Genomic DNA, 57,671 nt, shown 5'->3' with positions numbered 1-57,671 from the left:
AAATTGGCGAAGTGCTTGTTGCTAACGGCTCGAGCTGGGATATTTATCTGCAACAAATTACCTCAAGTGTCGCATTGATTCATGCAACTGTTGGCACCTTGATACCGGTATTAATGGCGATGATGCTGACTCGCTTTTTTGGTAAAAATAAAAGCTGGACTGAAGGATTAAGCATTCTGCCATTTGCCTTATTTGCGGGTGCTGCTTTTACTATCCCCTATGCGCTAACTGGCGTGTTCCTTGGCGCTGAATTTCCATCGTTGATTGGCGGCCTGGTGAGTTTAGCTATTGTGGTAACAGCTGCCAAAAAAGGCTTTTTGGTGCCCAAGCAGCAATGGGATTTCGAAACAGAAGACAAATGGCCTAAAGAGTGGTTAGGCTCGCTAAAAATAAATCTGGATGAAAACACAAAGCCGATGAGTCTAACAAAAGCCTGGACACCTTATGTATTGTTAGCGGTTATTCTGGTAGTTAGCCGGGTTAGCACAGAGTTTAAAAGCTTCTTACAAAGTGTCAGTCTTGATTTTAATCATATTCTTGGTGAAGTTGGCATCAGTACAGTTATTCAACCCCTCTATTTACCCGGTGGCATTTTAGTTTTTGTCGCTTTAATAGCTGCTTTTCTTCAAACTAAAAGTGCAAAGCCTTCAGCTGGTAGCAGGCCTTTAGTAAATGCTTTCAGTGAATCCAGTAAAACACTAGTCGGTGCAGGCTTTGTTTTAATATTTACTATTCCTATGGTACGTATTTTTATTAATTCAGGTGTCAATGGCGCAGACTTGGCAAGCATGCCAGTAACAGCAGCTAATTATGTGGCTAACCTAGTGGGTTCTGCATTTCCCGCGTTAAGTGCTACTGTTGGTGCTTTAGGTGCTTTCATTGCTGGATCTAATACAGTTTCTAATATGATGTTTAGTCAGTTTCAGTATGAAGCAGCCCAAGCACTAACAATCTCCAGTGTAGTCATTATCGCACTTCAAGCAGTTGGGGCGGCAGCAGGAAATATGATTGCTATCCACAATGTAGTCGCAGCCTCAGCAACGGTTGGACTTTTAGGGCGCGAAGGGGCAACCTTGCGAAAAACCGCTATTCCAACAGCCTACTACCTAATTGTAACTGGCATCATTGGTCTTATTTTGATTTACGGTTTTCAGTTAAATGATGCATTAATGGGCCCGTAGTAGTTTGAATAAGGCCCTACTAAGTAGGGGGGTGTTGCAAAACTAAGTTCCTTCTCCCCTTCAAGGGTGTCGCGAAAGGGTTCTGGAGAGTAAATATGAAGGAATAGGGTATTCTAAAATTGTTGTCAAAAACAGGGGCATTAGAACGATAGCACAATCCAACTTCCCCCTTTGCAAAAGGGGGATTGAGGGGGATTTTTATATACAAATAAGGCAAAGACGGTTTATAACCCCAGTCCATTTAAATCTCCCCTAGCCCCCCTTTATCAAAGGGGGAAAATAGCTTTTTCGACACCCTCAGAGAGAGGGAGTTAAAACAGTCAGTAAAACTTAAACACGAAAAAATAAACTACTTATGATTATTTCTGCTTCCACAGACTACCGGTCAGCCGCCAAAGCAAAACTACCGCCATTTCTTTTTCACTATATTGATGGTGGTTCATACGATGAGCGAACGTTAAAGCGCAATACCGATGACCTGGGCGAAATAGCCCTTCGTCAACGAGTCCTTAGGGATATGTCTAACTTAACCATTAATACTGAGTTATTTGGAGAAAAGCTGGCCATGCCTGTTGCGTTGGCGCCTGTTGGCTTAAGTGGTATGTATGCTCGCCGGGGCGAAGTGCAAGCAGCAAAAGCAGCAGAAAAAAAAGGAATTCCATTTACCTTATCAACGGTGTCTGTTTGCCCAATAGAAGAAGTGACCTCTGCTATTCAAAGGCCCATGTGGTTTCAGTTATATGTGCTGAAAGACCGAGGTTTTATGAAAAATGTACTCGAAAGGGCAAAAGCCGCAGGGGTTAGTACATTAGTTTTCACCGTTGATATGCCTGTGCCTGGGGCACGCTATCGCGATATGCATTCAGGGATGAGTGGACCAAATGCCGCCATTCGTCGTATTTTTCAAGCGATGCGTCACCCTAGTTGGGCACTGGATGTTGGTCTATTAGGTAAACCCCATGACCTGGGTAATATTTCTACTTATCGAGGCACACCCACCAAACTTGAAGATTATATTGGTTGGCTCGGTGCTAATTTCGACCCTTCTATTTCATGGAAAGACTTAGAGTGGATTCGCGATATGTGGGAAGGCCCCATGGTAATTAAAGGTATTTTAGATACAGACGATGCCAAAGATGCCGTGCGTTTTGGTGCTGATGGTATTGTCGTTTCAAACCACGGTGGAAGACAGTTGGATGGTGTTTTATCTACTGCTAAAGCATTACCTGCCATTGCAGATGTCGTGAAGGGTAATCTTAAAATTCTAGTGGATTCTGGTATTCGCACCGGGCTGGATGTTGTTCGCATGCTGGCTTTAGGCGCAGACTGTACCTTGATTGGTCGCTCCTTTGTTTATGCGCTTGCCGCACAAGGTGGCGCAGGGGTAGAAAACCTGTTAAATCTTTATGAAAACGAAATCCGTGTCGCTATGACCTTAACGGGTGCCAATAGCATTTCAGAGCTGTCGCAAGACTCGTTGGTTTCAAAGCCTTAGCTTTTTTAAGGAATCTATTAAATGGTAAATGCAAATCCAACAGCCACTTACCAGCAATTGGAATCTATCCTTGCAACTCAAATAGAAGGCAAGCGAATTATTACTCAGGAAGCCAGGTGTTTGGCTTATGGAACCGATGCCAGCTTTTACCGTTTAATTCCCAAAATTATTTTACAGCTTAAAAACCTGGAAGAAGTTATTTTTGCAATCAAAAGCTGTCGTAAACTGGGCATTCACTACACCTTTAGAGCAGCTGGCACCAGTTTATCTGGCCAAGCTATTTCAGACTCGGTGCTTATTACCTTGACTGATGACTGGCGTGGTCATCAAATCATAGAAAATGGCAATCAAATCATGCTCCAACCTGGAGTAATTGGTGCCGATGCCAATAAATACTTAGCGCCTTATCAAAGAAAGATTGGACCTGACCCTGCATCGATTAATACCTGTAAAATTGGTGGCATTGCTGCCAATAATGCCAGTGGCATGTGCTGCGGCACAGCGCAAAACTCCTACCAAACAGTAGCCAATATGAAAATAGTATTCAGTGATGGAACGCTGTTAGATACTGGCAATAGGGAAAACATTGCATCATTTAAAAAATCCCACCCTCAATTTATTGAAAAACTCAATCAGCTTTGTCAGCAAACCCGAGAAAACAAAGCGTTAACTGAGCGTATTCAACATAAATACCGACTGAAAAATACTACCGGTTATGCCTTAAATGCTTTAGTGGATTATCAAGACCCAATTAAAGTCATTGAACACTTGATGATTGGCTCAGAAGGTACCCTCGGCTTTATTGCTGAAATTACCTATAATACAGTTGTAGAGCACCCTGACAAAGCTTCTGCATTATTAGTTTTCGCTACCATTGAAGAGGCTTGTCGTGCGGTAACCGCTTTATCGAAAATGCCAGTTGCAGCAGTAGAAATGATGGATGGCCGGGCACTTCGCTCAGTGGCAGATAAACCCGGTATGCCAAAGTTTATTCAGCACCTAGACTTAGAAGCCACTGCAATATTAATAGAAACCCATGCCAGTACTCAGCAACAACTCGATAGCCAATGCAAATTGGTAATTGACTCACTAACCCCATTCACCATTATTGAATCGGTACCATTTACCAGCAACCCAACCACAGTTTCAACCCTCTGGAAAATTCGTAAAGGTATGTTCCCAGCGGTGGGGGCAGTTCGTCAGGTTGGTACCACAGTTATTATTGAAGATGTTGCTTTTCCGGTAAAAAATTTAGCAAATGGTGTTCGTGATTTACAAATCCTATTTGATAAATATCAATACCATGAAGCTATTATTTTCGGCCATGCATTAGAAGGTAATTTACATTTTGTATTTACCCAAGGGTTTGATAGCCAGCAAGAAATAGAACGTTATGGCCAGTTTATGGATGAAGTTGCTGAATTGGTAGCCGTTAAATATCAGGGGTCGTTAAAAGCTGAACATGGCACTGGACGAAATATGGCACCTTACGTAGAGCTGGAGTGGGGTAAAGCAGGCTACAAACTCATGCAGCAAATTAAAAAGCTGTTTGATCCAGAAGGTCTTCTTAGTCCTGGTGTTATTATTAACGACAATCCACATTCACATATTGAAAACCTCAAGCCAATGCCAGCGGCTAATCAATTAGTCGACCGTTGTATTGAGTGTGGTTTTTGTGAGCCGGTGTGCCCCTCTCGTACTCTTTCCCTTTCTCCACGTCAACGTATAGTCCTGTTCCGAGAACTACAACGACGTAAGCGCGCAGGTGAAAATATAGAAGCATCTGAACTGCAAAAAGTATTTAACTACCAAGGTATCGATACCTGTGCTGCTACAGGGCTTTGTGCTGAGCGCTGCCCTGTTGAAATCAATACTGGCGACTTAATTAAACAGCTTCGGACAGAAAAATATAAAAAATACACGCTAATTGCCAAGTGGACTGCCGAACATTTCGATTCCACAACCAAAATTGCTAAAATGGGTTTAAGCGTAAATCAACTGGCTTGTAAAAGCCTTGGCAATAAAACCGTTGGAAAACTCGTGAATGGACTGCACTCGTTATCTAAAGGTTCAACACCCATTTGGTTGACAGAATATCCACAGCCCAACAAACATCATTTAACAACCCCACTAAACCCATATATATCACATCAGAGAAAAGTCGTGTATATGCCATCCTGCGCCAGCAGAGTAATGGGGCAACAAACAGATGCCATAGATCAGCGCCCGTTAACTGAAGTAACACTTTCATTGTTAAATAAAGCTGGGTATGAAGCCATTATCCCAAACAAACTCACTGAACAATGCTGCGGTATGCCATACGGCAGTAAAGGTATGAATGATTTAGCCAAACAAAAAGCCAAGCAATTAGAAGCGGTTTTGTGGCAAGCAACCGAACAAGGAAAATACCCAGTACTGATGGATACCAGTCCCTGTGCTAAGCAAAGTATCGAGCAATTTAATAAGCCACTTGAAGTATTAGAACCAACAGGCTTTGTCAGTAAATATCTACTAGAGCACCTGACAATTAAGCCTACTGAAGAAACCGTTATGTTCCACATCACCTGTAGTTCACGCCGCATGGGGCTAGAAGCAGACATGTTAACACTCGCAAAAGCCTGCGCTAAAGAAGTAATCATTCCAGAACACATCCAATGCTGTGGCTGGGCAGGCGATAAAGGCTTTACCACACCCGAGTTAAATGCAGCAGCAGTTAAACCACTGAAAGCACAAATCCCAACCCACTGCACCCGAGGCTTCAGCAACAGCCGCACCTGCGAGATAGGGCTTTCCCACCATAGTGGCATACCCTATCAATCTATACTTTATTTGGTGGATGAGGTGTCTAAGGGGTGCTAAAAAACAAAATATATTATATCAGTGGTCATTTAGACCTTACTAAAAGCAAGTTTGTTGAACACTATCAACATAAAATTGACATCGCTTTATCAGAAAATGCGCTCTTTGTTGTGGGTGATGCTAAAGGTGCTGACTTGCTTGCGCAGGAATACCTATACTCTAAATCGGCTCAATAAACAACACTCCCAATCAACAACAAGCCACAAAAATTTAACAATCAAACCTTACACCTTACTATTGTCGAAACCTAGCTACAATAACACTATAGGCTTATACCAATATCACTATCCGCATTCGGCAGGTGTTTTTTACATTATTCTGACATTAAAAAATTAAGGAGAGTGTCAGTAGTTTATGGCATTCATAAAAAGGGAAGGATGAATAAAATGTTTTTTTTAAAGAAATTTACATCTTGCTCTAACCAAACCGAAACAAGCAATAAACCGGTGATGCATAGGTTATTGGGGCCATTACTTTTTCTATTATGTGCAACAACCACATGGGCAAAAGAACCACTTATCGTATTTACCTGGCCAGATTACATATCACCAAGTCTCGTCCAGAAATTTGAAAAACAATGGAATACAAAAGTTAAACTAGTGTATTACGAATCAGACCAAGACCGTGATAATCACCTGACTAAAGTAGAAGGCAAAGGCTACGACGTAATGATTGCTAGCAATATCGCCCTGCCCATGTATATCAATTTAGGCTGGGTTGCACCTATGGATAAAGCCAAAGTACCTAATATTAAAAATTATGACTCTAGATATTTAACCTCAGCAAACCCTGTATTTCCGAAATATGCAGTCGTACCCTATTTTTGGGGAACCACAGGAATTGCCTATCGTAAAGATTTAGTAAACCAACGGATCGATAGCTGGCAACAATTTTTTCAGCCAGACCCAAGCTATGCTGGAAAGATCTTAATGATAGACGATGCAAGAGAAGCAATAACCCAAGCATTTATTAGCCTTGGTTATAATCAAGATGATTATGGCAACAAACAAGCACTGCGAAAGGTGGAAGACTTACTTCTTTCCCAAAAATCTGCTGTTAAAGACTACACCTATTTAACCACAGAAAAAGAGTCTTCACGGCTCGTTAGCGGAGATGTTGTTATGAGCTATGCCTACAATGGAGATGGCGTGCTGTTAAAAACCTATCACCCACAAATTGAATTTGTGGTCCCCAAGGAAGGTTGCATCCTATGGACTGATTATCTGGTGGTACTAGCAAAATCCACTAAACAATCACTAGCTTACGATTTTGTAAACTTCTTTAGTAATGCCTCCTCTGCAGCCAAAAGTGCAACCGATATGCATTTTGCCAGCCCAAATTTGGCAGCAGAAAAACTTTTGCCAGCAGATTTCCTGGCAGACTCAACTATCTACCCAGACCCTAACTCATTAGAAAGCTGTCGCTACCTTTCTCAATTACCAGCTCGGGTTTATAAAAAGTGGAACCATCTCTTCTCCAAAGTTAGGCATTAAAATTTAATCAATAGTGGAGGCAAGCCCATAGGCTGTAAGTAAATCAGGTTGTTTCTCTAAGCGATAAATACAGCCTCTGACTTATGGGTAGCGCAGCAAGCAAGGCCAACCATTGAATTTATCCACCAAGCTACTGCTTATCATTACTCCCTGTATTATGGCGCCCATGCTGTTATTGGGTTGGACAACTTCTAAAAAAATTCTAGAACAGTCAGAAGCCTCTCTTCTCAATGAAGCAAAAACCTTAATGGCTCAAATCGCCCTGCTTACAAGCAAATATATTAATTCTGCAAAAGCTGATGCAACCTTATTCAGCAAAAATGAGCTCATTACCAAATACCTTGCCATCAGTGATGAAAATTTACGATTTGGGTTATATCAAAGTGGTATTCTTCGCCTGTTTAAAGGCTACCACCAGGCCAAGCCCCACTACTATGAAATTCGCCTGTTACTTCCCGATGGCTATGAGGATACTCGTTTTGCTATTGATAGCATTAAAAATATTTCCGATGATGAGAGTGAATCTGATATTTTCAAAAAATTAAGCAATAATTCTCTAGGCATTTTCGAAAACTTTTACCTTAACCCCGACAATAATGCCATTGCTTTGATGACAGGCCGCTCAATCATGATCAAAGCATTAGCAGAGGAAGGTTTCACGTCTAGCATTAGTTTAAGAGGATATTTATTAATAACCTCTGATACTTCCATTTTCAAAAAACAAGTTCAGGTTGCTTTACGTGGAAAACACCACAGTTTTTTCTTTACTGATAATTACAATCGAATCTTGTTCCACCACGATGAGGCAATGACAAATCAACTAACCCCAAAATGGCTATCAGAAGCTTTGGCAAAGGCAAACGATAGCACACCGCTTTACATCACAGCCCAAGAGCATGATTTCTTAGTTTATCGGAAACAAATTACTCCTTACCTCTATTTAAACGCAGCAATTCCTAATAAAATTCTAATTGAGCAGAAACAAGGGTTACTTATTATAGCGATCATAATCACTGCTACTTCCACTCTAATTGCTATTTTGATCACCTATATTTCTATTCGAAAAATACTACTCAAACCTATTGAAAAACTAAGTAATGCTATCACCAGTATTGGTTCGGGAGACCTAACAACATTAGTGGAAACTCCCTCTGGCGACGAGTTGGGTACACTAGCCCAGACATTTAATGAAATGACTACAAAACTGAAAAGCACGACCGTATCAAGAGACTACGTAGACAATATTTTAAACTCCATGGCCGATACGCTAATAGTCACCAGTCCGGATGGCATCATACGCAATATTAACCGAGCCACAGAATCCTTACTTGAATATGACACCAAAGAGCTAGTCGGCCAACCCTTATTAAAAATACTCTACAATCCAAACCCAGACAATTCCAATCAAGATAGCCAAAACCAAACGATGAGAGATTTGCCTGCGTTTGAGTTATTACACAGCCTCACGCACAGTGAGGTTGAAGCCTTTTATATCACCAAAAGTGACAATAAAATCCCCATGATAATCACAGGCTCTTTAATGTGGGATCACCAACAGCAAATTAGAGGCTTCGTTTGCGTTGGCCACAACCTCACGGAGCGTAGGCGATATGAGAAGGCTTTAAAACAAGCCAAAGAAGCTGCTGAGATTGCTAACCAGGCCAAGTCCACCTTCCTATCACGAATGAGTCACGAGCTTAGAACGCCTCTAAATGCCATTATCGGATTCGCCCAAATACAACAACTGCGAATGACGAATCAAGAGTCAAAAGGGCTTAAAAGCAGTACAGAAAATATTTTAAAAGCAGGCCAACATTTGCTGACTCTGATCAACGACATTCTTGATATGGTAAAACTAGAGCAGCACAAGCTACGTATCGAGCTTACCCCATGCCAGTTGCAGCCAATTATTACTGAGAGTGTGCAGTTAGCAGAGCCTCAGTGCCACAGCAATCAGGTGACTATAAACGCAGAGTGCACCGATGCCTGGGTACAGGCTGATTGTTTACGCTTAAAACAAGTGCTAATCAACCTGCTGAGCAATGCAATAAAATACAACCGTAAAAATGGAGTGGTTACAATAAAAACCGTTGAAGTCGACAGTAGCTGTATTCAGCTTTGGGTCGAAGATACTGGTATTGGTATTAATGAAAAAGAGATCGAGCAGCTATTCGAGCCATTCACCCGCCTTCAGTATGCTGAGTCGAGTGAAATCCAAGGCACAGGCATTGGTTTAGCCCTAAGCAAACACCTGGTAAACGAAATGCAAGGCAGCATAGGCGTAGAAAGCAAAGTAGGCCAGGGCAGCCGATTCTGGATAGGCTTGCAAAAAGCACAGCCAATATCCAGCAAAGAAGTTGCTTCCCCCAAACTAAAAACAGCCAACTTAAACAATACTACACCCGACTCTGAGCAAAACTATCAAAATAATAAAACCAAGGTTTTATATATTGAAGACAACCAAGCCAGCAGAGAGTTAATACAAACTTTTATGGATGGGCTTGATCAAATTGAATATCATTCTTCTGTCAATGCCGAAGAAGGTATTAATAAAGCAAACCAACTATTCCCCGATGTAATTTTAATGGATATTAATTTACCGAAAATGAAAGGCACCGATGCTATAGCAGTGCTAAAATCCAACCCTGCCTTGCAAAATACCAAGATGATTGCATTAAGTGCTGATGCATTGCCTGATCAAATTGATCGAGCAATAAAAGCAGGATTCGATGCTTACCTAACTAAACCAGTAGATATGAAACAAATTAAAGTTCAGCTGGAAATTGCTCACTGATTTCAACAATAAAATCGATCACTGCACGGATTGCTGGCAGGTGACAGTTATCCTTATGACTTACAATCCAAAGAGATGCTTCTCGATGAGGCGGCAGCATTATCATCTGCAACCCAGGAATCTGCATACCAAACTTTTCCTGTATGCTAAGTATGCCCAATCCATTGCAACAGGCATCAATAAGTACATCAATGTGGTTACTGCGTAAAACTACTTCATTATTTGCCAGATCATGTTTCTGCTGCGCGCTATAACGATATGCTTTGTGCTCAAATTTTAGTAGCTGGTGTCCCCTCAGTTGCTGTGTTTCATCGACTGGATTCTGTTGCAAGTAATCAAGACTGGCAAAATATCGGTACTGAAATGTGTGTAGTCGACGCTGAACAAGATCCTGCTGTTCTGAGTTGACATACCGCAGCGCTATATCAGCTTCCATATGGGATAGACTGACAACTCTGTCGTCAGCCAGTAATACTAACTCGATGCAAGGATAACGCTGTCTGAATTCTGCTAACATTGGCACAATCATATACCTCAGCACCATTTCAGTTGAACTAACAACGACCTTCCCGGCTGGTTCAATACGCTGCCTATTGACCTGGGCTCGGGTAATCTCCAAGACATGCTCCTCCATCTTCCTAGCCTGCTCGATTAGCAACTCCGCTTCCTCAGTAAAGTTGTAACCATAGCGCTGACGCTGCAGTAATGGCTTGCCATACTGATGTTCCAGCTGCCGTAAACGCCGAGAGATAGTGGTCTGGTTGATATCCAAGCGTGAAGCAGCAGCAGACTGGCTGCCAGTATCTGCTACCGCCAGTAGTAAGCGCAAATCATCCCAGTTTAAGTTATGCATATTTGCAGCTTCATCCTGCTTTTATTCGTCTAGTAATGCACTAGTGCATACAATAAACTGCTAACTGCTATTGAGCAAGCGCGCTAGCTCCTGAGTATGTAAACAGTAACGTCAGGAGAATTCTAATGCTGAAACGAATTTGGAAATGGTTAACTTGCCCGCGCAAGCCTAACTGGAACGAACTGAGTGACTGGATGAAAGATGATTGCTGGCCTGATCGATGAGGGTTAGAGCAGCAAGCTCTTTTTTAGTTCGCCATTCAACAAAGCATCCTTTATAGGCCTGATGAAGTTTGAGTTAAAACTTACAACCTCATCAGATTTGGTATAACGCAGCTTTATATTTAAGTAGGAAAGTGGCAGGGGTGAGAAATCCATAATATGGTTGCTTATCAGTGTGGTTCATGACGACAACAGCATTTTACTTAAAATTTTTAATTAAATAGGCCTCCATTTGCTCACAGGATAATGGTTTGCTGTATAAAAAGCCTTGTGCCACCTCCCCCCTCATAGAGTTTAACGCCTCAGCTTGCTCTGATGTTTCCACACCTTCTGCAACCACTTCCATATCTAAGGTATGTGCCATTTCAATAATTAGCTCAACAATATTTTTACTCCGCTTGGAATTCAGCATGTCATTAATAAAACAACGGTCAATCTTTAATTTATTAATAGGAAACTCTTTTAAATAGGAAAGCGAAGAATAACCTGTACCAAAATCGTCAACCGCCAATGTCACGCCAATTCTACGTAAATTATGCATTTGAGCTATAGCCTTTTCTGTTTCATCAATGACCATCGACTCGGTAATTTCAAGCTCCAAATAGTCTGCCGGTAATCCTGTTTCAGCCAGCACTTCTTCTACTTCAGCAACCAGTCGTTCATCTTGAAACTGGCTAGGTGAGAGATTGACAGCAACCCTGCCTTTCGCAACTCCCCTATCTACCCACTTTTTATAGTTCAAACACGCTTTATACAACAAATTCTTACCAAGGACTCTTACCAACCCAGCCTCTTCAGCAACACCAATAAACACTTGCGGTGAAATCATTTTTCCATTTAGCGCCCATCGAGCTAAAGCCTCTACGCCAGTATATTCCCCAGTATTAAGCGCCACCTTTGGTTGGTAGTGCAAATCTATTTCATCTTTTTCAACTGCTTTTCGTAAGGCTGTTTCCAGCTCCAAACGCTCTAAAGCATTAGAGTTCATCGACTCAGTAAAAAAGTTATAGGTGCTTTTCCCTTTTCTCTTTGAAGCATACATTGCTCTATCGGCCAGCCTTATGAGGTCCGGCCCTGTATCGCCATCATCAGGATATATTGCAATGCCAATACTAGGTGTCACTATTAATTCATGTCCGTCTGTAATAAATGTTTTACTAACAGAGTCAATGATTCGCTGAGCCACTTTTGCAGCTACATGCGCGCCATCAAGGTTATTCACTATCATTACAAACTCATCACCACCTAAACGAGCAACAAAATCATCATTTCGCTTGACTAAATCTAACTTAATACCAACAGATACCAGTAATTCATCACCTACTTCATGCCCAAAAGAATCGTTAACTCGTTTAAAATTATCTAAGTCTATAAAAAGCAGAGCAAATCTTGTTGTAGGTGCTCGTTTTTTAATAGTGACTTGCTTAAGCCTTTCATTAAAAAGTGTTCGATTAGGTAATCCCGTTAGCTGATCATAATTGGCCAATCTTATTAGTTCATCTTCAGTACGCTTTCGATAGGTAATATCACTGAACACGCCTACAAACTGAATAGCATCATCCTCAGCGTTATATACTTTATCGATACGTAACTCTGATGGATAAAGACCATCTTTACCTTCATCCCATACTTCACCACACCAACTGTTACGACAACTTAAATGCTCTTGAATTTCCTCAATTAGACCTGATCCTTGCTTCTCAGTTGATGGAAACGTTATACGCTTCCCCATTACTTCGTCCAGCTGCCTACCAGTAATATAGGTGTAGGCTTTATTAATACTTTCAATTTCAAAATTACCATTTGCAATCCATACACCATCAGAGGTGTTTTTTAAGGCTCTTGCTAAAGTACGGCTATGTTTTTCAGCTTGCTTTCGCTTATTTATATCCCTAATTATGCCAACCAACCGTTTAGGCTTTTCATCATCATCCTTCAAAACTACACGTCCTTGGTCGCGTATCCATATCCACCCGTTATTCACACTTCGAACTCGGTACTCCAGCTCAAAATCCGTCGTTTCTCCAGATAACACTGACTGCAACGTTTGTTTAAATTGTTCAAAATCATTAGGGTACACATAGTCTGAATAGGTCGAGAAAATTTCATTTTGAGTATGTCTAGGTAAAATAATGTATTCAAATTCATTAATTCTTTTAATTTGACCTGTCGATACATCCCAATCCCATAAAGCATTATTACTGGCCCATAAAGCCAGCTTCAGCCGCTCCCTTTCTTGTTCAATGGTCTCCAAGTACTGTTTTATAAGACACTCATTATTTAATTGACCTTTCTGGATTTTTTCACTGCTTTTAGCAAACAGTTCAACCTGCTTTGTAACTAATGATTCAATAAACTTTCGTTGTCGAATAGCGTCAAGGTGGGTTTGAACCTTTATTTTCACTGCAACCACATTAATAGGTTTTGTTATATAATCTAGAGCGCCGAGTGCTAGCCCTCTATTTTCATCTTCTGCAGATAATTTTGCAGTAACAAATATAACAGCTATGTCAGCCGTTTGTTGATTTTGCTTTAGCCTTTCTAGCACCTTGAAACCATCAATATCCGGCATCATAACATCAAGCAAAATAATGTCTGGTTTTGGTTCAAACGACGCCACCTGCAAAGCTTGTGCACCATTCTCAGCAGTGAATACCCGATAATTTTCTTCAAAAAGAATGCTCAACAATTCGATATTTGCTACATTATCATCAACAATCAGTATTGTCTGCAGGCTTAAGTCTTTATCCATAAAAACGCTCTGACATCCATCGACATTTTCTAACAATAATCCCTGGTAATATCTAGTTAACTAACCCTTAATAAAGAGTGCCTGTAATACAGCCTACACAGTCCATACTTAAGGGCAAGGGCACCTCTAATAACGTCCAATTACTTTGGCCCTTAAACAAACTGTATGTGTAAATACGCCTTTGTTCAAAAGTTTTACTCAGGTTATGGTAAGAAGCTTATTACTCCATATCAAAGCGGGTGTTGCAGAAAGACTTTTAGACTGATAAACGTCCTGAAGTGGCTATTGGAAACAGTCGAGAGCTATAGCACAATCCAGCCTCCCCCTTTGAAAAGGGGGATTTTTACAAGCAAATAAAGCGAAAACTACGATTATTTTAAATTACTCTAGCCCCCCTGGTGGGTGTCGCAAAAGGGGTCTGGAGAGTAACAGGGTATTCTTCCACCACTCTACAAGAGCCATCTGTGGTCTTTAGAGCTTCAGCTGTTCCCGACAGCTGTTCCAGAACACCCTATCACTCCATATTTTTCAGCTTTTGCGACGTCCCCTTGATTAAAGGAAAGAAAGGATTTGGTTTGAAGTACTTCCATAGAATTTTCTAATACCGGGCATAGAAAAAGCCAAGTATCAGAACGCAATATTTTTGTATAACCTTTCAATTGCAAGTCATCGTACTTGCTTCAAACCTGATTATTAAGCCCATTCAATGGGCTTCTTTTTTTAAGCTCCGCTAATGACACCACCAAAAGTCAGTAGACTTTTACTACTTATTTCCGCCAAAATATGGCTGTAGTAGTAACTCATTAATAACTAAATACTCAAGGAAGAAAAGCATGCTTATAAAACTGGTATGTTACTTATCCATAGTAATATCGCCGTTTATTTCACTTTCATTAGCCTATGCATCTGATAGTACAACTACAAAGTTACGAGTTGCACTATACCCCTATGTACCCAATCGACTGGCCTTATTTCAAAAAATAGAGGCAATATTTGAGTCTCGTAACCCCAATATCAACCTAGAGCTGGTAGATAACAGTACATGGCTTTGGGATTATTACTCAGGTGGTTTACAAGCGACTAAAGCCGATGTATACGAAGTTGATACAATCTTGCTCTCTGATCTTATAGAGGCTGGGAAAATAGCTGAAGTTAAGCTTCCTTCTGCACCCTTTACTAAAGAAGCAATTGAAGCAGTTACACGTAATGGTAAAGTTTATGGTGTACCTCACTGGTTGTGCGGAAATTTTTTGTTTTATAAAAAGGACGATAAAGAAGTAAAAAATGCATCAACATGGTCTGAATTAAACAATGTTTTAAACAGTAGAAATGAATCTATTTTAGTCGACTTTAAGGGGCAGTCTACTCTTGGTGAGTGGTACCTAACAGCTTTATCAGCAACATATGGACTAGGCAAATCGCAACAAATAATTATGGACGCTAACAAGTTAGACCAACAAGGTGTAGATAAACTAAAGCAAATTCTTAAGTCTTGCCCTCCTGGCTATTGTAGAAATGACGACCTTCATGATCGAGCAGGCTATTATTCAAGAGCATTTATGTCTGGCAAGGCAAGTGCTTATGTAGGATATTCTGAGTCTATTCATTATGGCATTCAATATTATATGAATAATTGTACAAGCACATCTGGATGTTTGTCAGTAGATAACATCGCCGTTCGTTCACTACCAAGCTTTTCTGGTTCAACCGCTATTGAAGGTGTTGGCTGGGTAGATGCCTTAACTATTGATGCCAGCATACCACCACATAAAAAGGCAATAGCTAAAAAGTTTATAGCTTTTATGATATCTGATACTGCGTATAAAACCGTACTAGAGCCAGAATGGGGGGAAGCTCCGAAATATCTAATCCCAGCAAAGAAAGGAGTTCAACTGGATAAGACTCCTCTTTATAGCGCCTTTTACTCTGCTCACTCAAGCAGAAAAACAGGCACCTTACCTGGATTAAATAATAAACTTCGACAATTAGGTAAAAAACTAGACTGTGCTCTTCCAATAGATAGAACCGATACAGAAACTCTAGAAAAGTGCTCCTATTAATGGGTAACTAGGGGAAGGAGAGAAAGTCAAGACCTCCCTGAAAGTCTTGGTTTTTAGTGGAAAATTGATCGTCCCCCCCCTCAGCGATCGTACGTTATCCCTAAATAAATTTTTTATGTTTAAAATCAGATAAGCAGTACCTGGTACTGCCTATCACGAAGGAAAATAATATTGTTATAATTATACTGATTTAAATACTTTGGTTATGGTGCAAGGTTTTGCACATATATATTAACTGAGCTGCTGTTTATGAATTCATATTTAATACCTTTAGCCCACATATTAAAATATGCATGAAAAGGGTCTTGCAAACCAATAACCTCCTGATACAAAGGCCAAAGTACATAATCCTTGACTAATAGGTCATAGTCATCGAGTAAATTCCTTCTTCAAGCAGCAGTGCTTCACTATCAATAGGGTCATACTCACATAGCAAATCAGTCACTATGTCTTGAATACCAGCCTCTAAAGAACTCTCATACACATCATAGTTTATACTTTGATCGTCAAGCTGAAGTACATTTAGATGAGTGATATTGGATATTTCTTCGCTAACGTCCATCTCATCCATTTCATCTACAATCAGCTTCATTGACTGAAGATGCTCCCTAAAAATTGAACATGCTTTAGTTTCTGATACCGTTGGTGGTTTTTTGACCAAAAAATACCAGTCATTTTTGCAATAACTACTTTCTATTGCTTTATATATAGCCAAAAGTCTTTCCAGAACTTCCTTACCCTTGACTGCTCCCTTAAAAAGCTCATTTAGACCAGAACCATTTGGCCTAAATGATTGAAAGTAGCCAATAAATGACTCTGTTGAATTATATTGGTCAACAGAGCCAGCACATCGAGTAAAAAACTCTTCTGCTGAAAGCACTATAATTTAGTCTCTACCCAGAATAATTGGTTTATATGCCAATGCTTCTTCTACTACTTCTTCTGCTGTAGCATCAGCTTTCTTAGGGTAAAAAATTAAACCTGTAACCTCTGGATGCGGCACACTATTCTCAAGCTCTCTAACCCAGTCATCTACTTCTTTTTCAGTACCTGCACACCTCATTATTTTGCCCACCAGATCTATTAACTCACTCTTAGACTTTTGGATCATTACTGTATTTAGCACTCACAAATAATATGTGCTCTCTAGGCAAGTGTACGTTATATATAAAACTAAAAAAGGTTACGTACACCTACCAATGAATAGCATAAACTCAGTTAGAATGAGCAACTGCTATATTAATTGCTTCCTTTATAGTTAATACTAGTTTTTTAAAATCTCTAGCCTCTCTTATTAATAGAGGCATTTCCCAATTATAATCTTTAATTACTCTAACTTGAAAACCCCCTTCAATATCAAAAGATGGATACCACCCTACATCAATTAGCACTTCATTTGGATACTCCACTTGAAGCATATCTTCTTTAAGCTCATTTTTATAAATGGCAATATTATCTACAATTTCAAGACTAGATATCTCATCGAAGACTAACTTACCATTGCCAAAGTCAATTTTATCTAATATTTGTTCTTTCATTTTAATAGCTTCTGATACTCTTTCTTTGAAATTGGGTGGCCATGTATCGTTTCTCCACTATACTCAATACGTATCCATCTACTTTCCTTACCCTCACTAGCACCAATTGGTTGGTCATATTCTTTAACTTTCCAGGGCTTTCCATTAGTTACATCTGTTCCTGTTTTCCATGCATCTTTTTCTAGTGACTCAATATCTGTACCTTGTTTATATTTTGCTGGACCAGATTTTGTGTCCTTGACAATGTCACTCCATTTCCGATTTTTCGGTGCAGAATGTTTATAGCCATGAGGAGTCCATTTAGGATTCTTTTTTGGATCTTTATTTTCACCTGTATCATCTTTTTTATCTTCAGAACCACTTCCATTTTTACACTTCTTAGGGCCCTTACCATTATGAACCCAAACACCATCTTGACCAACAAAATAAGTATGATAATCCGATACCTCAAAATTATAGGTCATGTACTGCTTAGTATCAGGCAATATAGATGTGACAGTGACTGTATCGCCACCTTTAGTCAGTATTTTATCACCTAGTTGTAACTGGCCTGCTTCAGTCCATGCATTATTACTAGTCCAAAATGGGTGCTCTGAAGTAGTACCTAACGTCTCTTCTTTACCTCCTTCATTTAAGACGGTTAGATAAGTAACATCATGCTTTGGATTTCGGTAAATCGCTTCTACCGGCTTCCAGCCTGTAGCTCTTGTTTTCTCGTCCTTAGAGGCAACTAAATCACCCACTTTAATATCTTCGATGGGTTTTAAACCATCCGTAGTATGTACTAAGGTGCCAGCAATAAAACACTTTTTCTTCTCAGGATCCTTTGATTTAACAGGTGGTTTATTTGATTTACCTTGCTTCTTTAAATGCTTTAAATACTTTAATTTTCCTATAGGTGTTATTCCTATAAGAATATCATCCCAGTCTTTTGACCAGTTAATATCAAAGTCGTATGTCCAACATCCATCCTCTGTTTGATAGGGGCCTGTGACGAAATAGTCAGGCGTCTCTCCAAGACCAACTAAAGTTGGAAGAAGCATCCATGTCATCCAGTCGTACATATCACGCTCAGCAGCTATTTGTGTCTGAAATTTTTCTCCAGGTGCAAGGCCTAACGGATCAATTAAATTTACTGGATCACTTTCAACAAACTGATATAGGTTAATACCACCTGCTTCGCCTAAAGGGTCACGGGTTGTCCAGATACTTAAATGAGGCGCATAGTAACGATAGCCATAATAAATTAAGCCTGTTCCTTCATCATAACGCTTAGTGGAAAATCCAAACGGCTGCTCTAATGTGCCTTTTTTAGAGATTAGTTGACCAAATGGCTCATATTCATAAGCTGCAACCACTTGATCATTATCATCGACAACACCAACAACATTGCCTTGGCCATCATAAAGATAATAATAATGCTGTCCATTTTGGGTAAGACTTAATAAACCACCAATACCACCACCATCATCAAGTCCCCAAACATATTCACGGGTGATTTCATTACTCGCATTACGTTCTTGTAACGCTAATTTATCATGACGAATAATTCGCGTAGTTTTGACTAGATTAGAGTTTTCATAATGTAGGATTTCAGCTAAATAATTACTGTAGTCATATTTATATTCACGTTTATGATTTTTTCCTTGATTATCAGTATAACTAATTTCTGTTAAGCGATTTTCTGCATCATAGCTAGCAGTAAATGCATGACCATCAACCGTTAAACCACTGATTAAATTTCCTGCTTTATCGTAAACAGGTGAATTATTTTTGTAACCCGCCTGATTAATCAGTTGGTTTAAATTGTTAAACTGATTTTGAGTGAGTTTATCTTCCTGAATACTCGATTCCGTGAGGGGTTCATACTCGACCTGATCAATTAAATCTTGATCATTATAAGTAAACTTATGCTCAGTAATTGTTGGATTGGTTGGTGCATGATGACTGATTCTTGATAAGCGACTTAGCGAATTATATTTATATTGCGTTTGTAGCCGACTATTAAATAATAAACTTGTAGGTGTTGGGTTTGCGCCATTATAAAAGTAAGTAAACTCCCTATTTCCAGCCTTAATTACCTCTAACCGCCCCATCCCATCATAATACTGCTTAATGGTCTGGCCCTTACTGGGGATTATTTGATGTAAACCACCTACCGTATCATAACGGTATTCAATGGTGTCATCTTCCCAAGGTCCATCGAATGAGGCGACTTTGCCATCTGCTGTATAGGTAAACTGATGTGTACCAACGCCATCGGTAATACTTGCTACTTGCCCTTGGTCATTGTAGGTGTAGCTAACTTCTGGTGTGCTATCTGAATAAGTGATTTTACTCAGGCGCTTTTTATCATCGTAATGATAAGTGGTTACAACACCTCTCGCATCAGTTCTAGTTTTGATTTGCCCTTGTTCATAGCTGTAATTGACACGACTGTCGTCGGCAAATATTTTAGCGGTTAGCTGATCAGCATTATTGAATTCAAACCGGGTTTTATTATGGTTAGCATCAATTAACGTGATTAGGTTACCGTTGGCATCGTATTCAAACCGGGTAAAGCTGCCTTCAGGTGAAATGATCTTGGTTAATTGTTTAGCGGGATCATATTCATACTGGTATTTCCGCCCACCTCGATCAGTTTCACTGGTGACCATTCTTGGGCACTGGCCATAAGTGGTGGTGGTTTGCTTGCCATCAGGATAAGTAACGGTTGTAGTAGAATTTAAACCGTTGTAAGCATAGGTTTTGGTTAAACCAGTTTCATCGGTTTCTGTCTTAATACGCCCAATAGCGTCGTAAGTGTATTGTTTAACGACTTGGCCGTTGAAGGTAACGGTGGTGCGTTGATGTTTTTCGTTATAGGTGTATTCCCATTTTTGTTTACCCGCCACTTCCATGTAGGTAACTTGGCCATAGTTGTTATAGGTAAACTGTGTTTCACGACCTAAAACGTCTTTAATTAAGGTTGGATTGCGGTGTTGGTTATATTGAAACTCAACGGTACCTTGTGGGGTTTCTACCTTGGTAACATCCTTGCCATTAGCCGCATATTCATATTTGACTGTTTGCCCTAATGCATTGGTTTGTTGAGTAACATTACCTTGGCTGTTTTTTTGGAAGGTTTTAGCCTGACCGTTTTCAGTCCGAGCCTTTCTTAACCCCGTCTGCTCATCATATTGGTAATCAATGACCCGCCCATCAGGGTAAGTAATTTTTTTGATTCGGCCTTGGTTATTTGAGCGTTTATAATACTCATACTCTGTTTTGGCTGCGGTTTTATAGTTATTAACGTTGGCATCTTGGTATTCCACATAGTTATTAGGGGCTACATGCCAGCCTTTACCGTGGTAACCATCGTAATAATATTCTTCTTTGTTGCCATTCGGGTCGGTGATGGTGATGCGATAATTATCCCACATTGCGGTGCCAGGTGGGTTATATGCATTCGATCCATTGTTAATGCCATCCGCTGCTTCAACGTAAAACGTCCACTTTCCTAATGGGTTTTCTACTGATGAAACGTATTTATCCTTAGGTTTATCTTCGGCTTGGAACTCGTCGTAACCTACCTTCGTCCAATAGCCTCCCATATCGGTGAGTTTGACCAGATTTTTGCTACTGTCGTATTCAAACGCTGCTTTACGTCCAAATGGGTCAGTGATTTGCGTGACTAACCCAAGCTCATTGTAAGTGAGGTTGGTTACTTGTCCTAAGGCATCAGTAATGGTGGTTAATTTAACATCATCGTTATAGTTAAACGTTAATTGCTGGCCGTACTTATCTTTAACCCCCACCATAAAGGTTTGCATGGAATCAGTGCTAACAGGCAAGTTATATTCATAGGTCAACCCGCCAGGTAGTTCTAACTCAAAATGGTGATCACTGATTTTACGCAGGGTATTAAAGACATTGTAAGGTGGGGCATAACTGCCATCTGCTTGAGGCACATAAGTGTGCTGGGCACCATCCGGCATCACAACCGTCGGTGATTTACCTGGATCAATCATGATGTATGAGCCGTAATTAAAGGTCCATTTATTACCAAACAGCTCATTTTTCGACACGCTGGTTTGCGAGTTATAGCTCAACTGTATTCTAACTTGCGGGCCAATTGCAGGCTTATACCAGAGTGGAACATCCTTCATGAACAGGTTCATTGAAACCATATCCACTTTCCAGATTGGAGCACCTTCTGGGCATTCTTTTGGTTCTTCTGGCTCTTCGTCCTCTGGTTCACCTGGGCCATCTTCTGGACGAGGGACACCACAACAGCCACCAAAAGTACTGGCCATTAATTCTTCTGATAAGGCTTCACCAGGCAGGTTATTGCCACCAAACACTAGTGTATTACCCGCCCATTCTGAATCAAATTCCGTTAAGGACTGGAAAAAACGCCGGTTCATTTGTGGGTCGTATAGCGTCACTTCGGTGTCAGTGACAGTTTCTAAAATCCAATAGTGACCCGCACTGTTACCAGAGCGATCAATTTGCACCACCGCCGGTAATGGAATACGACTTAAGTCGTCAATCGATAAGGCTCTTGCAGAGACGTCATAGCCATGCTTTTTAGCAAGATCCGTTAATTCAGCAACACTATGGCCTTTTAAGTCAGCCGGTTTAATGGCTAATACCTCTTTAGCTGCGGTGTTTTTACCATCTTTTTCTAAGAGATGGGCTAATGCACGAGTACCGCAATCTAATAAGGCTAAACGCTCCGATTGCTGACGTGATAAACGCTGAATCCAGTTAGCGGCGTACGTTCTAATCCGCCAGTCCACACTGGTTTGTTTTAATTCGCCAAATAATTTAATGGCATCTTCGATATTATTTTCGAGTACTTTTAATACCGCTAAACGACTTAACGCTTTATCACCTAACCAACGTGCCCCAACATAGTCTTGACTACGGTATTGACTAATTAATTGGGTAAAATGACTTGCGGCTTCTTTATAACGACCGTTATACCGAGCCTCGCAGCCCATATGTAAAACAGCTTCACCTGCCCAAGGGCTATTAGGATAACGTTCCTGGTATTGATCAAATAATTGATAAGCTTCTTTATAATCGTGTCGGTTCCACGCTTGAATTGCCGCGCCAAAATCTGAAAACATTGCCCGTACTTCATCATCAGGGTCTAATGACCGCTTGCGACGACGAGAGCGTGAAGGCTGGTCTTTATTTTCAGGATTAAAATTTAAAGGACTGGTAGGCACCAATTGACCACCTAACTGCCCGGCTTGCATTAATTCTTCACGAGTCGGTGTGCGTGATAAATCCAGTGGTTTAACTGTCAGCTCTACGGCTAAATCATCACTATTATTTGCAAAAAGTGATGTCGATAATAACGATAATAAAGCAAAGGCACCTGCCTTAAACGACAGGCGTTTCCTTATTTTAGTTGAAGGTGTTTTTTCCATTACATCCTCGGAAAACGATAAAAATAAATATAAATAAAACAGTCCAGGCAATACTCAATGAGTAAAGCCTGAAAAGAAAGGGTCATTAATTAGTGCTAGTTAGGTTCTTTAGGGTTAGTGCCAGCTTGAAACTCATCAAAATCTGACACACCATCTTCGTCAGAGTCTTGATTGAGATCATGGCCTAAAGTATCAAAGTAGTGGTATTCCCAACCATCAACCACACCATCTTGGTCGTGATCTACTTGCCCAGGAATAAATAAATTGTCTATCCAAACCGTATCTTCACCTGAAACACCATTGTAGTCTTTACTATAGGTCCAGGTTAACTCATGCTTTCCTGATGAAACTAAAAATTCCACATGACGATACTCAGTCTGTCCACTCCATTTACCAACTTCTTGACCATCGATATAAAAGCGTAAGCGATCCGAACCTTCGGAACTGGTGGCTACTTCAAAAGACACTAATCCACCCACTGAGTGTATAGTGGTAGACACGGTCATTTGTTGGTTGGGACCAATCCCTGTCGCAGACCAAGCGGTACTGTCTTCTTTGCCTTTCCCTTCTGCACGTTGCCAACGGCCAGAGCCACTATAACGCCAGAAATAGCCACCCAAAGTGTCCTCTTCAAAATCAATTAATACTTTTGATTTTATACTGCTTTTGTCTTGGGGGTCTGTGCCAGCAACATACTCTTCTTCATTTAATGCGCCGTCATGATCCGCATCCGCTTTATGGTCTTGGACTAAGGGATTTAAACGATTTGCTATCTCCCACCCGTCGGGCATCCCATCCTGATCTGTATCATTGCTCTTTGGGCTCGTTAAGTATTGGGCTTCTTCAACATCTGTTAATAAATCACCATCACTATCTAACGCAGGGTCATAGGTTTTAAAGTCCGTTTCAATATTATCAAAATAGGTATATTCCCAACCATCAACCACGCCATCCTGGTCGTGGTCTACTTGCCCAGGAATAAATAAATTGTCTATCCAAACCGTATCTTCACCTGAAACACCATTGTAGTCTTTACTATAGGTCCAGGTTAACTCATGCTTTCCTGATGAAACTAAAAATTCCACATGACGATACTCAGTCTGTCCACTCCATTTACCAACTTCTTGACCATCGATATAAAAGCGTAAGCGATCCGAACCTTCGGAACTGGTGGCTACTTCAAAAGACACTAATCCACCCACTGAGTGTATAGTGGTAGACACGGTCATTTGTTGGTTGGGACCAATCCCTGTCGCAGACCAAGCGGTACTGTCTTCTTTGCCTTTCCCTTCTGCACGTTGCCAACGGCCAGAGCCACTATAACGCCAGAAGTAACCGCCTAAAGTTCCATTTTCAAAGTCTGTGGCTTGAAAAATATAATTACTACTTTCAGATATTGCTTGTTTTTTATCTTTTGCAACAATTTTCCACTGATAGGCTTTATCAGCTGATAACCTACTAGTTAAAACATAACTGTTGTCTTTAATGTTTTCAGCAACTTTTGAAAGTGGTTTTCCAACTTCACTGAAATAAACATCATATCCAGCTATATAATCATCAGGGTCTGGATCGGTTGATGCTTGCCAAGCCAAAGTATAGGCTTCTAAGCTAGTCGTTTGATCATTTTTATGAAGTGCTGGTATAGGAATAGAAGGTGGATTATTTATTGTTGTTAGTTTAATAACGTCTGTTTCAGCTACTACTGTATTATGTTGATCCCTTGCTATAACTTTCCAATAATAATCAGTACCTGAATTCAAATACTCAAGCCTTAATTCCGTCGCAGTTAACCCCTTGCGATAAATTTTAGGTGGATTTTCTTGGCTTAAGTATAAATCATATACAACAGGTGTATTAACTTCGCCAATATTCCAGCTTAAAATGGGGCTATCTGGATTAACTGGTTTATTGAGTGCTTCAGGATACGTTATCGCTAAATCAGGCTTTTGATAACTTGTCTGATCAGGCAGTACATATTTTATTAACTGATTACCCATTGTGTCGTATACATAATCATGCGACGAGGTGTTATCTAGTGTTGAGTTAGTCAGCCGCCCATTATCATCGTAGCTATAAGCCTGTTGTATAAGGCGCCACCATTCCTATGGTTGACGTTAAAACGAACAAAGAGAGCTGTTTTTTCATCTACTTCCCGTTAATAACTGCTTCTTTTACTGCGTTACTCTTTTAGATTTGCCTATATCAGTAACAAAATTTCATACAAAATCAGGCTAAATAAACGGCAGTTGTATAAAATGTAGTGATTATAATGGTATTGATATCACAATGGGAAGGTGAAATTCTTCACTAATTATGGTGATTATTTATTGCTCAGCGATATTGGTGCTAAAATGCTCGCTAAAGGGATAGGCCTCAAATGAAGCTAACAATAAAGTACAGCAAATGCCTTACACTGCTTATAGTTAATATCGCCTATTCAACTGCTAAATCTCTCTATTACGCTGCTTACCTCAAATCAGTAGCCGTTTATCGTTGAGTAGTTTTTAATCCAGTCTTTTAAGTGATAACAATCTTGAAAAAAATGATACAGATCACCTCTATAATCTGCTACAGATTTATTTTTATTATTTTTCACCCTATCAAGTGACCGCTTAACTCTTTCAAGCTGCTCTCGAGGATCATTCATCTTTTTTCTCTATTTTATTAATCTTTACCTATAGATTAGCTTACCCCTTTTATTATTCACCAACACTTGTGTAAACTCCTGTCAATAACAACTCACAATCCAATCAAAAAGGCGATGATTCTATACTCTTCGCGAATGATTTTTAGGCTTTGTTACCATCACTCTTCACCCCAGTCATTTAGTTTATATCTAAACTCCTGGGGCTTCATCGCTCGGTGGCCTCGCCTAAATAATCCTTCGCTGTGAGTATATACCACTTAATTTTCACACCTAAAAATGATTCATGATGGGTATACTACAAAACATCGCCTTTTAAATGGTTACCTAGAGCCTGTTAATGCTATATTACACCTACTGTTGTCTACCCTCAGTTAGCAGCATCAAAACGATCCAGGTTCATGACTTTGGTCCAGGTGGCCACAAAGTCTTTGACAAACTTTTCTTGTGAATCTGCTGTGGCATAAACTTCTGCTAATGCACGCAGCTGTGAGTTTGAGCCAAAGATTAAATCGACACGAGTGCCAGTCCACTTTACGTCACCTGTCTTGCGGTTGCGACCTTCAAATAAACTGTCGTCTTTTGATATGGACTTCCAGGTGGTTCCCATATCTAGCAGGTTGACGAAAAAGTCGTTAGTTAAAGTTTCGGGCCGATCAGTGAAAACACCATGTTTAGTTTGTCCTGTATTAGTATTCAAGACCCGCATCCCCCCTACCAACACTGTCATTTCAGGTGCAGTTAGGGTTAATAATTGGGCCTTATCTACTAACAGTTCTTCAGCAGAAACACTGTAACTGCCTTTTTGGTAATTGCGGAAACCATCTGCAATAGGTTCCAATACAGCAAAAGACACTACATCAGTTTGTTGCTGAGAGGCATCCATTCGGCCTGGAGTGAATGGAACAGTAATGTTTTGACCAGCATCCTTAGCGGCCTTCTCTACCGCCGCGCAACCACCTAAAACAATCAAATCTGCTAACGAGATTTTTTTGTTACCTGATTGGGCACCGTTAAATTCGGATTGAATATTCTCTAGCACATTGAGCACTTTAGATAATTGCGCAGGTTCGTTTGCTTCCCACTCTTTTTGAGGGGCTAACCGAACCCGTGCACCGTTGGCGCCGCCACGCATATCAGAACCACGGAATGTAGAGGCCGATGCCCAGGCAGCAAATACCAACTCAGAAACCTTGAGACCCGAATCCAGAATTTTGCCTTTAAGGGCAGCGATGTCTTTATCGTCAACTAAATCGTGGCCCACTGCGGGAATAGGGTCTTGCCAGATCAGCTCTTCGTCAGGTACTTCATTACCCAAATAGCGTGCCCGTGGCCCCATATCTCGATGAGTCAGCTTATACCAAGCTCTGGCAAAAGCATCAGCAAAAGCTTCTGGGTCTTTTTGAAAGCGCCTGGCAATGGGCTCGTAAATAGGGTCCATTTTTAATGACAGGTCAGCCGTCGTCATGATGGGGGCATGCCGTTTAGCTGAATCATGGGCATCTGGCACTAGATCAGCCGCCGCACCGCCTTTGGGTACCCATTGATGGGCACCTGCTGGGCTTTTGGTTAACTCCCAGTCATAGCCAAACAAAATATCAAAGTAGTCGTTGTCCCATTTAATAGGGTTGGCAGTCCAGGCCCCTTCAATGCCGCTGGTGGTGGTATCTTCACCTTTACCTGTACCGTGGCTGTTTTTCCAACCCAGTCCCTGCTCTTCAATACTGGCACCTTCTGGCTCTGGACCAACGAGCGCAGGATCACCTGCACCATGACACTTACCAAAGGTATGCCCACCAGCAACCAGGGCTACCGTTTCTTCATCATTCATTGCCATCCGGCCAAAGGTTTCACGAACATCAATACCAGATGCCACAGGGTCTGGATTGCCATTTGGGCCTTCAGGGTTAACGTAAATTAACCCCATTTGCACCGCAGCTAATGGGTTTTCCAAGTCTCGTTTACCAGAATAGCGTTTGTCATCCAACCACTCTGATTCGTTACCCCAGTAGATATCTTGCTCAGGCTCCCAGACATCTTCACGGCCACCAGCAAAACCAAAGGTTTTGAAGCCCATAGACTCAAGGGCACAATTACCTGCCAAAATCATCAAGTCTGCCCAAGAAATTTTCCTGCCGTATTTTTGCTTGATAGGCCATAGCAACATTCTGGCTTTATCTAGATTACCGTTGTCTGGCCAGCTATTGATTGGCGCAAAACGTTGATTGCCAGTACCTGCGCCACCACGGCCATCACCCGTACGATAGGTGCCTGCACTGTGCCATGCCATACGAATAAATAAAGGCCCATAATGACCATAGTCAGCTGGCCACCAATCTTGTGAGTCAGTCATTAAGGTGTACAGGTCTTTTTTGACCGCTTGAAGGTCTAAACTTTTGAACTCTTTTGCGTAATCAAAATCCTTATCCATCGGGTCAGCCAAGGAAGAATGTTGACGCAAAATTTCCAGACGAAGTTGATTAGGCCACCAATCCCGGTTCGAGGTACCACTACCTGCCGCGTGATTGAAAGGGCACTTGCCAGTGTTAGTCATAATTCGCTCCCCACTTTGTCATGTTATCGCTACTTATGAGTGTTGATGACAATAACCACACTTACCAATTGGGATTAGCTTTTGGCACGATATAGGATATTAATCGCTCTATTTAAATACTTGGCATGTATGTTTCCATGAGCCTGACTGACACTGCATCCAATTTCAGAGTAGCTTGAAGACTAAGCAGCTGGTAATAGATTCAATCCTTTTATTTTTCTAGCGTTCATCAAATTAGGGGAATTTAATGATTTATTATTTAGAAGCTTCCTAAAGACCATCTTCTATCTGCATTTAGGCACTTCATTGTTTGGGGTAGGAATATAGGCTACATATCCAAAATAATTAGTGCTGGATTGCTTTAAAACCTTCATCAAATATCTGCTTAACTTCTTGACCTCTTTCTGTCTTAGGAAATAAAACATAGTAATGGAAAACTTTACTTGGTTTGTTAGATACCTCTATTTCACCCTGCTTACTTTTATCTAGTGTAGAATTTATAGCATCAATCCCTACCTTCAAATTGGCTTCAAATATATCAGCCCTGCTACTAACAATCATATTTAAGGCTTGCTTTTCCGTTTTAACTCTTTCAATCGTTATACCTTCATCTTCAAGGTACTGGTAGTTATACCCTAAAATTCCAACAAACCTATATTTTTTAAGATCAGCAATTTCATTCCAGGTTATTGTCCTACCTTTTTTGTAAAATAAGTGAGCAGACTCTGTAAGTATGGGCTGTTCTGAAAATAAAAATTTTTTCTCCCTATCTTTGTTCCTTGACCAACCAGGCGTCGCATCAAGATCTCCTTTACTAGTCATAAACATGACTCGTTTCCAAGGCAACCATTGAAAGTCCACCTTAACTCCTTTTGTTGCGAAAGCAGACTTCACAGTTTTACTAATAATGCCATTCTCCGGTAGCCCTTGCCCAACAAATGGCGCCCACTCATCAACACCAACGAGCACTGATTTCATTTCACTTGCAAAAACGTTAACGGTAACGGCATAGATTATTAAATATTTTTTCAGCAACATAAGTTTACACTTAGCTATTTACCAACCCACGTACTACTGAAATTAATGAAAATTGTAGCTCAGTTACTATCACCCTTCAGTATAAAGGGGGGAACTAAGACTCATCCTCAACCGCACTACCCTCACAATCATCGTCTGATTTTAATGAACAATCTTCTTCAGCCAGCTTTGGCTTTAAATCAGTAGCCTGTTCGTGAACATTTTGATCAATCGTTAAACTGTGATCCCTAATCTCTCGATAGGAATCATGAGGGTCTGCTACTATTATAGGAGATAAGAATGCAAGCGCGATTAATAATATTACTGCTTTCATTTGCTTCAGCCTTATATTCGTTTGTGTTGCAGCTAAATTTACCCACTCGCGATAGCAAAATAAATAATAGATATTCAAACATATTGTATGCATAATTCGAACAATGAAATACGATAAACTTAAATACCTAAAACAGTTTGCTATGTTTGCAGTGGTTGCTGAAGAGGCATCTTTTACTCAAGCTGCGGATAGACTTGGGCTTGGTAAAGCGCATGTCAGTGATCAAATACAACGGTTAGAAAAAACACTAAACGTACAGCTGCTAAACCGAAGCACCCGATCAGTGGCGTTAACAACCGCAGGCAAACGACTACTATCTCATTGTCAGCAGCTTAATCAGTTGGGTGAAGAGATATTCCAGCTTGTCGAAAACTCAAAACATATTCCTACAGGCCGGTTAAGGGTTACAGCAAAAAACGACATGTGTTTGGAGTTACTTCCTGGCATTATTCATAAATTTGAATCAACTTATTCAGATGTAAGCATTGATTTGATTGCCAGTGATGAATTAGCAGACCTTGAAAGGAATAATATTGACGTAGCCGTTCGAATAGGTTTGACAAAAGACTGGCCCTATTATGGAAGCCACATTACTGAGGCAGAAGCAGTCATTGTTGCAAGCAGAGACTATATTAATCGTGTTGGCCAGCCTACTTCTCTTGAAGAATTAGCAAAAATGGATTGGATAACCACAAGCTCAATGGCCAACTTTCAATGGCTATTAACTGGGCCAGATGGCAAGCAGTATGAGATGAGTATAAAAGAAAAAGCATCAACAAATTCATCTGCTGTCGCCTATCAAATGATGAAAAGTGGGCTCGGTATTACAGCAACCCCTGAAGTTATTGCTAAAACAGATATCAACAATGGAAGTGTTATTAAATTACTACCGGATTATAGTCTTCCTAAAATACATGTTTATGCACTTTATAGTGAACGGTATCCAGCTGCCAAAATAAAAGTATTTATAAACTTTATTCGAGAACAGCTAAAGCCTTTATTTAAATAAACCTTATCAAACGGCCAATATAGATTAGCCGCTAGGTTTCAATCATTTATCTATATAACCTCTAATCACTATTAGAGGTACCCTTAGCTGATTACAGTCAGTTCATTCATTGAAAAGTCTTTTATTTTACCTTCTGTTGCAGCGATATAGTTAATTAAATGAGCTTTTTTCATATGCTCCTGAAATAAAGCTTCGTTTTCCCATACTTCATAGAAGAAGAATAGTGATGGGTTGCTATTATCCTGATGTAATTGATACTGTACTGAACCTGGATCTTGACGAGATGGTTCAATTAGCTTTAATAATTCTTGTTTAACAAACTCTGCATGTTCAGGAAATGCTTCTATTTTGGCAATAATGATCAGTTTATTCACTGGATTTTCCCTTTTTATATACAAAGGCTATACCCTTAACATGAGGGGTATATGTAAAGATAATAACCGTATAATACAGAAAGTAGACGTCATATATACGCTTCTGTTTGACTATAAGCATAGGCGTCCCAGATACAGATAACATATTCCTTAGCCATTTTGCAATTTAGTTTACATTTATATTCAAAATACTAGTCAAACACCCATTTGAGCAATGCATCGGTTTGAAATACAATCCTAAATAATTTTTTATCTATAAAATAACAGCTAAAAAAGATATTTTTTCACAAGTAAGTGCCATAAGTTATGTTTAATACCATTCTAATTATTATTTTTATGACTCAAATAACACATAAGTTATCAGACACTAGCTCCAAAATTGTAAGCACAGAACAAATACAACAAGCTGCAATAGGAAATATATATAAAGGATATGAGCTAACATTAGAACAAAACAATAGTGCTAAGCAATTTTTTGTAGATAAAACTAATAATATAAATGCGCATGAGTTGAAATCACAAGATACTTCCAACCGTAAACTATCATTACCTGTACTTTTTCAAAATAAGACCAAGCTACTATTCAGCCAAGCCATTCAAGACGTTGTAAATACAGTAAATACCGTTTTGGCAATTCGAGCTCCAAATATACACTCCATAGGCCTTTTACTTGAAGGTTATGCATCAAAAAACTTTCTTAACAAGGCAAAATCGAGTAATGGAGGACCTACCGCAGGTTTTGTCGTAGACAACCCTAAGCTTAGCAAAGTAAGGTGCCATGGAGAAAAAGCTCTCAAAAAACAACAGTCACTAATAAATGATGCTATTAATGAAGGAGCAAAGCGAATTCAACTAGAACTTTCCAACGAACGGGTTGAGTATTTAGTAGAAGAAAAACTAATCGAAATTATTTCTCATAATGGCTCAACACCAATTATTAAAGGCTTTTATGGTGAAAATGACCATGAGTATTTTCAATTACAAAAAACGGAAGATAATACCTGGGCACTTTTTCATCTGCCAGATTTTAAATCACTAGAAAACCCAGGTAAATCTACTCCAGTAAGGGGCTTAACCAACCCACCTGTACCAGGAGTAACAGAGCCTGTCGGAGCCAAAGCAGCAGTTACCGCGGACTATGACCTATTTGGGATTTGGCCAACCATAAACCAAAGTAATAACAAAAGGCCATTAAATACAGTCCCTCGACCACTCAGAGGCCAAGTGGCTAGTAATTATGTCAAACACTTAGAACAACAAGGTACAACCATTAAAAAAGACTCAACAATCGAAGCAGATCCAATAGTCAAAGAAGACCAATACATGGGTAATATCCATACCTATGGCAAGCATATTATTAAACAACTTAATCAAGCCATTCAGTTGGCTGGTTACCAAGGCGGCCACTTATTCCATCATAATGATGAATCAGGTAACCCCTTCAGTCCCGGCCAGGACTATCCTATTGTAATATTTATCCCTAAACATCAACAGCCTTATTTAGTGAGTAATGATGAGGAGCTACAAGCTGCTTACAAATTACTGGAGACACGCGGCTTCTATGTTGAGAAAAACCCGGCATTTATGTTTAAACATAGCGATACCCTTCACGAATGATTTGGGTATCTTATTTTTAAATGGACATGGTATATATAAAAATGATGATAGTTTACTCGTCACTCAGAAAATAGGATACACCACAATAGCTAAAACCATTATGGAGTATCCTACTAAAAATAACCCTTAATATTACCGCTAGCCAGTTAAAAAGTGTAACCTACACTCAAACCAGCAAAATTTTGCCCGCTATTATCATCAGTAATGCCCGCATTAGAAAAATGTCTGGCATAGAGTTCCATAGCTATACCGCTATCAAAACGGTAGCCAAGGGCAAGTCGTTCACCAAAGGTAAATTTAGAGCCAATCCGGTTAGTTTTTTTCTCTTTTAAGTAAATACCTAAACCAACCGACAGGTATGTATTAGTACCACTAAGAAGCGCTACATCTTTCGAGATACCAATCATTCCAAGATCGTACTGACTCAAGTTATCAACTTGTTGGGTACTTTTTGGCTTACCATTTACTTTATTATCTCTACCTTTAAATGCATTAACCTCCAAGTTATTTCTTGCAGGCAAGCCAAAGAAGAAGCTACCTGGTTGGCTATAAGTAATACCACCAAAAAAAAGGTTCTCAAACTGGTCTTTACTTCTAAAGCTTTTGCCACCGTGTATCATAATTTGATGCTTGTTATCACCAAACATAGGATTATGAGAAACATTATCATCAGCAACTATAGGCATTGCAATGACTAGAGCAAGACAAGTGGCAGGTACTGTAGTTTTCTTAAAATGAATAGACTTCATAACTACCTATCAATTAACTTAAATATCAATGGAGTTGTTTGCTTAAGTAAGCAAGCCAACATGAACAAGGTGATTATAAGAAAGTCAAATATTAATTTAAATCACTGATTTGTATAGCTACAATTGGTTATTATGTGATGCCTTAGGTAATTTGTAATGTAAAGGCTCAATAATACTTCTTACAACCTCCTCAAAATACTATGAATGCAAAAATAATAAGAGGTCAACGCTATTAAGTGGACACGCGAGAAAGGTAAAATTATTTGCTCTTTATCTTTACAATCTTTACTTTTATGTTCCTTATCTTTCATTTCAACTGTTTTATTTCAGTATGCAAACCCATTGATTTCTGAGGGCCACATCATGTCCCCTCGACATAGATAGGCATATAAGTGTCGCCTACACACTATAATGCAAATATCGTCTATTCAGTCACCCTAGTAAGATACTCTCATCCAATTGAAAGGTGTCACCTTTTCAAATGTGGGGAGAAAATGCTATTTCATACTGCAGAAGGGATACAGTAAAGTAGGCCCTTCTATCTAATTTAAGGGTAATTAGACCTTGTCAGACAATAAGTCACAATTTATCCCAAGCTGAACCTAGGAAAAGCCAAAAATTCATAGCGCCGATGGATGGTAACATTATATTTAAAGAGCTTTGTTACTATTGGGTAGACCTGAGAAGCACTGCAACCTACTGCTAGCAGCATAATGGCGATCAAGGCATAAATAAATAGTGCCTTTCTTTCTTCATTTTGCTTAATTTAAGTTTGAAAATCCTTAAGAAGATCGATAAATCTTTACACTGAAGCATTTTTTAGTGTTGTTTCTTGACGAAAATCAGAATATCAATAAAGGAGCTTTTTTTACTGAAATGGTGAAAATTTAATTTTATATATAAACTCCTATTGTAGGTCAATTAAATTTACACAGCCTTACATTAAAGGTTTTAGTAAAGCAATAAAGTTTAAAATAGTATCTTGTGCAACAATTTGATGTATGTAATAATTTTGAACTTTAAAACCAAGTTAGACTCTATAAGTTGCTTTTGATATTTTTTTAGTATTTAAATTTATTCACGATAGTAATTTAATAAACTAACTGAGTAACTGCATTATGAAGTATGATACTCCTGAGAGTTCAACTGTAAAAAAACTTTTGAAGATTATATTAGACATTCATGGTATAAGTCTATTGAAATAACTGCTTAATATAACTTGTATTTCTAATTAACCCAATACTAACAGTATTTTAGGATATTATTGCGCTTATCAAATACTGATATAGGATAACCCTATTTAGCTAAAAGGCTAAATAAGGCGGTATTATGCGTCATTTTCCAGCCTTGACTAATGCTGCTAAAAATTAGCCGCCAATTTTACTTAATTAATTTAAGAGTGATTATGAAGAAATATATTAATTTACTATTAATTAGTTGTTGTGTGTCAGCTTTTACATTACAAGCCGAGCCAACAATGACTATAGATTCAGACCCCGCCAACCAGACTTTGGATCCAACTATCGAGGCCATTAAATCAGATGGCAATCAAGTCAATATTTCTCTTAACAACCCAATGTCATTTCCTATTCTAAGCCAACGTTACGAGCTTAATATAGGCGATAGTAAATTCTTTAAAAGTTTCTATAAAAATGGCAATCTCAATAAGTTAACGTTTATTTTATCTTTAGAAGAGTTCAATGGATTAGCTGACGACTCTATCGTCACTATTACTAATGGTTTGGTAAATTATCCACTAGGAACCTTAAATAAAAGCATTTTAATACACACAAAATAGAGAGCCTATTTATTTTTTTCTCCATAAGTTTACCCGTATAAATGTAAGACAGTATTTATTAAGGCAGTTTAACGAAATCATTAAGATATAACATATGCTTAAATTAAAATATACATATTATATAAAAGTTGTATTGGCTCCACTATTTATAAGCACTACAATTAGTAATCTTTCTTTAGCTACCGAGCAAAATAACTATGACCCAGGAGAAAAAGGTGAATTTAATAATATTGCCACTTATGAATATAAAATAATCGATAAGGAAGCCAACAATAACGATCCAAATAATCCATTTAAACCATTCGACTTTGATGATTATATTGATGTAGAAGGAGTAAAGTATTCCCCCTATGTAGAGGTTGAAGGCGTTACCTATTTCCCTGAAGGTCAATCAAATTTACCCGTTATCGTGTTATTACACGGACGTCATGTTACATGTTATAACATAGAAAATAATAAGGCTGAAATGCGCTGGCCATGTAAAGAAGATCAGTCTTCAATTCCAAGCTATAAAGGCTATGAATATTTAGGAAAGCATTTAGCGAGTCAGGGTTATTTTGTTGTTTCAATCAGTGCTAATGGTATTAATGCAATAGAGGATTTTAGAGACTTTGAAAAGCCAAATTACACTAAGCCTCCCCTAGCAAATTCTAAAGCAGGTAAATCAGCCAGAGCACGTTTAATTAATCATCACCTTAATTTATTATGGGCTGCTCATACTTATGGAACTAATACAAAGTTAGGTAATTCAGACAAGGCTAATGAATTAGCAGGTAAAATTGAGGGCCGACTTGACTTTCAGCGTATCGGATTAATGGGACACTCTCGCGGTGGAGAGGGTGTGCTTGACTATGCAAAGTTCAATGCCGTTAAAAATGATATTTTCAATGTACGCAGTGTCTTACTGATTGGTTCAACTAATACCCACAATATGTCTCTTACTAATGCAAGTTTGGGCTCAATACTTCCCTATTGTGATGGCGATGTTAAAAATTTGGAAAGTGCACGGATATTTGACAAAACTATCAAAGTAAATAGTAATAACCCTCACTATCAATGGACATTTATGGGAGGCAACCATAATTATTTCAATACTACTTGGTCACCAGGGTTATTTAGCGCAGGAACACAAGATGATTGGGTTGGAGGCTTATATTTAAAGATCGAAAGTGTGTTCACTCCATTATCAGAAATTAAATACATTCTCGACCCACATTGCGGTGGATATGCAGCAGACAAAGATTCTAAAGAATTTGATTATTATCCATTTTCATATTCTGGTGCTAATTTCCTATCTCAATACGATGCTAAACGTGAAAGTAATGGACTTAAGTCATTTACATCCATAATAGTAGCAATGCCTAAATCTCGATTTTCAGAAGCCAAGACTCAAAATGCTGCAAAGGCTTATACATCTGCATTCTTCCATGATAGCTTGAAAGAGCTTAACCAGGAGGATAACCTAATGAATCGAGCATATCTCATTGGTAAAAAAAATGAATCAGCTGAAACTCAGATTCCACCATCATCACAATTAAATACAAATGAAATCAAGTTCGCATTTCAATTAGAAAATAGCGAAATGTTAAAAGTTAACATAAACAATGTAGGTGATAGTAATGCCATAAATTGCACTCTTCTCAAATCAACTACCTCTTATAATGATGACGAATCAAAAAGAAATCCTGATTACACTACTGACAAACTTAAAGAAAACAACTATTGTCACCCCTCCATACCTAGCCCTCATACAAGAGCTTATTATAATGATGATAAAACAGCAATAATATTCGAATCTAATTTAAGCCTTAGATTACAGTCTTCTGGATCAACTGAATTGAGTCTTAGAAATGTAAAAGATATCAGCCAAAGTGATACACTAAGTTTCAGAGTATACTCTGTCAACAAAAGTGTGGTTCCAGAAATTTCTGTTCAACTGCTAGATGCATATGGAAATGCAAGCCATCAAGTGTCTATAGATAATCCAGAAGTTCTTAATGCTCTACCTGGTAACTCTAAACAATCTATGGGTATCTTGCCAAGAGCACTGCTACATACGGCAACCGTTAAACTTAGTAAGTTTAATAATGTTGATTTGAGCCAAGTAACCACATTACGCTTAATATATAATACTGGTAAAGGCAATGTACTTGACATTGCAGATATAACTTTTTCTAAAACCGACTAGGTCATATACATTAATAAATCACTAGTATCTACTTTCATGCTTCCTGCTATTAACAATAGTAGGAGCATTTTTTTACTCTAAAAAATAATCCCTATACTGCTCGCAATTCTAATTTTTTAGCTATGTACAGGACAAAACTCTCAGTAAGTGCAGAAATTCCCGTAACCCCGACTTTTTAGGCAGCCAAATAATGATTCAATTGACCATCTGATGGTATAACGTTTAATTGCTGTTTGTGGTTGGGCATGAGTAGCACTAAGAAATGATTCCAACTCAAGTGGGTTAATTGTATGCTTCTTTCAAGTGTATGTTACTGTTTTTTTCGATGTATTGAATTTCAATACTTAATGTATATGATTTTATACAGACCATAGAGACTTCACATGAGTAATATTGCTATTCAGAGAACTATCAATGACTGTGTAGTGTGTATGAACCAGTTTGAGGTGTTCAGGCTCGTGTCCCTTCGGTAGGCGTACTGTAGCGTAGCTATGTTTATGGCTCAGCACCGTCAGAGAAAACACTCACCTAATGGTTACTTAGCACCACTTATATATCTTGTTGTGGCTGACTAAAAATTTTCGAAAAACTGTTGCCAGATTATACTCCCTAAATCCCCGACAGCCTATAGAAGTCACGTACACTCATAAAGGGGATACAATCACTCAGCTTATACATAGCTAAAAACTGATTGCTTATTCTACTAAAAACTATGTTCTTTATAGTGGAAAATTACCAATAGTAGACTATAAATATAGTGTTACTCATAGCAAATAGAAGTTGCATGCAGTGTCTATAAACAAGTCGATTAAATATTATATTTTTGGTTTATTTTTCTCTGCAATTGTTACAGGCACAGAGCAATATGACCAATTAATATCAACAAGTGGATTATGTCTTACCAGTGTTGATATATATTATCCTCTAGAGCTTCAAGAGTGCCGTAATGATGGTTTGCAGCGCTGGCGTATACGATCAGATAATGCTATTCAGAATGAATTAAACTTTAAAAGGTGTCTAAGTACTGGTACTTGGAATATCATTGGAATGAGTTGTGATAATCAAGAAAAATGGAAATCATCTAAAGGCACTCTCCACTTATTAAAATCATCCAATAAAAACATACTAACCGACTTAGTATTAGTCTCAGGTTATAACCCTTTTTCCTATAAAGCTAATATCACTCAAGGGAGATTAGACATTACTGCTGAGATAGGGCTAGGCCAAGAAAAGTGGATTTGGGGCTCTCAACGAAAAAACTGGCTATCCATTGATTTCTTTCAGGACTATGTGCTTAATGAGCCAGGAAAACATTTTCAAGGTTTTCAGAAGTTAAATCAAAGTTTCATAGATCAGTTTTTATTATCTATTGATAAAGATAAGCATTTAAATCAACGCTCCCCCTGGCTTTGGCAAGAGAAAGATAATCCTGATAAAAAAGATAGTTATACTTGCATTTGCCCAATTGGTGTTAAGCTTTGTAATACTGGCAAACCCTATGGCAAGGAAGGTGACAACTTTTATAATATATTAAACACACATGATTTTTTGATTCAAATTGAAGGCGCGCGCGACAACAAGCAAGTAATCAGCCTATGGGAGTGTCAACCATCTACTTTCAAAGTATTTAAGCAAAAGCTTGAAATAGATTTTTTATATAGAAAAGCAGCAAGTTATGGTAATACAGAAAAAGCTATTGAGTTGTTAGAAAATATTCTATTAACAGATATCAAACACTTTTCTACCTGGCGGCGGTTATGCTTTATTTCAACCTCAAGTGATGCCTGTGATGAAGCCCTAAAAATAAAACCTGACGACCCTATCAGTTGGTTAGGTAAAGGAATTCAATTGCGTAAGCAAGGTGAGTTTAATAAAGCACTAGACGCTTACGATAAAGCTTTAACATTAGATCAAACCAATTATTATATTTGGTTCGAAAAAGCTGTAACCCTATTATTCAAAAAACAATATTCTGATTCACTGAACATGCTAGATAGCGCACTTAAACTATCCAAAGATAACAGCTTTATTTGGTATTGGAAGGGGTTCGTACATAAACTAAACAAATCACCTGAAAAAGCCCGTCTTGCATTTAAACAATCATTTCAAATTGACCCTACCAATGATGCGGCCAAATATTATCTAGGGCAACTCTAAATATTAAACCGCTCTTTCGCATCTACGCACCACCAGATTTAGACAATGAACTCTGATAGCAGTAATCACTGATATTGACAACTCAGGAAGTGAGCTACCTATTGTAACCAATATCGAGTCGGTACCGAAATATTTTTGCAACTCCTATCAGATGAACCTGTGAACCGACAATTAATAACAGTAAGTCTAAACCATCACTCATGAAAGCCAGCCAAACTATACCCTTCACGAATGATTTCTAGGTTTTGTTATGACCACCATCGAGGGTGAGAGTGCAGGAGCATTTAGCTGTCTTCGCTCCTCATCTCAATCACCTATTATTATAGGCTCATGTGGCCTCGTCATTTGATGGCCTCACCTAAAAACCATTCGTTATTGGCTATAGTACTGACAAATTGAACTTCACTAAAATATAACCTACTCTATTAGTTGTATATAGACTTATCTTTGATAGGTAAAATTTGTAATAAAAATACTACATTGGTATAGTGATTATAGGCTAATCCACGACATATTTCGTTTGCTGAAGCTTCACCAAACATAAAAAAGGACAGACCTATAAAACAACCATTAAATTATCTGACTGAGTGCAGTATGATATGCAGCAGATTACAGAACCAAAAAAGGTAACAAAATTGCCAACGATAATGACCATTGTAACTGTCATTATCTTGCTTATATTTATACAAAAACTCAGTAACCAAAATTCAACATGGATTGAACAGACATCTAACGATAATAACTTTTATCCTATAAATTTTCTTCAAGAACTTAAAAATAAAGTTAATTTCATTGATATAGATATAGACCTTATTAAACAAACAAAAAACAACCTTAAATTTAAAATACAATACAAAAAACCAGGGTTATTAGCAGACTCCGTTGTACTTAGTCATATTAAAGCTGTTACTAATACTGCTATTAACATATTAATAGAAAACAAAATCAATCCATACAATAATAAAATTGCAATTGATGTAGCCGCAGAATCTCCATCCTCCTCAATCTCATCAGCACACCAAGACTCGCCCCCTTTTAGGTACAATTTTATACGTTACGGTTACTCCCCTCGCTATCCTACAGACTTATTTACTACTATTAAAAGTCAAGTATCAAAACTGACTGGTGAGTTAAATATGATTGAAATGGCAAAGGATAGATTGAGCTTTCAGCTATTATTAAATAACTCTAAGGCACTAACTCCCTATAAAATCAAAAAAGAAACCAAGCGCATCCTCAACTTAATTTTACAGACGCTTAGTATTTATAATATTAATTACAAAGGCAACACTAATGGTATAGGTGGCATTCATATTAAAGTTAAATCTTTTGTACCTCAACAACATGACAATAATACTGAAACCACCATAGTTTATGGTATAGCATATTACAATCCAGGCAAAAAAAGAGTCATATGGACTGATAGTTATCACTTGTCTTATATGCTTGACTAATATAAAAAGCCCTAGGAATAAGTTGCTTCAATCAATTGCTGAAAAATACGAGGCCATTTCGGACCAAGCAACTTCTCTTTAACGCTATTCCACTCTTTTCTCTGGTGACCAAAGGCAAATTTAAGCGCTTCTTTCTCCTCCATTGATGGCGAATAAATTTTGACACCCTTTTGGGAAAACCTCTGTCGGCAGTTGTTATAGGAGCGCTGATACAAGAGCAACTGTTTATGCCTGATTTCTTCAATAGCATCAAGAAAGGCAATCCTAGTGGTTTTATCGAGTGCCTGTATAAAATGATTATTGGCGATAGCTACCCAACCGTCGTGTACAGATTCTATTTCGGTAATCACGCCAATTTCTCTGTGTAGCTCGTCTGGGCCAGAATAAAGGCCTATAACTGAAGGATCCAATGCATCGTAACGATTAAGGCGAGCCGTTCTTGCAGCGAGCCCCCACAGGATTGATGTAGGCTTTGCCCCTGCCATTTGATAAAAGTGCAACAAGGATTCCGATGCGGGAACCCGGAATCTCACGCCACTAAAGTCCTCCGGCGATTTAATAGCTTTACCATAAATGCGGGTAGAGGATGCTGTCCTGGAGCCCACTACATAATGAAAGAGCACTGTCATATGGACTGCTTGGGATAATACATACTGCTGCCAAGCTTTGGAGTTCACCAGGCGCTGGTATCTTTCTGCACTGGCACACCAGAATGGAATATTGATAATGTCCATGGCTGGAGCTCGAGGTGTGAGATTGGATATGGATAACAGGGCGCCCTGTACTTGTCCATAAATCACGCTGCTTGACAGTGCACTACCAATACCAAAACTGCCACCATCATGGATGGCAACATAAACCTGATTGTGAGTATATTGCTCAATGAGTTGCTTGATCTCATCGTGAGCATGAGGCGTTGTAAGATGTTTATCGCTAATGTAAGGGGATGCAAAATTAAAGATATACTTGGTGAGCTTTGCCTTTTTTTGCTCTTCTTTCAAAAACTGCGGATCCGTATTGCTGAGAGCCGCCAGCGTGGGGGTTAAGCTGGCCCCAATTGTGAGCAGATATTTAATGGCACTGCGCCGATTCATAGATACTAGCCTTAAACATAGTTATGCGCCTTACAGGTTATGACTATATAATAGCTGAGTCTATCTGCTTATGTGCAGTTCCAAAGCATGTACCACATAATTAAGTGGTCGTAGAATAACATTCACTAGTATTTAAATACCAACATTAAACATGAAATTATGAAAAATTTTATTAAAAAAATGCGAAGAGCCAGAACTTGAAATTTACGACAATATTATAGGCCAGCTTGTTTGGAATGGAGATCAAGAGTCGTGGGAAAGCACATACAATGGTGTTTATTAGTCTATTAGAAAAAACCACTAAAAATGAAACAAAATATCATGCTATCCTGCCACATAACTTCTTTTCAATCAGATTTTAAATCACTTATAAGCTGTAGTAGTGCCTCTTATTCAATATCAATATAGCTCAAACAATACGATTCCATTAAAATAATATTAGATATTTACCTAAGTAATGTCACATAAAAAATACATACCCATCACACAAAAATAAATATCATGAATAAACTATTAATTTTTATTTCAATATTACTAATCACTTCATCTATATATTCACAAGAATCAAAAACTTTGGATGAGCTGTTGATCAAAGCAAACAGCGGTGATATTCAGGCCCAGATGGAGTTAGGAAATCGATATCGATTAGGATTAAAGGGTGTTGATATTAACCTTAAAAAAGCAGCAAAATGGTATCTTCTCGTAGCTCAACAAGGAGCTATGGAAGGCCAATACAATGTTGCATTAATGTATAGACGAGGTTATGGGTTTAAGCAAGATGATAAAAAAGCTGTTTACTGGTATCGCAAAGCCGTAAAAAATGGGGACCCTAGATCCATGAATAACTTAGCATATATGTATGAACATGGAATAGGAGTTAAAAAGGATATCAAAATGACAGTTTCTCTTTACGAAAAGTCTGCTAATTTAGGTTATAGAATAGCACAAAATAATATTGCATTTATTTATGAATCAGGTAAATATGTACCTAAAAACTATAATAAAGCTTTCTATTGGTACACAAAGTCAGCAGAGAGTGGATTTGCACTTTCTCAGTTAAACCTTGGATTTCTTTATGAGTATGGGCTGGGAACTCCACAAAATAAAGATATGGCTATGTACTGGTTTCGTAAAGCCGAAGCTCAAGGAAACGAGCAAGCTAAAAAAGCATTAAGAAGACTAGAAAATAATTAATAAGCAAGCAAAAAGACACCTTACCAAATAAAGGTAGTACATAATCGGGTAAGTGCTGTTCTAGCTGCCTCCTAAAACAAACCAGTGTTATAGTATCACTCATAAAAAATTTGGCTTAGCAGAGGTTGATATATGCTGCCATCATCAATCAGGTGTGGAGTTTGTAATAAATCTACCTTTACTGAATATCTTCGGACGACACGCGATTGGGCAAGAGCTGGCATCCTGCCAGCTCTATAAACACCATATTAAAGTTACGTTTATTGAATAGCATTGAAACTTAATAAACTAAGTACAATAGTTTGAGGTATAACCAACTACTCCGTAGATAATCCTAAAATTTAAGAACTAAGTTTAACACCTATAGTATAAACCGCTTTAAATCCAAAACCGGTGTTATCTTGACCAATTTCAACAAACACATCATTTTTCTTATCTTCAAGCATAGTTAACAGCATGTCATTTTCGTTGTTAGTCACTCTCTCTTTACTCCGACCTGTATAAGCAACATGATTGGTATATATCGATTCATTTATCTCATCAGGAAAATATATTTGACTAGTAACAAGCGTCGCTGCATCTAAAAAAACAGATAAATGAATATGGGTCGCCCGCGTATAATACCAACCAGGATAAATTGTTTGAAAATTAACAAGCCCTTGCCAATCAGTGACCTGAACGCCACGCAAGAAGGTTTCGCCCGTTGTATCAATATCACCACTGTCACCTTGACCCTCATAACCAGAGTAGAGCCCTTGAGCATCACAATGCCAAATATCAACAACTGCGTCGGTAATAGGCTGGCACCCATTTGTACTATCAACAACTCTTAATTCAAGTTCAAGCGGTACACCAGGTTTACCCTCAGTAATATTTCGATGTACCATTCCTGCATCAAAATAATATGGCCCTTCTGGCTGTTCAGGTGTTAAAGTACAGCAAGGATAATACCCAGGCTGCAAAGATGAGCCTTTTAACAACTTACTACTTGCATTACTTGAAAAACTGGCGGCGACCAACGTTGCTGCAGATCCAGCACTTAATCCTTTCAACATATCACGGCGTTTCATATTTCATCCTTAAATTGAAGATTATCACTAAGGTAATTATAAACGAACTACTAGAAAAATTATTTCCTTTTAATTACTCTATCGATAAATGGTGTCACTATATTATCGATGCTTCTGATAAGGCTTTTTTATTATGTAATCATTCTGTTTCTCCTCTAATTAATTATTCAAACTTTATTTTCAACCGCCGGATCATACACTGTAAACTGTCCCATCATTCCTTTATCTTCATGTTATAGTGGTCCATGCGCAAAGTAAGGTAACAACTTTACGCATGGACCACTAGTGAATGACAATGATACATATAAGGTATGTGATGAGTTAGATTTTTAGAACTGTCTGTTCCACTCTGACTTATTTTTAGAGTTCGATATGTATCATAATTAAACTTTACTAAAATTCTGCTTGTATAAAGGGTTGGCGTATTAGGGTCAGGTAATAAATCTGGCAATGGCGCTGTGCCTAATGCTAAACCTGTAGAGACAGCAGTCCCATACTTTAAGAAATGTCTGCGATCCACTGCTAAGCTTCCTTGTTATTTTTTTAGGTTTATTCAGCCTATCTTATTTTTTATTTTTAGAGAAGAATATTTACATTCAAAATACAAACTATAACTTAAAAGACAATATAGCCTCGGCTGCCCTTTCACTACTCGCTAATTAAAAAGCAACTCTGCTTTAGCTTTTTGGCAGCTATAGACATTATTTAATATCAGAAAAACATAAACTGTTAATTAATCAAGTAAAAACCAATAAAACACCTCCTTGTGCAAACAAGACACCCACGATTATGAGTATCTTGTTTTTTTAACTACAGACTATGTATTAGTCCCACCCCCCAGCACTTTAAATAACGTCACTCGATTGCTGTATTCAGTTAGTTGCAGCTGAATTAACGCCTGCTGAGCACTATACAGCTGTCGTTGTGAATCCAAAGCATCAAGGTAACTGTCTAAGCCATTACGGTAGCGAGCATTGGATAAGGTATAACTCTGCGAATTAGCTTTAACCAGGGCTTTTTGTGCTTTTAGTCGTTCATCCAATGATCCACGCACGGCTAAAACATCAGCGACCTCTTTAAATGCAGTTTGAATCGTTTTTTCATAGTCAGCCACCGCAATATCACGTTTTACTTTAGACTCTTTTAGTGAAGCACTTAAACTCCCAGCATTAAAAATGGGTATACTAATACTCGGCGTAAATGACCAACTGCGATTACTGCTGCTAAATAAGTCATTTAATTGATTGCTGCTACGCCCGGCAGATGCCGTAAGAGAAATAGTAGGGAAAAAAGCTGCACGGGCTGCTCCAATATTGGCGTTAGCTCCTTTTAAGCTATGTTCCGCTGCCAATACATCTGGGCGCTGTAATAGCACACTTGATTTTAAATTGGCGGGGATTGGTGCTAGTGCAATCGTTTTCTCCAATTTTACTGTGGGTAACAGATTATCCTTCAGCTGAGTACCTACCACTAATTCCAGTGCATTACGATCCTGAGCAACTTGTGCTTTGTATGTAGCGACATCAACGCGGGCCGTTTCCACACTGGACTGAACCTGGGCCAAGTTCAGTTTTGAGGCTATGCCCTGGCTGTACATTTTTTGGGTTAGTTTCAGGGTTTCTAACTGGCTATTAAGCGTTTGCTGAGCGAGGGCTTGTAATTGCAGATTTGTCGCTAACGTCAACCAATTATTTGCCACTTCAGCAATTAAACTTAAGCGAGTGCTGCGCTGGGTTTCCACTGTTGATAAATAGCTCTCCAACGCCTCGTCTTTTAAACTGCTAATCCGTCCGAACAAATCCAGCTCATAGTTGCTAAAACCAATGCCAGCCTCATATTGGTGACTGATGGTAGCACTATCACTACCATTCGTAGGCGTTCGTGATGCTGTTTTGCTACTGCTTACTGATATAGACGGCCATAGTTCAGCTTCTTGAATTCCATATTTAGCCCGTGCTTGCTCAATATTTAGCAAGGCAATCCGTAAATCACGATTGTTAGTTAACGCTAGATTAATTACCTGGCGTAACTTGCGATCTTGAAAATAATCTTGCCACTTAATTGCAGCCACTGTTTTATGGGTAGCAACGGCTGATGAGTTTTGCTGTGCAGCTTTAGTATCACGCCATTCTGCAGTTACAGGTGAATCAGGCTGTTGGTAATCTGGGGCTAAGCTGACACACCCAGCCATGGTTAATACAGGTATTAAAACACAGATTTTTTGCAGTGGTTTCATACTTCAGCCTCCTGGCTATACAGCGCTTCTTTCTTAGGCTGCACTGCAGCTTTTTCTCCTCCAAATAGGGAGCGGATAATCACATAAAATAACGGTACAAAGAAAATACCAAACAAGGTAGAAAACAAGGTTCCGCCAAGTACTCCAGTGCCCAACGCATGACGACCACCTGATCCCGCACCAGAACTTAACACCATCGGTAAAACACCCAGTAAAAAGGCTAACGAGGTCATGATAATTGGGCGTAACCGCTGATGAGCCGCTTGCAATACCGCCGATATTAAAGACTCGCCTTTTTCTTCCAGATCTTTGGCAAACTCAACAATCAAAATACCGTTTTTCGCTGCCAGCCCCATGGTGGCCAATAAACCAACCTGGAAATAAATATCGTTGGATAAATCACGTAACCAAGTGGCAGCCAGAGCACCTACAATACCGACAGGTACAGCCAGTATGACTGAAACTGGAATTGACCAGCTTTCATAAAGTGCAGCCAAGCACAAGAAGACGAACACCAGTGATACGGCATAAAGCAAAGTGGCTTGCGACCCGGCCGCCTGCTCTTGATAAGACATATCCGACCAGGAATAGCTGATACCATCAGGCAGCTGGCTTACCAAACTGGCAATTTCATTCATCGCATCACCAGAGCTCACCCCAGTTATTGCACTGCCGGTAATTTCCATCGACTCAGTGCCATTAAAACGGTTCAGCACTTGTGGTTTGTAATCCCAGTGGCCATTAGAGAAGACTGAAAATGGCACCATTTTTCCTTCACTATTTCGCACATACCAGCGGCTAATATCCTGAGGCAGCATTCGCGAAGAAGCCTCCCCCTGTACATATACCTTTTTAACCCGACTCTTGTTAATGAAGTCATTAACATAGTTACTACCTAGTACGGTTGATAAGGTATCGTTGATATCTGAAGACGAAAGCCCCAGCGCACCCGCTTTTTGATCATTGATATCCAATTGATACACCGGCGAATCATTCAGCCCGTTGTAGCGAACAGCGGTGAGTTTTGCGTTATTGCCTGCCAATTGCAGTAGCTGATTTTTTGCTGCAACCAACGCTTCATGGCCATTACCACCTAAGTCCTGCAGCTGCAAAGTAAAACCAGAGCTGGAACCTAAGCCTGAAATAGCGGGTGGAGTCAGTGCAAATACCTGAGCATCTTTAATGGTTGCCATCATTGCCCCAGTAATTCGGCCCGCAATTTCCTGAGCAGACGCTTCTCGCTCGCTCCAATCCTTGAGCTTAATAAACGCCATACCTGCGTTTTGGCTACTACCGGCAAAGCTGAAGCCAGCCACATTGAAGATGCCTTCAACCTCTGGCTGTTGCATTACAAATTCAGCCACTTTGTCCATGCTTTTCAGGGTACGCTGCTGAGTGGCACCGACTGGAGCGTTATACATCACCATCAACATGCCCTGGTCTTCTTCTGGCAAAAATGAGGTAGGCAGGCGCACAAACAGTAATCCCATAATGCCGATGATGCCTAGGTAGACCAGCATGCTTGATTTACGATAGTGAACAACATGCTTTACTCCATTACGATAGCGGTTGGTGCTACGGTCAAAGCAGCGGTTAAACCAAGCAAAGAAGCGACCTAATGGCCCTTTGCTTGAGGTATGGCCGCCTTTCTCAATAGGCTTCAGAAAAGTGGCACACAGCGCTGGGCTTAACGTCAATGCAACTACCACAGAAAGCAACATAGAGGCAGCAATGGTGACTGAGAACTGACGATAAATTGCACCTGTAGAGCCTTCAAAAAAGGCCATTGGAATAAATACGGCAGTTAATACCATGGCAATGCCGATTAACGCCCCAGTAATCTGCCCCATGGATTTGCGAGTAGCCTCTCGTGGTGATAAGCCCTCTTCAGACATTACCCGCTCGACGTTTTCCACCACTACAATGGCGTCATCCACCAATAGGCCGATGGCGAGTACCATACTGAACATGGTTAAGGTATTGATGGAGTAACCTAGTAGCGCCAATACGCCAAAAGTACCTAGCAATACCACAGGCACCGCAATGGCAGGGATCAAGGTCGCACGCCAGTTTTGTAGAAACAGAAACATGATCAGCACAACCAGCCCGATCGCTTCCATTAAGGTTTGCACGACTTCTTCAATAGAGATTTTTACAAAGGGTGTCGTGTCGTAGGCAATCGTGTAACTCAAACCATCGGGGAAATAAGGTTCAAGGGTTTTGAGCTTAGCTTTAACTGCCTCAGCAACATCCAGCGCATTAGCACCTGTCGCTAGCTCCAATCCCATACCTGAAGCAGCTTTACCATTAAACTTGGCTGAAGTTGAGTAGCTTTCAGAGCCTAGCTCTATGTTGGCGACATCACTCAAATAAACTGTAGCACCACTAGTATCAGACTTAAGAACGATAGATTCGAATTGCTCAACGGTTTGCAGCTTGCTTCGCGAGGTAACCGTGGCATTCAGCTGCTGGCCATTAATCGCTGGTAAATCACCTAATGCGCCTGAGCTAACATCAGTATTTTGTTGTGAAATAGCCGTGGTAACATCAGAAGGCATCAGGGTGTATTTGCGCATTTTTTCCGGGTCAAGCCAGATCCGCATGGCGTACTCTGAGCCAAACACCCTAACATTACCCACACCGTTAACTCGGCTGATTGAATCCTGCAGACTGGATACCATATAGTCAGCAATGTCCGTATCCGTCATGCTGCCGTCATCGGAGGTAAACGCCAACACCATAAACATGCTGCCACCGCCAGACTTGGATACTGTCACCCCTGAGTTTTTCACTGCATCCGGCAGCATCGACTCAGCCTGAGATACCTTATTTTGCACCTGCACCTGTGCCGTATCAGGGTCTGTACCAGAAGCAAAGGTTAGGGTAATGCTTGAGCTACCTGATGAGCTACTGCTGGATGACATATAAAGCAGGTTATCCAGCCCTGTCATTTGCTGCTCAAGAATTTGGGTAACCGAGTTTTGTACAGTTTCTGCAGAAGCACCGGTATAGGTGGCACTAACAGAAACCGCGGGTGGTGCGATGTCTGGATATTGTTGCAGCGGCAAGCTGAAAATCGACATCAGGCCACCCAGCATGATGGCAATCGCAATTACCCAGGCAAATATCGGTCGGTCTATAAAAAAACGGGCCATGACTACTCCTCCTGGCTTCGGGCTACAGCGTTAGCTGGCTTTCATTGGCTGTATCTGCGGTTACTGCCTTGCTTTCAGCTACATTTAAGTCCTGCTGAACTTCTTCCGCTTGAACAACCTGCCCTGTTCTTACCTTGTGCACACCTTCCACAATCACGCGCTCACCAGCCTTAAGTCCGGAGCTAACCAGCCACTTGTCTTTAACAGCCTTACTGGTTTCCACCACGCGCTGCTCTACCTTATCGTCAGCAGAAACAACCCATACGGTTGCTTCACCCTTAGAGTTACGGGTAACCGCTTGCATCGGTACTAACAATGCTTGCTCATCAACCCCCACATACAGAGTGGCATCAACGTACATACCAGGTAACAGCTGGTAATTTGGGTTAACAAACACGGCTCTTAACTCCATGGTTCCGGTGGTTTCTTCAACTGAGTTACCCACAAATTCCAAGGTGCCGGTTTCGCTATAGGCAGTACCATCCTCCAGCGTTAGCTTCACCTGAACCTTTTCTTCTTTTTTCAGTTGGCCAGATTCCAATTGACGCCTTAATTTCAGTCCTTCAACACTGGAAAAGCTCAGGTCAACATTTATAGGGTCTAACTGGTTGATGGTGGTCAGTGCACTTGTCTGGTCCGCAGTAACTAATGCCCCAGGCGTTGCCGCTGACTTACCAATACGACCAGAGATAGGTGCTTTAATCTGAGCATATTCCAGATTAATTTCTGCTGTTTTTAGCTCAGCCTCATAGGCTACCACGGCTGCTTGAGCCTCTCTTAAGGTAGCAACTGCCTCATCTTTATCCTGCTTGCTCACCCCGCCTATTTTGGCCAAACGTTGATAGCGCTCCGCCTTTGGCTGGGCAGACTGCACTGCGGCTTTTGCTTGAGCCAGCTTTGCTTTTGCATTGTCATAGGTTGCTTGATAGGTAGCAGGGTTTATTTGATAAAGCACCTGGCCTTCCTCAACATCCTGCCCTTCCTTGAACAAACGCTTTTGCAAAATGCCACCCACTTGCGGGCGAACATCCGATGTTTGGTAAGCCTTAGTGCGACCAGGTAACTCAACAGTTACTGCGTGTTGTTGGGCTTCCAACGTAACTACGCTCACTTCAGTAACAGGCATAGAGGATGGCTCAGCAGCTGAAGATGAATCCTGTTTTGAGCAACCACTTAATCCAAGCAGTAACAGAGACAAAAAAAACAGTTGGCGGCGACTGCCGAAACCAGTAAAAAAACTAAAAGGCATGAGTAATATCTTCTATAAATAACGAAAAATTAATGCAGGGTTGGCAGCTAAATAGCTCAACTAAGGAGTTATACTTATCAACCTTGCATAACTACTAATACAAGAAAAACCTTTTAACACGGTTTTTCAGGCTTATGGCAAAACTTTACAAAAATGTGGGTTAAAGAAGGGTTAAAAAAGATTAAAACATAAGTTTTTATTGGCGCCTCATATTTAAATAGAGTCAGGAAAAACTAGGGTGACAAAATGGCCGTTGCCCTGTTGCTCATTTTGGTAATGCCAACCTAACCGCTGACACAGCCGATTTGTTAACTCCAGACCTAAGCCAAAACCAAGATCTTCCTTTTCTGTTTCAACACTTTGCTCATTAGTAATCTGCACCCTACCTTGCTTTTGCTGAATATTCACTTGACCTTCCCAAGTATGCTGAAAGGCATTACGAATAAGATTACCCAGTACAATACGCGCAGCTGCCTCTGGCAAATACAGGGTGTAAGGCTGTGTTTCGATATGGACATCGACTTGCTTTGACGACAATAAATAACGCATATCATCCACCAAGTGTTGAATAACTTCATCAAGCCGGCATTCCGTCATTGGTAGCTCATCAGCCCGGTCATGGTGTAACCATAACAAGGTTTCAGTTAAATATTTCATGGTCAAGCTGGCACGATCAATACGGTTTATAGCAGCCTCGTAATGCTGTTGGTTTTTCTGCGCATCCAGTTTTTTTAGTAGCTCGACATTACTGCAAATCGTTGTGATTGGAGTACGAAGTTCATGGCTGGTATGACGAAGAAAGCGCTGTTCGCGCTCTGTACTTTCTTGCACTGACTTTAAATTAGTTCGAATTAATTCAGCAAAGGCATTCAGCTCAGGGTAGCTAAAATCGGGGGTAGACTGATTAAGCTTGTCCGTGGCCAGCGTACGAGCCCACTGACCAAGACGAGCAATTGGCTGCCCTATTCGCCAGCTTAATAACCAAATTATCAGCGCCAAAGAAAGCGCACTCAATATACTGATGGTAACCAGCGTTTGGAAATCACTGGTTATATTTTCCAACGTTAAAGCTGATGTGGTATTTCGAGAAACACTATAAGACACATAGCCTTTTTGGTTTTGGTCAAGGAAGTGCAAGAGAAATAATATCCTCGGCGGCCCTTCAGCTTCATCATGATGAAATTTATACAACACATTAGGTTGCACCTCAGATGAACTAAACTGATCTCTTACTTCACTAGGCAAATCAGACCAGTCAGTAGTAATAAAATAATTTTGAAACTGCTTAGGTTGGTTGATACCTGTTTTAGCGATTTGTTTTAGGTGATAGCGGCCAACTTGCTCCATATTAGCAGTAACAATATTATCCATCCCCTCGATTAAATAGCGTGCTGTTAGGAATGAATAACCTACAACCAGAATTAACCCTTGCACTAGGAAAACTAACACTACCAGCCACTTTAAACTAAGTCCCCGTTTCATGTTGCTTCCTAACCTTTATCCGCTTTGATTGCAAACCCCTGCCGGGCAATCGTGTGTAGCAAAGGTGTATCGAAGGGCATATCAATGGCTTTGCGCAAGTGAAATAAGTGTACTTTAAGGCTATTACTGTCGGGTATTTCATCCCCCCACAGCGCTTGCTCCAGTTGCTGGCGTGATACCACTGAGGGCGATGCACGCAATAGCGTTTCCAGCAAAGTCCAACAAGTGGGTGATAGTTTAATAGGCACCCCTTGACGTATAAGAGTCTTGGTGGTGAGATCCATTTGTAAATCACCACAACTCAACACACGTACTTGCCCGCTTCGCCGCTTAGCTAATGCACGCACTCTTACCACCAGCTCCTGAATAGCAAAGGGCTTTACCAGGTAATCATCAGTACCTGCATCAAAGCCTAATAACTTGTCACTGATTTTATCTCGGGCAGTCAACATCAAGACTGGCGTATCATCTCCTGAGGCTCTCACACGCTGACAAACAGCCAAACCGTCTAACCGGGGTAAATTAAGATCCAATAATAAGGCGTCGTAGTGGTTTTGCGAAACAAGCTCAAGTCCTGCTATACCATTGCTGGCATAGTCACAACGAATGTTTTCCAGCTCTAAATACTGAATCACAGTGTCGGCTAAATCCCGGTCATCTTCCACTAGTAATACGGTTAACATGCTTTTTCACTATCTCTCAAATCAGAGCAAACAGACATCTATAACAAACTTTAGCCCGAGTTATTTTAAAGCCCTAGTAGGCTCTATGAACAGGATAGGCCCAAAGCCTTGTTATTTCTGAAGTGACTGTATAGTGGAAAGGGTTAAGGAAGGGTTAAATGATTCATGATAGGTATATCAGTGAACAATCAACCCAAATAATACAGGGCTTACAAGAGATATCGATCACGGCGGGCAACTTCACACTGGATACAGCCTTTAGGATTTGCGAGTTAAAAAATCAAAAAAATTATTCTGTTTTTTGTAGGAAAAGAGCTAGAGGATTTTATACAAGCGGACAACCCTTTCGAATATTGGGGCAAAAACTAATGATTAAATGCCTATGTTGGCTGTCATGCTCGCAACCTGAAGTATGGTAATGACGGCACAGTGCCACTTGCAAGGCTTGCAAAGAGGGGTGTTTGATGTAGACCAATATCGCCAGGTTATACGGTTGAGCAGAGAATTTTAAAAAGTCTTTGTGCTTAGCGAAGTACCCTCAGTTAAATAATATTTTTTAGCTCTGGACAGAGCAAAGGGTTTGTTTTGTCTGGAGCTTGAGCAGAGAGATTGTAAATTGTTGAGCTAATATAAAGCTAACGTGAGTTAAGTATCATTGTAACTAATTGTTATATTAATTAAGTTGAGGGAAAAATGAACGCATGCAGATCTAAAGTACGGAGAATACTTTCTATTTTAATCGTCCTTTTCAGCTTATCTGTATTAGCTAAAGAAAGGCCATCTGTTGTTTTTGTTAATCCTGGAGTATCAACAGCCACTCACCATACAGGCGGCTTTTGGTTTAATGTAGCATCATTTATGCAAGCTGCTGCCGATGACCTTAATATTGATCTTGAAGTGCTGTATGCAGAGCGCAATCACATCGCTTTACATCGATTGGTCAGCGAGGTTAGTTCTCGTTCAAATAAGCCAGACTATCTTTTAGTTGTAAACGAAAAGTTACAGGGACTAAAACAACTTAAGATAGCTTTGGCTGCAAATATCAAAACGTTTATGGTTTTAAATACACTGAGCCCTGATGAAGTTTTGAGGTTTGGTGGCCCAAGAGACAAGCACCCCAACTGGATAGGTTCTTTAGTACCAGATAATTACTTTGCAGGGAAACAGATTGCTCGTGCTGTTATACAAGCAGCTCAGAAGCTCGAAATCAATGCTGGTAGGAAAGTTGAAATCATTGGACTTGCTGGAGACTTTGCTACACCTGCTTCTTTACAAAGAACTCAGGCGTTAGAAGATGCTGTATTGGATCACCCTAATATTGAGCTTAAACAAATATTTACGGCGCGTTGGTCTCGTAGGGAATCCAAAGAAATAACCTTTAGAGCGTTTGCACGGTATCCAAATATAAGCGCGATTTGGGCTGCTAATGATCCCATTGCACTTGGTGCTATGGAAGCAGCAATTGAATCCTCTAAAATACCTGGTAAAAAAGTAATTATAGGCGGGTTAAACTGGGACAAACCGGCTTTGGATAAAATTCAGGATGGCTCTTTGCTGATAAGCATGGGTGGGCATTTTATGGTTGGTGGTTGGGCCATAGTGATGTTGTATGATTATCACCATGGCCATGATTTTGGCCCTGAAAACCCCCAGGTTAAAATGCGAATTTTTGATAAAATAGAGCAGAAAAATGTGGGGAAATATCTAAACCATTTTAGTAATAAGGACTGGGGGAAAATAGATTTTAGTCTATTTTCGAAGATCAAAAACCCAGCTATTAAGGAGTACTCTTTTACTCTTAAAGAAATAATGACGCAATTAGATAATGACTGAAAGAAGCTGCCTTATATTCTAATTAGGGCTTTAATTATTTCAAATAAAAGGAATACGTATTACCGTTTTTGACATACTACGAGTTTCCGTCAAAATACTGTACCTTAAGTACGTTAGAGTGACTACTATTAAAAATAATATTTTAGTAACCCCACCTTGACCCTTGGCCAGCGGCAGATCAATGGCTATATAAGTTGATTACTCCTGAAAGCTCACTTTTACTCCAATACCTGGCATTTTTAATAATGATTTATCAAAGGTTAGATCTCGATAGTGGATATTATTTGAGTGCCCAGTGCCGCTGCCGGGGGGCTGATTTTGTAGTGATTTTCCGCTGGAATCTACTAATATAGGTTTGGAGAGACTTTTAATTGTCGCTTCATTTCCCATAATGAAGAGTATAATTTTATCTTCGTATCCGTCAAAAATGAACTTTACAAGATTGGCTTTAATGCCTTTTTTCTTCATTTTGGCATTGCTGTAGGCTTTATCAGGTGTTATGGACGAGTGAATAGGCAATGGCTTTAAGGGGATATTAATAGAGTCAGCAACACTAACACAGGGTGTTAGTGTAAAAAGGATAAACAGTATCTTTATAAAAACACCTGAAGCATAATATGTTAAATTTTTCATTGCAATTCCAAGTTCTAAGCAAGTAGTTATTGGCAATTATAAATATTGTATAAAAACAATATTTCCAACAAAGTAAAAGTTAGCACAAAGTTCAAAAAAATAAACATAGGTTGCTTTAGCAAGCTACACAAATAAGCGGTTGCACTTGTTTCCAGGCAAGGTTATAGCGTGACTGAAGCAGCTAACTAAATCAAGTCACTGGTCATTAGCCAATATCCTTTACCACTGGCAAGATGAATATGAACAGTAACAACAAGGTAAATCCCTATTATGTGACGTTCATTAATTGTTATGTGTAAGCGATAGAAAGATGGATCAATACTCAAAAATTATAGAAAGCAATGATGACGCTGAAAGATGGGAAGATCCTGTTGATTTTAATTACAAAGTCGAGCAACAGGAATTTCTTTCTGCTAAAGATAGACTTCAAAGTGCTTTACATAGAAAGTTTGAGTTATGCCTTAGCTACTATGATTAAAGGGCTGCATGGATATATCTAGCAAAATCTGCCTAGTAAACCGAAAGCAGATAAAAAAGCTCCAAGTAAATATCCAGTACCTATAAAACAGGGAATAATTAAGGCGAAAAAAAGGCCTAAATATTTAATTTTCAACTTGGTCTTAGTTTCACTAAGCATTACCCGAGAAATAAATATAGTTAAAAAAACCGATACTATGGCAGAAATTACAATAAATACTTCAAAACTCATTAATTTTAAATCTCATGTAATCAAGTTGTGTAGCAGTATAAAAACTGATTAGCCAAAATTAAAATAACTCTTTGATTTTTGCGTTAACTACCATGAATAAATAGGGATAAGGGTATGGATGAAGGTAGTTAAACAAACCCAAAAATATTTGATCTCTAGCTTATTGAGCTTTTAAATTAGTGATAACCGATATTAGGTCCGAACATGCTAAATGCGAAATATTGGATGAATAAAAAAACTGGAAAACCAATAATATATTCAAATTCTTTACCTTTCTTGCTCTTAGATGAAGCTAATTTAATTATAAGTGCGGTAAAAATAACTGATACTGTGCTGGCAGCAAGAAAGATAAAAACGATGATCGTCAACATACTACAAACCACTCTAACTATGTTGCGATGCAGTATAAAGATTGATCAGCCACAAGTCAAACGATTGTTTGACTCTGGCTTTAGGTACCATGAATAAAGGCATGTGGGGCATTAATGGTCGATAAAGAGTATGAGCGACGACGGCAAGAAGCAGACAAAAAACTACAGAAAATAACTAAGAAGTACCAAGCAAAACATTCTATAAAATCAAAAATATTATTTTTCCTCGAATTAATTTATCACAAATTAGCCAGAGAACCAGCAGAGTATTAACTATGGAATTAGAAAATACTATTTCAGTTGAGCGAATAAATAGAAATAAACAGTTGTGGTTAGATAGGGTAGGCAGCCGGTTAGTCATGATCATCACCCAGGACAACCAATTCGTAAGCCTTCATGATACAGGGTTTACAAGGAATATCGATCACGGCGGAAACTTTACATTAGACACGGATTTTCGAATTAAAAAACAAGAAAAGTTATTCTGTTTTTTTTGTAGGTAAAGAGTTAGAGGGATTTATACAAGCGGACAACCCTTTCGAATATTGGAGCAAAAACTAGTGATTAAATGCCCATATTGCAACAGAGAAGCAAAGCTAGTAACTGGCAATGTTATTTACCCACACAAGCCAGCGTTAAGCGCTAAATACTTTTGGCAATGTGCGCCATGTGACGCCTATGTTGGCTGTCATGCTCGCAACCTAAAGTATGGCAATGACGGCACTGTACCACTCGGAAGGCTTGCAAATAGGGAGCTGAGGAAGGCTAAGGGCTTGGCGCATGTATACTTTGACAGGGCCACGCCTCGCGACCTATGGCCTATCAGTGGCTAGCGGCAAAGATGGGGCTAAGCCGCGAAGAGTGCCATGATGTTGAGCAGTGTAAGAGGGTTGTAGAGCTGAGTAGAGAGTTTTAGGGGTTAGGGTGTGAACAATCAAAGCCATAGAACGCGAGATAAGCAGGCTGCAAAGGCGTTGGCGGGTTATACAAGATAATATCAATAATCATTGCAACCGACGGATGTTTGAAGAAAAGAAGGTTAAAAGGATTGATATTGCTAAAGAGACGAATAAGCAAGTTAAAATTGAATTCAAAATAAAAGATTTAGAAAAAGAACTGTTTCACTTGAGAGTAATTTCTAGCAATTAACCAAAGGAGTAAACCATGAATTCCAAGCATGATTGTAGAGTACTAGCACAGCAATGCTTACAGCACTATATCAATAACTCATCATGTGAAAATGTCGATGAAGTAATTAAAGCAATACAAGAGCATTTGGTAATAATATTTATGACGTTATTTTGCGCAGCAAAAGGGAATGCCAAAATATACCCATAACGAATCATTTTTAGGTGTAACTGAGTACCTAATCTGCAAACTCAGCTAATCCATTACCCATGA

40 protein-coding genes (1 of these 40 running past the window's edge) are annotated in these 57,671 nt (G+C 39.5%); 19 read left to right on the top strand and 21 right to left on the bottom strand.

Annotated elements, in window-relative coordinates:
• From ORQ98_RS19445 to ORQ98_RS19420, 6 genes are all read left to right on the top strand, one after another.
• Nucleotides 1-1,181: the 3' portion of an L-lactate permease gene (locus ORQ98_RS19445; RefSeq protein WP_274690482.1), read on the top strand. It extends 529 nt beyond the left edge of the window; 1,181 of the gene's 1,710 nt are visible here — the last part of the coding sequence; its start codon lies beyond the left edge, outside the window; it ends in the stop codon at nucleotides 1,179-1,181.
• A 355-nt stretch (nucleotides 1,182-1,536) separates the two neighbouring features.
• Complete coding sequence (gene lldD / locus ORQ98_RS19440) at nucleotides 1,537-2,676, top strand: FMN-dependent L-lactate dehydrogenase LldD (protein WP_274690481.1); 1,140 nt, start codon at nucleotides 1,537-1,539, stop codon at nucleotides 2,674-2,676.
• Nucleotides 2,677-2,697: 21 nt separating this feature from the next.
• Nucleotides 2,698-5,535 (top strand): FAD-binding and (Fe-S)-binding domain-containing protein, encoded by a 2,838-nt coding sequence (locus ORQ98_RS19435; RefSeq protein WP_274690480.1) that lies wholly within the window; start codon nucleotides 2,698-2,700, stop codon nucleotides 5,533-5,535.
• A complete protein-coding gene (locus tag ORQ98_RS19430) occupies nucleotides 5,529-5,711 on the top strand; it encodes a hypothetical protein (RefSeq protein ID WP_274690479.1) in 183 nt (60 codons plus the stop codon). The genes ORQ98_RS19435 and ORQ98_RS19430 overlap by 7 nt, the downstream gene beginning before the upstream one ends.
• A 210-nt stretch (nucleotides 5,712-5,921) precedes the next feature.
• Nucleotides 5,922-7,028 (top strand): polyamine ABC transporter substrate-binding protein, encoded by a 1,107-nt coding sequence (locus tag ORQ98_RS19425; RefSeq protein ID WP_274690478.1) that lies wholly within the window; start codon nucleotides 5,922-5,924, stop codon nucleotides 7,026-7,028.
• Between the two features lie 112 nt (nucleotides 7,029-7,140).
• Nucleotides 7,141-9,822, top strand: coding sequence for an ATP-binding protein (locus tag ORQ98_RS19420; RefSeq protein WP_274690477.1), 2,682 nt, complete (start codon nucleotides 7,141-7,143; stop codon nucleotides 9,820-9,822).
• On the opposite strand, the gene ORQ98_RS19415 is transcribed toward ORQ98_RS19420, so the two are convergent.
• Both ORQ98_RS19415 and ORQ98_RS19410 read right to left on the bottom strand, forming a co-directional pair.
• On the bottom strand, nucleotides 9,794-10,675 hold the full coding sequence (locus ORQ98_RS19415; protein WP_274690476.1) for a LysR family transcriptional regulator: 882 nt from the start codon (nucleotides 10,673-10,675) through the stop codon (nucleotides 9,794-9,796). The two genes, ORQ98_RS19420 and ORQ98_RS19415, sit on opposite strands and share 29 nt — an antisense overlap.
• Before the next feature lie 420 nt (nucleotides 10,676-11,095).
• Complete coding sequence (locus ORQ98_RS19410) at nucleotides 11,096-13,648, bottom strand: EAL domain-containing protein (RefSeq protein WP_274690475.1); 2,553 nt, start codon at nucleotides 13,646-13,648, stop codon at nucleotides 11,096-11,098.
• A gap of 833 nt (nucleotides 13,649-14,481) precedes the next feature.
• Between ORQ98_RS19410 and ORQ98_RS19405 the strand changes: the two genes are divergently transcribed.
• Nucleotides 14,482-15,708: an extracellular solute-binding protein gene (locus tag ORQ98_RS19405; protein ID WP_274690474.1), complete on the top strand. Its 1,227-nt coding sequence runs from the start codon at nucleotides 14,482-14,484 to the stop codon at nucleotides 15,706-15,708.
• Between the two features lie 355 nt (nucleotides 15,709-16,063).
• Here the strand turns inward: ORQ98_RS19405 and ORQ98_RS19400 are convergent, their stop codons facing one another.
• From ORQ98_RS19400 to ORQ98_RS19360, 9 genes are all read right to left on the bottom strand, one after another.
• Nucleotides 16,064-16,588: a hypothetical protein gene (locus tag ORQ98_RS19400; RefSeq protein ID WP_274690473.1), complete on the bottom strand. Its 525-nt coding sequence runs from the start codon at nucleotides 16,586-16,588 to the stop codon at nucleotides 16,064-16,066.
• 6 nt (nucleotides 16,589-16,594) lie between these two features.
• Entirely contained in the window at nucleotides 16,595-16,819 is a 225-nt protein-coding gene (locus ORQ98_RS19395; RefSeq protein ID WP_274690472.1) for a bacteriocin immunity protein, read from the bottom strand.
• Between the two features lie 103 nt (nucleotides 16,820-16,922).
• Nucleotides 16,923-17,246 (bottom strand): hypothetical protein, encoded by a 324-nt coding sequence (locus tag ORQ98_RS19390; protein ID WP_274690471.1) that lies wholly within the window; start codon nucleotides 17,244-17,246, stop codon nucleotides 16,923-16,925.
• Nucleotides 17,243-22,666 (bottom strand): polymorphic toxin-type HINT domain-containing protein, encoded by a 5,424-nt coding sequence (locus tag ORQ98_RS19385; protein ID WP_274690470.1) that lies wholly within the window; start codon nucleotides 22,664-22,666, stop codon nucleotides 17,243-17,245. Before ORQ98_RS19385 ends, ORQ98_RS19390 begins: the two co-directional genes overlap by 4 nt.
• Before the next feature lie 95 nt (nucleotides 22,667-22,761).
• Nucleotides 22,762-24,663 carry a fibronectin type III domain-containing protein gene (locus tag ORQ98_RS19380; RefSeq protein WP_274690469.1) on the bottom strand — a complete coding sequence of 634 codons (1,902 nt, stop codon included), beginning with the start codon at nucleotides 24,661-24,663 and terminating at the stop codon, nucleotides 22,762-22,764.
• Nucleotides 24,664-25,142: 479 nt separating this feature from the next.
• Complete coding sequence (locus ORQ98_RS19375; RefSeq protein ID WP_274690468.1) at nucleotides 25,143-25,313, bottom strand: hypothetical protein; 171 nt, start codon at nucleotides 25,311-25,313, stop codon at nucleotides 25,143-25,145.
• A gap of 367 nt (nucleotides 25,314-25,680) precedes the next feature.
• The gene (gene katG, locus ORQ98_RS19370) at nucleotides 25,681-27,864 is read right to left on the bottom strand and encodes a catalase/peroxidase HPI (protein WP_274690467.1); all 2,184 of its coding nucleotides are present in this window, start codon (nucleotides 27,862-27,864) and stop codon (nucleotides 25,681-25,683) included.
• A 345-nt stretch (nucleotides 27,865-28,209) separates the two neighbouring features.
• Entirely contained in the window at nucleotides 28,210-28,902 is a 693-nt protein-coding gene (locus ORQ98_RS19365; RefSeq protein WP_274690466.1) for a substrate-binding periplasmic protein, read from the bottom strand.
• A gap of 94 nt (nucleotides 28,903-28,996) precedes the next feature.
• Complete coding sequence (locus tag ORQ98_RS19360) at nucleotides 28,997-29,215, bottom strand: hypothetical protein (RefSeq protein WP_274690465.1); 219 nt, start codon at nucleotides 29,213-29,215, stop codon at nucleotides 28,997-28,999.
• A gap of 103 nt (nucleotides 29,216-29,318) precedes the next feature.
• Here ORQ98_RS19360 and ORQ98_RS19355 point away from each other — a divergent pair, with 103 nt between their 5' ends.
• On the top strand, nucleotides 29,319-30,224 hold the full coding sequence (locus ORQ98_RS19355; RefSeq protein WP_274690464.1) for a LysR family transcriptional regulator: 906 nt from the start codon (nucleotides 29,319-29,321) through the stop codon (nucleotides 30,222-30,224).
• An 83-nt stretch (nucleotides 30,225-30,307) separates the two neighbouring features.
• On the opposite strand, the gene ORQ98_RS19350 is transcribed toward ORQ98_RS19355, so the two are convergent.
• On the bottom strand, nucleotides 30,308-30,598 hold the full coding sequence (locus ORQ98_RS19350) for a putative quinol monooxygenase (RefSeq protein ID WP_274690463.1): 291 nt from the start codon (nucleotides 30,596-30,598) through the stop codon (nucleotides 30,308-30,310).
• A gap of 306 nt (nucleotides 30,599-30,904) precedes the next feature.
• On the opposite strand from ORQ98_RS19350, the gene ORQ98_RS19345 reads away from it, so the two are divergent.
• On the top strand, nucleotides 30,905-32,215 hold the full coding sequence (locus tag ORQ98_RS19345; RefSeq protein WP_274690462.1) for an anthrax toxin-like adenylyl cyclase domain-containing protein: 1,311 nt from the start codon (nucleotides 30,905-30,907) through the stop codon (nucleotides 32,213-32,215).
• Between the two features lie 146 nt (nucleotides 32,216-32,361).
• Here ORQ98_RS19345 and ORQ98_RS19340 read toward each other — a convergent pair whose 3' ends face one another.
• The gene (locus ORQ98_RS19340; RefSeq protein ID WP_274690461.1) at nucleotides 32,362-32,964 is read right to left on the bottom strand and encodes an acyloxyacyl hydrolase; all 603 of its coding nucleotides are present in this window, start codon (nucleotides 32,962-32,964) and stop codon (nucleotides 32,362-32,364) included.
• 1,405 nt (nucleotides 32,965-34,369) lie between these two features.
• Here ORQ98_RS19340 and ORQ98_RS19335 point away from each other — a divergent pair.
• The 4 genes from ORQ98_RS19335 (at nucleotide 34,370) to ORQ98_RS19320 (ending at nucleotide 40,561) form a co-directional block, all read left to right on the top strand.
• Nucleotides 34,370-34,762: a hypothetical protein gene (locus ORQ98_RS19335; protein WP_274690460.1), complete on the top strand. Its 393-nt coding sequence runs from the start codon at nucleotides 34,370-34,372 to the stop codon at nucleotides 34,760-34,762.
• Between the two features lie 94 nt (nucleotides 34,763-34,856).
• On the top strand, nucleotides 34,857-36,950 hold the full coding sequence (locus tag ORQ98_RS19330) for an alpha/beta hydrolase (RefSeq protein WP_274690459.1): 2,094 nt from the start codon (nucleotides 34,857-34,859) through the stop codon (nucleotides 36,948-36,950).
• A gap of 789 nt (nucleotides 36,951-37,739) precedes the next feature.
• Nucleotides 37,740-39,107 (top strand): tetratricopeptide repeat protein, encoded by a 1,368-nt coding sequence (locus tag ORQ98_RS19325; protein WP_274690458.1) that lies wholly within the window; start codon nucleotides 37,740-37,742, stop codon nucleotides 39,105-39,107.
• Between the two features lie 599 nt (nucleotides 39,108-39,706).
• Nucleotides 39,707-40,561 carry a hypothetical protein gene (locus ORQ98_RS19320; protein WP_274690457.1) on the top strand — a complete coding sequence of 285 codons (855 nt, stop codon included), beginning with the start codon at nucleotides 39,707-39,709 and terminating at the stop codon, nucleotides 40,559-40,561.
• Nucleotides 40,562-40,572: 11 nt separating this feature from the next.
• On the opposite strand, the gene ORQ98_RS19315 is transcribed toward ORQ98_RS19320, so the two are convergent.
• A complete protein-coding gene (locus ORQ98_RS19315) occupies nucleotides 40,573-41,655 on the bottom strand; it encodes a TRAP transporter substrate-binding protein (protein ID WP_274690456.1) in 1,083 nt (360 codons plus the stop codon).
• Nucleotides 41,656-42,156: 501 nt separating this feature from the next.
• On the opposite strand from ORQ98_RS19315, the gene ORQ98_RS19310 reads away from it, so the two are divergent.
• Nucleotides 42,157-42,849, top strand: a complete 693-nt coding sequence (locus ORQ98_RS19310; protein ID WP_274690455.1) for a tetratricopeptide repeat protein — start codon at nucleotides 42,157-42,159, stop codon at nucleotides 42,847-42,849.
• A 341-nt stretch (nucleotides 42,850-43,190) separates the two neighbouring features.
• Here the strand turns inward: ORQ98_RS19310 and ORQ98_RS19305 are convergent, their stop codons facing one another.
• The 6 genes from ORQ98_RS19305 to ORQ98_RS19280 all read right to left on the bottom strand — a co-directional run bounded on the left by ORQ98_RS19305 (nucleotide 43,191) and on the right by ORQ98_RS19280 (nucleotide 52,724).
• The gene (locus ORQ98_RS19305; RefSeq protein WP_274690454.1) at nucleotides 43,191-43,919 is read right to left on the bottom strand and encodes an intradiol ring-cleavage dioxygenase; all 729 of its coding nucleotides are present in this window, start codon (nucleotides 43,917-43,919) and stop codon (nucleotides 43,191-43,193) included.
• An 817-nt stretch (nucleotides 43,920-44,736) separates the two neighbouring features.
• On the bottom strand, nucleotides 44,737-46,155 hold the full coding sequence (locus ORQ98_RS19300; protein WP_274690453.1) for an efflux transporter outer membrane subunit: 1,419 nt from the start codon (nucleotides 46,153-46,155) through the stop codon (nucleotides 44,737-44,739).
• Nucleotides 46,152-49,310: an efflux RND transporter permease subunit gene (locus ORQ98_RS19295; RefSeq protein WP_274690452.1), complete on the bottom strand. Its 3,159-nt coding sequence runs from the start codon at nucleotides 49,308-49,310 to the stop codon at nucleotides 46,152-46,154. The genes ORQ98_RS19300 and ORQ98_RS19295 overlap by 4 nt, the downstream gene beginning before the upstream one ends.
• A gap of 22 nt (nucleotides 49,311-49,332) precedes the next feature.
• Entirely contained in the window at nucleotides 49,333-50,559 is a 1,227-nt protein-coding gene (locus tag ORQ98_RS19290) for an efflux RND transporter periplasmic adaptor subunit (RefSeq protein WP_274690451.1), read from the bottom strand.
• A 213-nt stretch (nucleotides 50,560-50,772) separates the two neighbouring features.
• Nucleotides 50,773-52,041: a sensor histidine kinase gene (locus ORQ98_RS19285; protein WP_274690450.1), complete on the bottom strand. Its 1,269-nt coding sequence runs from the start codon at nucleotides 52,039-52,041 to the stop codon at nucleotides 50,773-50,775.
• An 8-nt stretch (nucleotides 52,042-52,049) separates the two neighbouring features.
• Nucleotides 52,050-52,724: a response regulator transcription factor gene (locus ORQ98_RS19280; RefSeq protein ID WP_274690449.1), complete on the bottom strand. Its 675-nt coding sequence runs from the start codon at nucleotides 52,722-52,724 to the stop codon at nucleotides 52,050-52,052.
• A 693-nt stretch (nucleotides 52,725-53,417) separates the two neighbouring features.
• Here ORQ98_RS19280 and ORQ98_RS19275 point away from each other — a divergent pair.
• Nucleotides 53,418-54,557 carry an ABC transporter substrate-binding protein gene (locus tag ORQ98_RS19275; protein ID WP_274690448.1) on the top strand — a complete coding sequence of 380 codons (1,140 nt, stop codon included), beginning with the start codon at nucleotides 53,418-53,420 and terminating at the stop codon, nucleotides 54,555-54,557.
• A gap of 198 nt (nucleotides 54,558-54,755) precedes the next feature.
• On the opposite strand, the gene ORQ98_RS19270 is transcribed toward ORQ98_RS19275, so the two are convergent.
• Nucleotides 54,756-55,190: a hypothetical protein gene (locus tag ORQ98_RS19270; RefSeq protein WP_274690447.1), complete on the bottom strand. Its 435-nt coding sequence runs from the start codon at nucleotides 55,188-55,190 to the stop codon at nucleotides 54,756-54,758.
• Nucleotides 55,191-55,500: 310 nt separating this feature from the next.
• On the opposite strand from ORQ98_RS19270, the gene ORQ98_RS19265 reads away from it, so the two are divergent.
• The 4 genes from ORQ98_RS19265 to ORQ98_RS19255 all read left to right on the top strand — a co-directional run bounded on the left by ORQ98_RS19265 (nucleotide 55,501) and on the right by ORQ98_RS19255 (nucleotide 57,608).
• The gene (locus ORQ98_RS19265; RefSeq protein ID WP_274690446.1) at nucleotides 55,501-55,668 is read left to right on the top strand and encodes a hypothetical protein; all 168 of its coding nucleotides are present in this window, start codon (nucleotides 55,501-55,503) and stop codon (nucleotides 55,666-55,668) included.
• Nucleotides 55,669-56,103: 435 nt separating this feature from the next.
• Nucleotides 56,104-56,367: a hypothetical protein gene (locus ORQ98_RS19260; RefSeq protein ID WP_274690445.1), complete on the top strand. Its 264-nt coding sequence runs from the start codon at nucleotides 56,104-56,106 to the stop codon at nucleotides 56,365-56,367.
• 463 nt (nucleotides 56,368-56,830) lie between these two features.
• The gene (locus ORQ98_RS29640; RefSeq protein ID WP_425347697.1) at nucleotides 56,831-57,103 is read left to right on the top strand and encodes a zinc-finger-containing protein; all 273 of its coding nucleotides are present in this window, start codon (nucleotides 56,831-56,833) and stop codon (nucleotides 57,101-57,103) included.
• Nucleotides 57,104-57,434: 331 nt separating this feature from the next.
• Complete coding sequence (locus ORQ98_RS19255) at nucleotides 57,435-57,608, top strand: hypothetical protein (RefSeq protein ID WP_274690444.1); 174 nt, start codon at nucleotides 57,435-57,437, stop codon at nucleotides 57,606-57,608.
• The last annotated feature ends 63 nt before the right edge of the window (nucleotides 57,609-57,671 follow it).

It is taken from the genome of Spartinivicinus poritis (genome assembly GCF_028858535.1).
GTDB lineage: Bacteria > Pseudomonadota > Gammaproteobacteria > Pseudomonadales > Zooshikellaceae > Spartinivicinus > Spartinivicinus poritis.
Note: the sequence above shows the minus strand (reverse complement) of the source record. Positions and strands in the feature narration are given on the sequence as shown.

What these genes read in the sequence shown, in the direction of transcription:
- lldD (WP_274690481.1), top strand. Translation starts at nt 1,537, where the DNA reads ATGATTATTTCTGCTTCCACAGACTACCGGTCAGCCGCCAAAGCAAAA.
- ORQ98_RS19435 (WP_274690480.1), top strand. Translation starts at nt 2,698, where the DNA reads ATGGTAAATGCAAATCCAACAGCCACTTACCAGCAATTGGAATCTATC.
- ORQ98_RS19425 (WP_274690478.1), top strand. Translation starts at nt 5,922, where the DNA reads ATGTTTTTTTTAAAGAAATTTACATCTTGCTCTAACCAAACCGAAACA.
- ORQ98_RS19415 (WP_274690476.1), bottom strand. Translation starts at nt 10,675, where the DNA reads ATGCATAACTTAAACTGGGATGATTTGCGCTTACTACTGGCGGTAGCA.
- ORQ98_RS19410 (WP_274690475.1), bottom strand. Translation starts at nt 13,648, where the DNA reads ATGGATAAAGACTTAAGCCTGCAGACAATACTGATTGTTGATGATAAT.
- ORQ98_RS19405 (WP_274690474.1), top strand. Translation starts at nt 14,482, where the DNA reads ATGCTTATAAAACTGGTATGTTACTTATCCATAGTAATATCGCCGTTT.
- ORQ98_RS19395 (WP_274690472.1), bottom strand. Translation starts at nt 16,819, where the DNA reads ATGATCCAAAAGTCTAAGAGTGAGTTAATAGATCTGGTGGGCAAAATA.
- ORQ98_RS19390 (WP_274690471.1), bottom strand. Translation starts at nt 17,246, where the DNA reads ATGAAAGAACAAATATTAGATAAAATTGACTTTGGCAATGGTAAGTTA.
- ORQ98_RS19385 (WP_274690470.1), bottom strand. Translation starts at nt 22,666, where the DNA reads ATGGAAAAAACACCTTCAACTAAAATAAGGAAACGCCTGTCGTTTAAG.
- ORQ98_RS19380 (WP_274690469.1), bottom strand. Translation starts at nt 24,663, where the DNA reads ATGGGTAATCAGTTAATAAAATATGTACTGCCTGATCAGACAAGTTAT.
- ORQ98_RS19375 (WP_274690468.1), bottom strand. Translation starts at nt 25,313, where the DNA reads ATGAATGATCCTCGAGAGCAGCTTGAAAGAGTTAAGCGGTCACTTGAT.
- katG (WP_274690467.1), bottom strand. Translation starts at nt 27,864, where the DNA reads ATGACTAACACTGGCAAGTGCCCTTTCAATCACGCGGCAGGTAGTGGT.
- ORQ98_RS19365 (WP_274690466.1), bottom strand. Translation starts at nt 28,902, where the DNA reads ATGTTGCTGAAAAAATATTTAATAATCTATGCCGTTACCGTTAACGTT.
- ORQ98_RS19360 (WP_274690465.1), bottom strand. Translation starts at nt 29,215, where the DNA reads ATGAAAGCAGTAATATTATTAATCGCGCTTGCATTCTTATCTCCTATA.
- ORQ98_RS19355 (WP_274690464.1), top strand. Translation starts at nt 29,319, where the DNA reads ATGAAATACGATAAACTTAAATACCTAAAACAGTTTGCTATGTTTGCA.
- ORQ98_RS19345 (WP_274690462.1), top strand. Translation starts at nt 30,905, where the DNA reads ATGTTTAATACCATTCTAATTATTATTTTTATGACTCAAATAACACAT.
- ORQ98_RS19340 (WP_274690461.1), bottom strand. Translation starts at nt 32,964, where the DNA reads ATGAAGTCTATTCATTTTAAGAAAACTACAGTACCTGCCACTTGTCTT.
- ORQ98_RS19335 (WP_274690460.1), top strand. Translation starts at nt 34,370, where the DNA reads ATGAAGAAATATATTAATTTACTATTAATTAGTTGTTGTGTGTCAGCT.
- ORQ98_RS19330 (WP_274690459.1), top strand. Translation starts at nt 34,857, where the DNA reads ATGCTTAAATTAAAATATACATATTATATAAAAGTTGTATTGGCTCCA.
- ORQ98_RS19320 (WP_274690457.1), top strand. Translation starts at nt 39,707, where the DNA reads ATGCAGCAGATTACAGAACCAAAAAAGGTAACAAAATTGCCAACGATA.
- ORQ98_RS19315 (WP_274690456.1), bottom strand. Translation starts at nt 41,655, where the DNA reads ATGAATCGGCGCAGTGCCATTAAATATCTGCTCACAATTGGGGCCAGC.
- ORQ98_RS19310 (WP_274690455.1), top strand. Translation starts at nt 42,157, where the DNA reads ATGAATAAACTATTAATTTTTATTTCAATATTACTAATCACTTCATCT.
- ORQ98_RS19305 (WP_274690454.1), bottom strand. Translation starts at nt 43,919, where the DNA reads ATGAAACGCCGTGATATGTTGAAAGGATTAAGTGCTGGATCTGCAGCA.
- ORQ98_RS19300 (WP_274690453.1), bottom strand. Translation starts at nt 46,155, where the DNA reads ATGAAACCACTGCAAAAAATCTGTGTTTTAATACCTGTATTAACCATG.
- ORQ98_RS19295 (WP_274690452.1), bottom strand. Translation starts at nt 49,310, where the DNA reads ATGGCCCGTTTTTTTATAGACCGACCGATATTTGCCTGGGTAATTGCG.
- ORQ98_RS19290 (WP_274690451.1), bottom strand. Translation starts at nt 50,559, where the DNA reads ATGCCTTTTAGTTTTTTTACTGGTTTCGGCAGTCGCCGCCAACTGTTT.
- ORQ98_RS19285 (WP_274690450.1), bottom strand. Translation starts at nt 52,041, where the DNA reads ATGAAACGGGGACTTAGTTTAAAGTGGCTGGTAGTGTTAGTTTTCCTA.
- ORQ98_RS19280 (WP_274690449.1), bottom strand. Translation starts at nt 52,724, where the DNA reads ATGTTAACCGTATTACTAGTGGAAGATGACCGGGATTTAGCCGACACT.
- ORQ98_RS19275 (WP_274690448.1), top strand. Translation starts at nt 53,418, where the DNA reads ATGAACGCATGCAGATCTAAAGTACGGAGAATACTTTCTATTTTAATC.
- ORQ98_RS19270 (WP_274690447.1), bottom strand. Translation starts at nt 55,190, where the DNA reads ATGAAAAATTTAACATATTATGCTTCAGGTGTTTTTATAAAGATACTG.
- ORQ98_RS19265 (WP_274690446.1), top strand. Translation starts at nt 55,501, where the DNA reads ATGGATCAATACTCAAAAATTATAGAAAGCAATGATGACGCTGAAAGA.
- ORQ98_RS19260 (WP_274690445.1), top strand. Translation starts at nt 56,104, where the DNA reads ATGCTAAATGCGAAATATTGGATGAATAAAAAAACTGGAAAACCAATA.
- ORQ98_RS19255 (WP_274690444.1), top strand. Translation starts at nt 57,435, where the DNA reads ATGAATTCCAAGCATGATTGTAGAGTACTAGCACAGCAATGCTTACAG.